This window comes from Paenibacillus medicaginis, from assembly GCF_042138635.1.
Taxonomy (GTDB): Bacteria; Bacillota; Bacilli; order Paenibacillales; family Paenibacillaceae; genus Paenibacillus; species Paenibacillus medicaginis.
In genome coordinates, this window is sequence record NZ_JBHIRY010000017.1 from 1 (window position 1) to 57,671 (window position 57,671).

47 protein-coding genes and 1 tRNA gene are annotated in these 57,671 nt (G+C 49.5%); 15 read left to right on the forward strand and 33 right to left on the reverse strand.

Going from position 1 to position 57,671, the window contains the following annotated elements:
- Nucleotides 1-326 precede the first annotated feature (326 nt).
- Nucleotides 327-1,466 (forward strand): IS4 family transposase, encoded by a 1,140-nt coding sequence (locus tag ACE5LO_RS16820; RefSeq protein WP_375521168.1) that lies wholly within the window; start codon nt 327-329, stop codon nt 1,464-1,466.
- Between the two features lie 137 nt (nt 1,467-1,603).
- Here ACE5LO_RS16820 and ACE5LO_RS16825 read toward each other — a convergent pair whose 3' ends face one another.
- The gene (locus tag ACE5LO_RS16825) at nt 1,604-2,173 is read right to left on the reverse strand and encodes a TetR/AcrR family transcriptional regulator (protein ID WP_375521169.1); all 570 of its coding nucleotides are present in this window, start codon (nt 2,171-2,173) and stop codon (nt 1,604-1,606) included.
- Nucleotides 2,174-2,342: 169 nt separating this feature from the next.
- On the opposite strand from ACE5LO_RS16825, the gene ACE5LO_RS16830 reads away from it, so the two are divergent.
- Nucleotides 2,343-3,323: an NADP-dependent oxidoreductase gene (locus tag ACE5LO_RS16830; protein WP_375521170.1), complete on the forward strand. Its 981-nt coding sequence runs from the start codon at nt 2,343-2,345 to the stop codon at nt 3,321-3,323.
- Between the two features lie 114 nt (nt 3,324-3,437).
- Here ACE5LO_RS16830 and ACE5LO_RS16835 read toward each other — a convergent pair whose 3' ends face one another.
- The 5 genes from ACE5LO_RS16835 to ACE5LO_RS16855 form a co-directional block, all read right to left on the reverse strand.
- Nucleotides 3,438-3,731, reverse strand: coding sequence for a DUF6509 family protein (locus ACE5LO_RS16835; protein WP_375521171.1), 294 nt, complete (start codon nt 3,729-3,731; stop codon nt 3,438-3,440).
- Nucleotides 3,732-3,753: 22 nt separating this feature from the next.
- Nucleotides 3,754-5,664: an ATP-dependent DNA helicase gene (locus ACE5LO_RS16840; RefSeq protein ID WP_375521172.1), complete on the reverse strand. Its 1,911-nt coding sequence runs from the start codon at nt 5,662-5,664 to the stop codon at nt 3,754-3,756.
- 261 nt (nt 5,665-5,925) lie between these two features.
- Nucleotides 5,926-5,998: transfer RNA gene (locus ACE5LO_RS16845), tRNA-Lys, on the reverse strand.
- 161 nt (nt 5,999-6,159) lie between these two features.
- Complete coding sequence (locus ACE5LO_RS16850; RefSeq protein WP_375521173.1) at nt 6,160-6,315, reverse strand: hypothetical protein; 156 nt, start codon at nt 6,313-6,315, stop codon at nt 6,160-6,162.
- A gap of 20 nt (nt 6,316-6,335) precedes the next feature.
- The gene (locus ACE5LO_RS16855; protein ID WP_375521174.1) at nt 6,336-6,767 is read right to left on the reverse strand and encodes an NUDIX hydrolase; all 432 of its coding nucleotides are present in this window, start codon (nt 6,765-6,767) and stop codon (nt 6,336-6,338) included.
- A 218-nt stretch (nt 6,768-6,985) separates the two neighbouring features.
- On the opposite strand from ACE5LO_RS16855, the gene ACE5LO_RS16860 reads away from it, so the two are divergent.
- Nucleotides 6,986-7,828 (forward strand): alpha/beta hydrolase family protein, encoded by an 843-nt coding sequence (locus tag ACE5LO_RS16860; RefSeq protein WP_375521175.1) that lies wholly within the window; start codon nt 6,986-6,988, stop codon nt 7,826-7,828.
- Nucleotides 7,829-7,836: 8 nt separating this feature from the next.
- On the opposite strand, the gene ACE5LO_RS16865 is transcribed toward ACE5LO_RS16860, so the two are convergent.
- From ACE5LO_RS16865 to ACE5LO_RS16895, 7 genes are all read right to left on the reverse strand, one after another.
- A complete protein-coding gene (locus ACE5LO_RS16865; RefSeq protein WP_375521176.1) occupies nt 7,837-8,706 on the reverse strand; it encodes an ABC transporter permease subunit in 870 nt (289 codons plus the stop codon).
- Nucleotides 8,703-9,683 (reverse strand): ABC transporter ATP-binding protein, encoded by a 981-nt coding sequence (locus ACE5LO_RS16870; RefSeq protein ID WP_375521177.1) that lies wholly within the window; start codon nt 9,681-9,683, stop codon nt 8,703-8,705. Before ACE5LO_RS16870 ends, ACE5LO_RS16865 begins: the two co-directional genes overlap by 4 nt.
- Entirely contained in the window at nt 9,680-10,720 is a 1,041-nt protein-coding gene (locus ACE5LO_RS16875) for a hypothetical protein (RefSeq protein ID WP_375521178.1), read from the reverse strand. The genes ACE5LO_RS16870 and ACE5LO_RS16875 overlap by 4 nt, the downstream gene beginning before the upstream one ends.
- Before the next feature lie 89 nt (nt 10,721-10,809).
- Complete coding sequence (locus tag ACE5LO_RS16880; RefSeq protein WP_375521179.1) at nt 10,810-11,328, reverse strand: sigma-70 family RNA polymerase sigma factor; 519 nt, start codon at nt 11,326-11,328, stop codon at nt 10,810-10,812.
- 243 nt (nt 11,329-11,571) lie between these two features.
- Nucleotides 11,572-11,787, reverse strand: a complete 216-nt coding sequence (locus tag ACE5LO_RS16885) for a hypothetical protein (RefSeq protein ID WP_375521180.1) — start codon at nt 11,785-11,787, stop codon at nt 11,572-11,574.
- 106 nt (nt 11,788-11,893) lie between these two features.
- Nucleotides 11,894-12,400, reverse strand: a complete 507-nt coding sequence (locus ACE5LO_RS16890; RefSeq protein ID WP_375521181.1) for a DUF5412 family protein — start codon at nt 12,398-12,400, stop codon at nt 11,894-11,896.
- A 224-nt stretch (nt 12,401-12,624) separates the two neighbouring features.
- Nucleotides 12,625-12,945, reverse strand: coding sequence for a hypothetical protein (locus ACE5LO_RS16895; protein ID WP_375521182.1), 321 nt, complete (start codon nt 12,943-12,945; stop codon nt 12,625-12,627).
- Nucleotides 12,946-13,119: 174 nt separating this feature from the next.
- On the opposite strand from ACE5LO_RS16895, the gene ACE5LO_RS16900 reads away from it, so the two are divergent.
- Nucleotides 13,120-14,895, forward strand: coding sequence for an ABC transporter substrate-binding protein (locus ACE5LO_RS16900; RefSeq protein WP_375521183.1), 1,776 nt, complete (start codon nt 13,120-13,122; stop codon nt 14,893-14,895).
- An 86-nt stretch (nt 14,896-14,981) separates the two neighbouring features.
- On the opposite strand, the gene ACE5LO_RS16905 is transcribed toward ACE5LO_RS16900, so the two are convergent.
- On the reverse strand, nt 14,982-15,959 hold the full coding sequence (locus ACE5LO_RS16905) for an aldo/keto reductase (RefSeq protein ID WP_375521184.1): 978 nt from the start codon (nt 15,957-15,959) through the stop codon (nt 14,982-14,984).
- Between the two features lie 220 nt (nt 15,960-16,179).
- Between ACE5LO_RS16905 and ACE5LO_RS16910 the strand changes: the two genes are divergently transcribed.
- From ACE5LO_RS16910 to ACE5LO_RS16920, 3 genes are read left to right on the forward strand one after another with little or no spacing between them, the layout of a single operon-like run.
- Nucleotides 16,180-16,434, forward strand: a complete 255-nt coding sequence (locus tag ACE5LO_RS16910) for a hypothetical protein (protein ID WP_375521185.1) — start codon at nt 16,180-16,182, stop codon at nt 16,432-16,434.
- Entirely contained in the window at nt 16,343-17,098 is a 756-nt protein-coding gene (locus ACE5LO_RS16915) for an NAD(P)-dependent oxidoreductase (RefSeq protein ID WP_375521186.1), read from the forward strand. The genes ACE5LO_RS16910 and ACE5LO_RS16915 overlap by 92 nt, the downstream gene beginning before the upstream one ends.
- Nucleotides 17,099-17,155: 57 nt before the next feature.
- Nucleotides 17,156-18,085 carry an NAD(P)-dependent oxidoreductase gene (locus tag ACE5LO_RS16920; protein WP_375521187.1) on the forward strand — a complete coding sequence of 310 codons (930 nt, stop codon included), beginning with the start codon at nt 17,156-17,158 and terminating at the stop codon, nt 18,083-18,085.
- 116 nt (nt 18,086-18,201) lie between these two features.
- Here ACE5LO_RS16920 and ACE5LO_RS16925 read toward each other — a convergent pair whose 3' ends face one another.
- From ACE5LO_RS16925 to ACE5LO_RS16935, 3 genes are all read right to left on the reverse strand, one after another.
- Nucleotides 18,202-18,597, reverse strand: a complete 396-nt coding sequence (locus ACE5LO_RS16925; protein ID WP_375521188.1) for a MerR family transcriptional regulator — start codon at nt 18,595-18,597, stop codon at nt 18,202-18,204.
- A gap of 121 nt (nt 18,598-18,718) precedes the next feature.
- The gene (locus tag ACE5LO_RS16930; protein WP_375521189.1) at nt 18,719-21,394 is read right to left on the reverse strand and encodes a YhgE/Pip family protein; all 2,676 of its coding nucleotides are present in this window, start codon (nt 21,392-21,394) and stop codon (nt 18,719-18,721) included.
- Between the two features lie 166 nt (nt 21,395-21,560).
- Nucleotides 21,561-23,099: an FAD-dependent oxidoreductase gene (locus ACE5LO_RS16935; protein ID WP_375521190.1), complete on the reverse strand. Its 1,539-nt coding sequence runs from the start codon at nt 23,097-23,099 to the stop codon at nt 21,561-21,563.
- A 308-nt stretch (nt 23,100-23,407) separates the two neighbouring features.
- Between ACE5LO_RS16935 and ACE5LO_RS16940 the strand changes: the two genes are divergently transcribed.
- Nucleotides 23,408-24,274: a hypothetical protein gene (locus tag ACE5LO_RS16940; RefSeq protein ID WP_375521191.1), complete on the forward strand. Its 867-nt coding sequence runs from the start codon at nt 23,408-23,410 to the stop codon at nt 24,272-24,274.
- 373 nt (nt 24,275-24,647) lie between these two features.
- The gene (locus tag ACE5LO_RS16945; protein WP_375521192.1) at nt 24,648-25,007 is read left to right on the forward strand and encodes a hypothetical protein; all 360 of its coding nucleotides are present in this window, start codon (nt 24,648-24,650) and stop codon (nt 25,005-25,007) included.
- A gap of 142 nt (nt 25,008-25,149) precedes the next feature.
- On the opposite strand, the gene ACE5LO_RS16950 is transcribed toward ACE5LO_RS16945, so the two are convergent.
- The 9 genes from ACE5LO_RS16950 to ACE5LO_RS16990 all read right to left on the reverse strand — a co-directional run bounded on the left by ACE5LO_RS16950 (nt 25,150) and on the right by ACE5LO_RS16990 (nt 42,715).
- A complete protein-coding gene (locus ACE5LO_RS16950; protein WP_375521193.1) occupies nt 25,150-27,936 on the reverse strand; it encodes an alpha-mannosidase in 2,787 nt (928 codons plus the stop codon).
- A gap of 4 nt (nt 27,937-27,940) precedes the next feature.
- Nucleotides 27,941-31,126 (reverse strand): beta-galactosidase, encoded by a 3,186-nt coding sequence (locus ACE5LO_RS16955; RefSeq protein ID WP_375521194.1) that lies wholly within the window; start codon nt 31,124-31,126, stop codon nt 27,941-27,943.
- Entirely contained in the window at nt 31,123-32,442 is a 1,320-nt protein-coding gene (locus tag ACE5LO_RS16960) for a glycoside hydrolase family 125 protein (protein ID WP_375521195.1), read from the reverse strand. Before ACE5LO_RS16960 ends, ACE5LO_RS16955 begins: the two co-directional genes overlap by 4 nt.
- 63 nt (nt 32,443-32,505) lie before the next feature.
- On the reverse strand, nt 32,506-35,748 hold the full coding sequence (locus tag ACE5LO_RS16965; protein ID WP_375521196.1) for an alpha-mannosidase: 3,243 nt from the start codon (nt 35,746-35,748) through the stop codon (nt 32,506-32,508).
- Nucleotides 35,749-35,843: 95 nt separating this feature from the next.
- On the reverse strand, nt 35,844-36,761 hold the full coding sequence (locus ACE5LO_RS16970) for a carbohydrate ABC transporter permease (RefSeq protein WP_375521197.1): 918 nt from the start codon (nt 36,759-36,761) through the stop codon (nt 35,844-35,846).
- 25 nt (nt 36,762-36,786) lie between these two features.
- A complete protein-coding gene (locus ACE5LO_RS16975; RefSeq protein WP_375521198.1) occupies nt 36,787-37,716 on the reverse strand; it encodes an ABC transporter permease in 930 nt (309 codons plus the stop codon).
- 83 nt (nt 37,717-37,799) lie between these two features.
- Complete coding sequence (locus ACE5LO_RS16980; RefSeq protein WP_375521199.1) at nt 37,800-39,281, reverse strand: ABC transporter substrate-binding protein; 1,482 nt, start codon at nt 39,279-39,281, stop codon at nt 37,800-37,802.
- 146 nt (nt 39,282-39,427) lie between these two features.
- Entirely contained in the window at nt 39,428-40,933 is a 1,506-nt protein-coding gene (locus ACE5LO_RS16985) for a response regulator (protein ID WP_375521200.1), read from the reverse strand.
- Nucleotides 40,934-42,715, reverse strand: a complete 1,782-nt coding sequence (locus ACE5LO_RS16990) for a sensor histidine kinase (protein ID WP_375521201.1) — start codon at nt 42,713-42,715, stop codon at nt 40,934-40,936.
- A gap of 342 nt (nt 42,716-43,057) precedes the next feature.
- Between ACE5LO_RS16990 and ACE5LO_RS16995 the strand changes: the two genes are divergently transcribed.
- The gene (locus tag ACE5LO_RS16995; protein WP_375521202.1) at nt 43,058-45,808 is read left to right on the forward strand and encodes an endo-beta-N-acetylglucosaminidase; all 2,751 of its coding nucleotides are present in this window, start codon (nt 43,058-43,060) and stop codon (nt 45,806-45,808) included.
- 483 nt (nt 45,809-46,291) lie between these two features.
- On the opposite strand, the gene ACE5LO_RS17000 is transcribed toward ACE5LO_RS16995, so the two are convergent.
- From ACE5LO_RS17000 to ACE5LO_RS17010, 3 genes are all read right to left on the reverse strand, one after another.
- The gene (locus ACE5LO_RS17000; protein ID WP_375521203.1) at nt 46,292-47,398 is read right to left on the reverse strand and encodes a nuclear transport factor 2 family protein; all 1,107 of its coding nucleotides are present in this window, start codon (nt 47,396-47,398) and stop codon (nt 46,292-46,294) included.
- A 118-nt stretch (nt 47,399-47,516) separates the two neighbouring features.
- Nucleotides 47,517-48,551, reverse strand: a complete 1,035-nt coding sequence (locus ACE5LO_RS17005; RefSeq protein ID WP_375521204.1) for a HAMP domain-containing sensor histidine kinase — start codon at nt 48,549-48,551, stop codon at nt 47,517-47,519.
- A complete protein-coding gene (locus tag ACE5LO_RS17010) occupies nt 48,548-49,234 on the reverse strand; it encodes a response regulator transcription factor (protein WP_375521205.1) in 687 nt (228 codons plus the stop codon). The genes ACE5LO_RS17005 and ACE5LO_RS17010 overlap by 4 nt, the downstream gene beginning before the upstream one ends.
- A gap of 356 nt (nt 49,235-49,590) precedes the next feature.
- On the opposite strand from ACE5LO_RS17010, the gene ACE5LO_RS17015 reads away from it, so the two are divergent.
- The 4 genes from ACE5LO_RS17015 to ACE5LO_RS17030 are packed head-to-tail and all read left to right on the forward strand — an operon-like array spanning nt 49,591 to nt 52,328.
- Complete coding sequence (locus ACE5LO_RS17015; protein ID WP_375521206.1) at nt 49,591-49,737, forward strand: SDR family oxidoreductase; 147 nt, start codon at nt 49,591-49,593, stop codon at nt 49,735-49,737.
- A gap of 41 nt (nt 49,738-49,778) precedes the next feature.
- A complete protein-coding gene (locus ACE5LO_RS17020) occupies nt 49,779-51,041 on the forward strand; it encodes a Tm-1-like ATP-binding domain-containing protein (protein ID WP_375521207.1) in 1,263 nt (420 codons plus the stop codon).
- Nucleotides 51,042-51,082: 41 nt separating this feature from the next.
- Entirely contained in the window at nt 51,083-51,913 is an 831-nt protein-coding gene (locus ACE5LO_RS17025) for a phosphoenolpyruvate hydrolase family protein (RefSeq protein ID WP_375521208.1), read from the forward strand.
- Between the two features lies 1 nt (nt 51,914).
- Nucleotides 51,915-52,328: a cupin domain-containing protein gene (locus ACE5LO_RS17030; protein ID WP_375521209.1), complete on the forward strand. Its 414-nt coding sequence runs from the start codon at nt 51,915-51,917 to the stop codon at nt 52,326-52,328.
- Nucleotides 52,329-52,582: 254 nt separating this feature from the next.
- Here the strand turns inward: ACE5LO_RS17030 and ACE5LO_RS17035 are convergent, their stop codons facing one another.
- From ACE5LO_RS17035 to ACE5LO_RS17050, 4 genes are all read right to left on the reverse strand, one after another.
- Complete coding sequence (locus ACE5LO_RS17035; protein WP_375521210.1) at nt 52,583-53,245, reverse strand: TetR/AcrR family transcriptional regulator; 663 nt, start codon at nt 53,243-53,245, stop codon at nt 52,583-52,585.
- A gap of 236 nt (nt 53,246-53,481) precedes the next feature.
- Nucleotides 53,482-53,922: a nuclear transport factor 2 family protein gene (locus tag ACE5LO_RS17040; protein WP_375521211.1), complete on the reverse strand. Its 441-nt coding sequence runs from the start codon at nt 53,920-53,922 to the stop codon at nt 53,482-53,484.
- 404 nt (nt 53,923-54,326) lie between these two features.
- Complete coding sequence (locus ACE5LO_RS17045) at nt 54,327-54,983, reverse strand: hypothetical protein (protein WP_375521212.1); 657 nt, start codon at nt 54,981-54,983, stop codon at nt 54,327-54,329.
- Between the two features lie 412 nt (nt 54,984-55,395).
- Complete coding sequence (locus ACE5LO_RS17050) at nt 55,396-56,796, reverse strand: helix-turn-helix domain-containing protein (RefSeq protein WP_375521213.1); 1,401 nt, start codon at nt 56,794-56,796, stop codon at nt 55,396-55,398.
- A 349-nt stretch (nt 56,797-57,145) separates the two neighbouring features.
- Between ACE5LO_RS17050 and ACE5LO_RS17055 the strand changes: the two genes are divergently transcribed.
- Nucleotides 57,146-57,604: an EVE domain-containing protein gene (locus tag ACE5LO_RS17055; RefSeq protein ID WP_375521214.1), complete on the forward strand. Its 459-nt coding sequence runs from the start codon at nt 57,146-57,148 to the stop codon at nt 57,602-57,604.
- Nucleotides 57,605-57,671: the final 67 nt, after the last annotated feature.

A 57,671-nucleotide genomic window follows, 5' to 3' on the forward strand; every position in this document is an offset into this window, starting at 1 on the left:
ACCCCGCTTTCGTTGGATTGCCTTCATTTTCGCATGGTTTCCGTTTGTATTGAAGGTGGGCTAGATTTGACGCTTACCTTTAATCTCCTCCAGATGCTAAACAGAAAATCCTTTCTTTTTCCAGTCGAATAATCGTGCGCTGCTGCATAGTTATTTGGATCAATCTCCATCAGAGTAAAGCAATGTAGGAGAAAGCGTCAGCATCTTTTTATATATTTTAACACGCCTATTGATTAACCAAAATAAGGTATCTAAAAATTGAAAAAAGGCCGATCTTTCGGTAAAATCGATTCCACCACAGAATTCGATTCGAAAGAGGCGACCTCATGAAAAAGTCTACCACGTTTACAAACCTAGTTCAAATGCTTTTGAAAGAAGAAGATGTCATTCAGCTATTGAAAGAGTTGAACTACGAAGATACAGCGCGCAAATTTACAGCGCATCAGTTATTGTTATTTTTTATGCACGCCGCTTTGGGACAATGGACGGGTTATCGTTCTGGCGTCGGTCAAGCTGAAATCTGCGGGCTTCAGCCCGTTTGTTATTCTACGTTTTCAACCAAAGCCAGCGAAGTGCCGTATGAACTGTTCAAGGGTCTGTTTCATTTGCTGGTTTCAAGATGCAATCGTGCAACCAAGCGCCGGTTGAACATTCCCATAGAGCTTCTATTGGTAGACTCGACGACCATCACGGTAGGAAAAAACCGCTTGCCTTGGGCGCTGTTTCATGGAGAACGTGCAGGCATCAAGCTGCATGTTGCCTTCGCGGCAGCCACGGAGCAACCGGTTCAGGTCATCGAAACCATCGGTACGGCGCATGATGGCCCTGTCGGAGAGAAGCTTGCCGACAAGGATTACATCCTGGTGAACGACCGCGCTTATGGCAAGATCCAGCGATTTGATTTGTACGTGACGGAAAAACAGTATTTTGTAACTCGTATCAAAGAGAACGTAACGCTTGTCAAACCGCGTTCCTTAAAAAACGAAAACGTGGAAGCTTCCAACGTCATGCGAGACATCACTTGCTATCTCGGGACCCCTCAGTGCCAGTCGGAGCTTCGACATCGCGTTGTGATTTTTCAAGATAACCACGGCCATGAAATCCGGGTCGTGACCAACCTGATGCATCTGTCAGGCGAGCAGGTGGCGGAGATCTACAAGGCACGCTGGGGAATAGAAGTTTTCTTCCGATGGATCAAGCAAAACCTCAATGTGCCTGTTTTGTTTGGTACCACGCAGAATGCCGTGTTCAACCAGCTTTTTGCTGCCTTGATGACGTACGTGATCCTAAAATGGCTGTATGACCATTCAAAATCGCTTGTTGTCCCTTACAAAATCCTGCCGTTCATCCGTTTCACGGAACAAATGCGACACAATCATCTACATGCTGAATGGATCATCGCCATGACCAAAGTGCTGGAAAAGCACGTTTATTTGTCGAGCCTTCTTAACCCAATATCTGGTTAATCAACAGGCGTGATATTTTAACAAAAAATATAATTAGCATAACGAACTCGATAGAGGAAATCGATATACTCTGAAGAAATGTCGTTCTTTAGTGTCATGGCGTCATTAGCAGTGCTAGTGCTAATGGTTCCCATTCTTTATTCGTCCTCATCAGACTGCGCGGACTGCAGTTGAAGACGTTCCAGCAACCTCCAAAATTGTTCAACCATGACTGCTGCCGGATAAGGTATCGAGCGGGTAATCCACCATTCCAAAAGCCCCGCCCCCGCTGAGATTAAAAATTGCACCGTAATCTCCCTATTCAACTCCGGATCAAAACCGATCGAATCCAGATGCTCGTTCAAGCTTTGCTGCAGCATCGTCTCCATTCGGTGGCGGAAAACCACACTTCCCTTGCTCGTAAGCATCACATTATAGAAAGAAGCATGCTGCTCCAAATGCTCAAAAGTACGCAGCAACGCGGTTTTGGAAGTAAACACCCTGTCCTCTTCAGGCATACAACTGCGCAGCAGCTGATTCAAATGAGCTTCCATACATTGATCGCGCAGATCGTATTTGTCCGTGAAATGCAAATACACCGTCCCCCGATTTACATTCGCTTCCTCCGCAATTTGATTGATAGTTATACTTTCAAAATCCTTTTCCGACATCAGCTTCATAAAAGCGTCCATAATCGCTTGCCTCGATTTTTGAATACGCCTGTCCATACCGTTCTCCCCTTTTATCCAAAAAATGAACATTTCAAAGCCCACTGTTGAAAAATCAACATCCGCGCCTGTTTTAACCATTGAACACCATCAATTTCCCTGATACATTCACTATATAAAACATATGTTGAAAAAACAACATATGATCAACTTAATGGGAGGCATTATCATGAAAGCTATAGCTTTGACAAGCTTTGGAATCCCCGGAACACTGGAGGAACTGGAAGTGCCGGTTCCCGCTCTCACCGACACACAGGTGCTCGTCGAAATGCAGGCCTCTTCCATCAACCCTGCAGATATTCAATTGCGCAGCGGCGCAATTCTCCAGAGTCCGATGGCTGATAAATTTCCGGTACAATTGCCGCTCATTCTCGGTATTGATGTGGCCGGTGTCGTAAAAGAAGTTGGTGCTAAGGTGAGTTATTTCAAGCCGGGGGATCGCGTTATGGGTATGGTTCCGATGGGGTCCTACATGGATTATGTTGCGGTGGAGGAAGATCATCTGGCCGTTATCCCGGAGAGTCTTTCCTTCGAAGAGGCTGGCGCTGCGCCTACGGTCGCCCTGACAGCTTGGCAATCACTATTTGAACATGGGCGGCTGCAGCCGGGGCAACGCATCCTTATTCAGGCCGGTGCCGGAGGTGTGGGACATGCCGCAGTTCAGTTGGCCAAGCAGCATGGGGCTTATGTTATTGCAACCGCGAGGGAACATAATCACGATTTCGTCAAACAACTCGGAGCAGACGAGGTTCTTGACTACACGAAAGTTGACTTTGCCACCCAAATAACCGAGCCAGTCGATCTCGTGCTGGATTCCGCCAAGGACACAGCCACTTTCGGTACCGGGCTGCCGGGAGAAATCGGAGAGAAGAACTACTCGGTGATCAAGGATGGCGGCACTTATGTTTCCGTGGTGGCATTCGCGATTGATCAACATCCGACAGTACGCGGCATTAACACACGTTTCTTCCAGGCCATACCCAACCGGAGCGATTTTGAAGCCATTGTACACCACATGCAAGAAGGCAAGCTGAATATCCACATTGAGGAGACCTATCCCTTTACCGCAGAAGGTCTGATTCAGGCGTACCGCAAAAGCGAAGCACAGCAAAAACGGGGAAAAGTCATAATATCGAAAAACATGCGGTAAGCATTGTCTGTGAATGCAAAAATTAAAAACCGGACCGGCAGGGGGTTCATCCCTATCCGGACCGGTTCTTCTTCGTACAAGGAGCTTGGCGTATGTTTAACATTGAACACAATTTTACTCCTCGGCTTCCGCCAAATGCTCACGGCAGAATGCGTCCACTTCGGCCAGCTCATCCTCTTCAAGATCAAATTCCAGATAACGTTCTGTGGATCGCTCGTACAGCTCATACTTCACAATGCGGGTTTTCTCCTCTTCCACACTGTAAATCACCCGTAAATACACGCCTTGTTCGCTGTAAAGTTCGTCGTCCTCGTCAATCTCAAGATCCAGGATATATTCGTACCGTGTACCGGCAATGATGCCAAACGGGTCTTTCACTTTTTGCACCGAAAATGATGTAATCTCCACTTTTCTCTTCCTCTCCGTGGTTTTAGGGCAAAATTTTACTGACCTGCTCCTTAATCCGCTCCTGCTTTAGTTCAGCCCCCATAATCGACACGCTCCCCTTGTCTTCACGGGAGCGGATCAAGCGGCCGATTCCCTGGCGCAGCCGCAGCAGCATATACGGCATATCCACTTCCGCCAAAGCGTCCTGCGCATCCGCCCTGCGTGACTCGAATAACGGGTCATTGGGCGGAAACGGCAGCGACCAGATGATGACATGTGACAGGGAGGGACCCGGAATATCCAGTCCTTCCCACAGCGTCACAGCGCAGAGTACACTGTCTTCATCATTCTGAAACAAGGAGATCAGATGGCTGATTTCAGCCTCTCCCTCGTACAGAAAACGGAACTGCTCAAAGCTCGCTGCCTGCGCGGCGTCCATTTTGAACCGTTCCAGTTCCTCCTGAGACGGGAAGAGAATTAATGCCTTCCCGCCGCTTGCCTGGAGAAATCCCATCACATGCTTCATTTTATCGTCCGGTTCTTCTACAAGATACAGAGCGCTCTTCATCTGCTCGGCATAATCATAAGGTGATGCAACGGAGAAGGACAGGTAGTCGTCGATCCCCAATATTTCGGCCATGTAATCGAATGAGCCCTGCACCGACAACGTCGCCGAGGAGAACACAACTGGCATTTGCTTGGCAAATACGCGCTCCCTCATAATTTCCTTAACACCCTTCGGCATGATCACCAGCGTCAATTCGTCCCCGTCTTCCCTGACCCAAGAAATAAGCTTATCCGGTTGGCGGAATAATGCCAAAGCCCTCTGCATCATATCAAGATGCTCTTCCACGATCTTGAGCTGGTAGTCATCAATGGTAAACAAACCGCCCTCAAAAACCAGCTCTTCCTCAATCGTTGCAAGCAGATCGCCAAAACGGCCGATTTCACGCAACAGCCGGTCGTTCACATCGAACTTTCTCCGCTTTGAGCCCGGGACAGGCTGGCTCATTTGTTCGAGCAGCAGGAATACCTTATCGCTCTGCATGATAGATTCCTCAATCGTCACCGCCAGGGATTCGCGGATCTCCCCCTCTAGCAAGCGGACGATAATGCTTTCATACAAAGAGTGCTTCAACTGATAAGTCAGCGCATTCTGCGCGGCTGTCTCCAGCAGATGCCCTTCGTCAAATACGACGGAGCTGTGCTCCGGCAGCAGCGGCAGTTGTCCTTCCCGCTTTCTGGATTCGAACGTCCAGATATGTTCCATATAAAAGTCGTGCGAGCAGATGATCAAGTCCGTGGCCCGGCGGTAGTAATCCCGGGAAATCGTCTGCCCGCAGCGATGGCGCTGACTGCATACGAGACAGTCCTGAAACACGTCCCAGCCCATCTTATCCCACTGTCTGTCGGACAGCTGAGGATAATCCTTGCGGTTGCCATACGGCAGGAACGATTGCATGGTATCCGGAAAATGAACAAACTCCGGCAGCCCTTCGTAGATTTCGCGGTACAATTCCCCCTCTTCCAAGCCTGTCCTCGCATCATCCAGTTTATTCAAGCAGATATACTGGTCCTGGGATTTGCCCATACGCGCATCGATGGTCAGCTCCAGATGGCGGGCCAGCTTGGCGATATCGCCTTCTGGCTTGACCAGCTGTTCGATCAGCGATTCGTCGGCACAGGCAATGATGGCCGGCTTGCGTGTGTAACGGGCGTAGGCGATGGCATAAAGCAGGTAGACGAGTGTCTTGCCTGTTCCCACCCCGGCTTCGGCAAAAATCGTCTTCTTCTCGGTATACGCCCGCTCCAGTTGGAAGGCCATATAAATTTGCTCATCCCGAACCTCAAATCCGGCCTCGGGCAGTATTTCATAGAACACGTCAGCGATCCAGTCCGCAGCCTGCTGCATAAACGGCCGGGAAGGATCAAAGGTAAATGGATAAGTTGTCAATTACGGCTGTGCCTCCACATCTTTCTAAAAGTCCATCCTTTGATTATACCTTAGATATGCGGTTAAAATCACGTTTTATTTGCAAAGCTTCGTTAGCGCAAAAAGAACCCCCTGCCTAAAAGGCTGGAGGGGAAATTGGCGACAATTCACTTAAGAAACAGATGACCGCTCTCCGGTAAAACCGGAGAGCGGTCACAGCTTGAATCTGATGAAGTCCGTTAGGACAATGTATCAGTTCTTGAACTTACTAGTAACTAATGATGGATTGTCAGGGACTCGAACCCTGGACCGCCTGATTAAGAGTCAGATGCTCTACCAACTGAGCTAACAATCCATGATCTCTTTGACTCTTAGTACTTTACACCTTTTACCTACAAAAATCAAGACAAAATTTAATTTAACGATAATTTTCCATTTGATGACAATTAAAACAGCAAAGAGATTAGAAGTCAGCCCTGCTGTTTTTTGATTCTGTTCACTCTTGCATTGAGTTTATCACATCCGGTTACTTTTTTCCTCTATGTAGAGATCCAGCGCTTTGATCCCCCTTCTTGCCAGCTTGATAAACAGCACCAACACATAAATGCCTACGCCAAAAAGGATCAAATACAGCAAAATAGGAATGATCGTTAAAAAAGTAATGTAATCCATAATCACGCCTCCTTCAAGATTCAATTCCATCCGTACGACGAAAACCAGGTTCTCTTCCCGTATTGATCCCAAGCCATTCGTACATAAGGTATCAGATTGTCCGGGAAATGATCCGTTCGGAACCATCTCATATCATCACATTTATGTGGTTCAGCATTCGTAATTTCTCCAGACCACCGATTTGTAACGAAGAAAAAATCTATTCGCTCGTCCTCCGATTTGATATGCATAACACCGACCATGCTCAGATCCTCTTCCTGAATGTCCACCCCGCATTCTTCTTTAACTTCCCGGACGGCCGCCGATCTGATTTCCTCACCGCCCTCAAGCCGACCAGAAGGAACGCCGTATTTTCCGTCTTCATGCCCCGTATTCCATCTTCTCATGAGCAGCAGCTCACCATTCTTGATCATAAAAACATGAACCACACTGACAAATCGAAAATCCTCCACTCCCACCAACCCTCCAGCTTCATTTCCTGATTTAATTATAAACATTTTTCCATTCGCGTAGGAAAGAAAGTATAATTTCTGCCGTATGGCAAGTTAAACAGGGTCGCATCTGCACAAAAGCGGCTTTTCGCTGTCTAACCATTTTTTGAGGGAGTTGTCCTTCATGGTAAAATAACATTATGTACACAACCGACATCACAAAGGAATGAAGCCTTTACATGTATCATCTCACTTATTTGTCAGACGGACTGCGCGTCAAAGGATATCTGTGCCTGCCTTACGGCTGGAGATTGCCCATATCGGCAGTGCAGGAATGGCTGCAGGCCCATTACCGGATAAAAGATCTTGAAGTAACAGAGCTTGCTTGCCCGATTCATGTAACATGCACGGATGTGCCGGAAGGAAAATGGCCGGTATTGATTTATTGCCGCGGCGGCATCGGACGGGTGGGTCAGGTTAAAACAACCTGGCTGGAGGACTTCTCTGTCCATGGCCATATTATTTTTGCCCCTTCCTATCGCGGTACTGAAGGCGGTGAAGGAAGGGACCAATTCGGAGGAAGCGATATCGAGGACGTGTGCAGTGCCTATCAATTTCTGGCCAGACTGCCCTTTGTTGACGAACGGCGTATCTCGGTCATGGGTTTTTCCAGAGGCTCGATCAATGCAACTGCTGCTGCCGTACGGATGAAGCAAATGTACAAGCTGGTATTATGGGGCGGCGTATCGGATCTTACCCAAACCTATGAGGAACGGATCGATCTGCGCCGTATGCTGAAGCGGGTGATCGGCGGCTCCACTGGCAAAGTCCCGGAAGCGTATGACATGAGATCACCAGTAACCTATGTACACGACATCCACTGCCCTGTGCTGATCATGCACGGTACAGAGGATATGCAGGTAGATTACAGTCATGGTGCAGGAATGTTCAGACGGCTGCAGGAAGCAGAAAAAGACGTCACCTTTCACACGTTTCAAGGATACGGTCACCATCTTCCTCCCGCCGTACATGCTTTGGCGATCCAAAATATGTTTGCATGGCTGCAGAAGCCTGTTCCATAGGGCAGCGCTTATAAATCTTTGCGGATAAAACGGCGCAATCCCAGGCAAAAAAGGACGACTGTGTAAAATAACGTGTAAACCAAAAAAGCTGGCGAGGGAATGTCGCCGAGGCCAAGCGGTCCGCTCATGCTCACTGGTATAAGTCCGCTGATATCCTCGAAGCTGAACAGCACTGCCTGCATTTTCCGCTGCAGCGCGTCGGCCGGCATGATCAGCTGCAAAATTCCCGCTACATTGTTCAACGTTTGCAATGGCTCAGGCTTCAGGCCGATTGCGCCGGCGATTTTGCCGATCATGCCGCCAAGCCAGCCTGCCCCATAGAGCATCGTCATAACAACACCGTTCGCAACGGAGGACAGATAGCCTGAGCCGAACATGGACACGGTAACGAGCAAAGGAACAACGGAGGCAAAGAGCAGGAAAGACTGTACCAGCACGGCCGGGTCACGTGGAATTGCGGCATGGATATCGGTGATCCACAGGATCAGGCTGAATAATATCAAAGCATAAATAATGCCGAGCGAAACATAACCGAGCCAGCGGCCAATATACCATTTCCACCTCGGGAGCGGCCGCGGCAGCATCGCCTGCATTACCCCTTGCTCGGCCTCGCCGGCAATCGCAGAAAATGAACTGAAAATAGCCAAAAAGGCGAGCACAAAGCTGGCGAAGAAAAAACCGAGCATCAAAATGAACATGCCAACCGTAAATTCCTGGATCAATCCTTCGTTATTATTTGCATCTATGCTTACCTCGCCCCCGATAGCCCCAGCAATAAACCAGAAGCCGATCAGAAATACGACGGTCATTAAAAATGTCAGCAGCAGCACCCGTTTGCGCAGCAGCTCCTTCCAGGTCATGGACCATATAATACTCATTCCTGTTCCCCCCTATGATTGAGCCCGGCGACAGCTTCCATGAACCACTCCTCCAACCGTTCACGGACCTTGGTGACTTCATACAGCGTCATCCCCTGCCCGATCAGCAGCGCATTAATCCAGCCTGCCTGCTCCTCGCTCTCCAGCTCTGCTTCAAGCCAAACGGTATCATCCGCACTTCCTCCGCCAATCATGCCGCCCTCTCCTTCATCGGCAGATACCCGAAAGCTGAAGCCTGTCGTTTCCTGAAGCCAGGATAGCAAAAAAGGCGAAAATCCGCCGACTTTAAAACGCCAGCAGACTCGCTTCTGAAGCACCTCGGCAACCCGTCCATGACGGAGCACCTGTCCGTTATTCAAGAGCGCCATGCGGTCGCATAGCACTTCCACATCCTCCAGCAGATGGGAGTTCAAGAAAATTGTTTTTCCCTGCTGCTTCAGCTCTTCAAGGATCGCCCGCACATGCATGCGGCCGACGGGATCCATGGCAGACGACGGCTCGTCCAGGAAAACGACAGCCGGATCGTTCACAAGAGCGCAAGCCAGTCCAAGCCGCTGCTGCATGCCTTTGGAATAATGCTTAACCCGATCCTTTCCTCGTTTACCCACACCCACTCTGTGCAATAACTCAGGGATTCTTCGCTCCGTCTCCTGCTTGTCCAAGCCGCATAAGCGCGCATGCAGCCGAACGACTTCTTCGCCGGTCAGCCACTCCTGATACCGGTACAGCTCGGGCAAATATCCGATTTGCCGCTTGGCCTCAAGCGTGCCAATGGGTGCGCCCATCACACTTGCCTCGCCAGCGGTCGGATGGATCAGTCCGACCAGCATTTTCACGAACGTGCTTTTGCCGGCACCGTTAGGTCCGAGGAAGCCAAAGGCTTCCCCTTTTCCTACCGTGATGGTGACGTTGCGGCAGCCGCGCCCGTTGCTGTATTCCTTGGTCAATCCGTTAGCGTCGATGGCCGCCTCGCTCATGCCTCCACCAGCTCCTTCAACTTGTTCACGAAGTCAGCTTCCTTTTCGTAGGCAGACCCTCCATCAAAGTAGAACATCTGTCCGTCTTTAATCCAGATTGCCGAGCGGTCTGTCATGCTGTCGAACTTACGCTCTTCAATAAGCACCTTCGTGCCTCCAATCGTGATATCATCGCTTTTGGCGCTTTTATCAACGACATACGGCATCGGAATCGACCCTGAAAGGATGCTGCTTCGTTGCAGCTGTTTTTTCAGATCGTTGGGCAAAATCGGAAGCTGTAGAACAGCCTCAAGTGCTTCTTCCACATCAACAGACGGATCCACCGTAATTTCCGGCGCCTTCATCTGTGTAAGGGATGCCCATTGGTCCTGATCTGTTTTCAACTCGTACATTACACTTTCATGAAGGGCTAAAGTGATCGGTTTCCCATTAAGCGATTCCGGCAGCAGCTTCGTTGCGCCCACACGCTGCATAGCCTGATTCACTTCATCAATATTCATCTTCATTGTAATTTCGTTTGATGGGGAAATGTAGACAGTATCCTGGTTGCCTGTCAGATCAGTAGGCAGGAGCTGATACCCCAGCCGGGAAGCCGCCTGTTCACGGGTAAATTCACCCTGCACGGTTCCGCCCTTGGTTGTAAACTCTCCGAATGAGTTGTCCTTGCTAGACGACTCGCCCGGAGCCAGCTGATAAAACATGTTTTCAAGTGTATCGCCGTCAACGGTCGCGATCTCCTGTACACGGAACTGATTTAAAATCGCCGCCAGCGCGTTATTTCCCAAAGGGGTGGCAAGAACCGCGCCGAAGATTACGGCTGCCGCTGCGGCCGCTGTCCACTTGCGGGCACTGCTTGCCCGGCGGCGGAAGGCTTTTGCCGGAGCAGGAGCTTCATTACGCAGCTCGGATGGCTCGTTGGAAGCTACGTCTGAAACCGCTGGCGCCGTAAGAGCATCGGCAAGCTTCAGACCGTGCTGCTTACTCTCCGTGCCCCATGTCTCCCATCTTGCGTTTACTGGCTCCGATGCCAGTCTCATTTGCAGCTTTTCCCAAGCATCGTGTGTTCTTTTATCCTCTTGAGAATTTTGTGGATTGGTCGTCATCTATTTTCAATCCTTTCCGATTGTTAATCCTGCCGGGCCATAGCCTTGGTGGCTGTGGCCTGCAGCTTGCGTGTCGCTCTTTGCAGCAGACTGCCGATCAGCGGTTGCCTGACATTGAGTTCCTGTGCGATCTCCGCGTAGCTGTAGCCCGAATAGCGGAGAAGCAGCGCCTGGCGGTCCCGCTCGGGAAGTCTGTCCAGCCAGGCCCGGACTTCTTCCTGATCCATTTGGCGTATTAGTGCCTCTTCTCCGGATTCAGGAGCGGCTTCCCCCTCGTACATCATCTCCTGCTTATTTTGCAGCTTTCTCTCTCTGGCTTTTTTCTCCAGGTAATCGTATCCGATTCTAGTCAGTACACGATGCAGCCATGCCCCCATAGCCTCCGGGTTGTCCGGCGGGTTCCTATACAGCCTCAGGAATACCTCCTGTGCCAAATCATCGGCCGCGGCTTCATCCCGCACCAAGGCGGTCAGTTTTCTGTGTACGGTTGGATAATGCTCATAAAATATGTTACGGAATGCTGAGGATTCCGGAATACTCATTTTGTTTTGCCTCCTTTCAGCTGCAGCTATTAGAAAGACGAACCCTTTTTTTGTTTTGTAGCAGGATCAGGAGAATTTTTGGATAAATCATTTTTAGATTATACAGCAGAGCCTTGCTCCCCTTGTACCGGTAAAACTTGAGCCTGGCGAAATGCAAATAAGGAGAGCCCCCTTATAAAGGGCTTATTCACAGCAAAAGGGCAGTCCCTCAGCCATTTTTCATGACTTAAGGGATTGCCCTCGCTATCCATAAGGTTTTCGATTGTTCTCTCGCTGACCTCTCTTTGCTTCGTTTTTCTTCTCTATATATTCCCAAGTATAGTATGAAGCCCAAAATAAGAGAGGAGCAACAAAAACAAACATTCTATATTCATAGGGTAAATAAATTCCCAAAAGTAGTATAGCTGCCAAAAAAGGAGGAAGAAGAATCCAATATTTTTTATTGTACTTTTTGAGCATATTTCACCCTCCCACCATTTATCATTTTCACTATTTTACCACACTATTATGTAGACAGTCTCCTTGTCGTAGCTCACAGGCTCTATTGTAAAATCAATGACTCTCCTTACTTTAAATCCAATTTATGATTATTAATCAAAATTATGTGATTATTTTCCCATTCAACATCAACTTGATCTACTCTCTTTTCAGCATAAATCATTTTCTTAGACCAGAGCGGTCCCCTTAGCTCACCTAAAACACCAAATGTCCCCATGGCCCCCGCGTTAGTACGATAGAAATGGATTGTATACCTTTCATCTGGAGAATGGACCGTTGACAGCAGCTCTTTTGATCCCGAGAACATCGTTGTGAATGATACAGCAATGAGCAGAGTGAACATAAGTATTGAGGAGAGAATTATTGAGATCCAACTCCGCAGCTTCGCAAACCAGCTTGATTTATCAAAAATGCCTAATATACCCAGAATCATGGCCAGAAAGGAAAAAATAAGAATTATATAATTGGGCGGGGAAATCATCCATTCATTATAAATAAAAGAATATAATGAGCACAAAGTTAAAATAAACAAAATCATTGCTAGAGAAAAAGCACTCCAATTATATGTTTTCATAAAGAAGCCCACCTTTCGGCGATCTTTTCTTCTTGTGGTCGTATACGATCATTTTAGCTGAACGCCACGTAAATGTACCCCGAAATTAACTCTTTTGAGAGTCATGCAATCCTTGCCTATGTATATAATGGTTCATTATATCGGGTCGTCGTTTCCGCTGTAAAGTTCAGTAGAACAACCGGCAGACAGTGCGCGCTCGCGGAACTTGTCTGCCGATCAGCCTGCTAAATAAAAAGAAAAGGCAACAGGAATAATAAGGAAATTGCTGCGAAAGGCGCAAAATTGCGAAATGGCCTAAAGCCACCATAAGGATATCCGCCAAAAGCCTGGGTCTTCACGGCGCCCGCCTTTTTGCGTCGCTGCTTTGCCTTGGAAATGCTGGACGATCTAACAGATGCAACGGGTGCTTCGCCAAATACAAGTCCCTGATCTGTCACTTCACTCAGCGTACCGGTCATATAGGAGCCGTCATGGAAGACTACACATACGTTTTTGCCAATATGCTGTTTGCATACGTCTTGTTCCAGCGGGTAAATCATCTGCATGATATTCCCCCCTCTCTCATTCTTCTCTTCACAATGTATTCCTCCCCATTTTTTGTGGTTCCGGGCGGGCGCGGAGATGCCTCTTTATCAGGTACCTCAAATGTCCACCCAAAAAACAGGAAAATGAGTGTATGATGTATTATAGACTTGTCGTTAACAACCGGAGGAAGCCTCATGAACTTGATGGAACAGCATTATACGAGAATTCTGAAAATGTGCGGAAACATAAGCGGCGAGGAGCAGGAGCATCCTGTAACCGTGCAGCAGTTGGCGGACGAGCTGTGCTGTACGCCCAGGAACGTTAAATTTATTTTACGCAAACTGGAGGAAACGGGTTATATCCGCTGGCAGGCGGGAAAAGGCAGAGGCTGCACCTCCCGCATCACTCTGCTGCGCGGGCTGGATGAAATGGTAGAACAGCACTTCAGGGCTTATCTCAAAGACGGCAAGGTCAGGGAAGCGGTGGAACTGATGGTGAACCCCGCCCTCTCTCCTTTTTTGCAGGATAAACTGCGAAATATGCTCGACCGGGAGTTTGGCCTGCAGTCACTGGAGCAGGATGCCGCCGGTCCTGAAGTTTTGCGCATCACCTATAACCGGCACCTGCACGTAATGGACCCCGCCATGGTATTTACAGCGATCGAAAGCAGCCTTCTTGGCCAGCTGTGCAATACGTTGATCGTGTATGATCCGGTCTCCCGCAGCTTTCTTTCGTCCTTGTCACACACCTGGGAGTACCGTGAAGAGGAGCGCTGCTGGGTATTCTATCTGCGCAAGGATGTCCGCTTTCATCATGGCCGCACACTTGCTGCCGAGGACGTTGTATTCACCTTTAACCGGCTGCAGGGGCAGCGTTCTCCGGCTTTGTGGCAGTTTGCCGATGTAAAGCGGGTAGAAGCCTGCGGAAGATGGACCGTTGTTTTTTATATGCGGAAGCCGAATACCTTTTTGCTGCATTCCATTGCCTCCATTCATATGTCCATTCTTCCCGTGGGGACCAACCTGAACGAGCATCCGGTTATCGGTACAGGTCCATTCCGTGTAGCTGAACAAACCGAGCATCTGATTGTGCTGGAAGCGTTTAGCGATCATTTCAGGGAACGGCCACTGCTTGACCGTGTTGAGTTGCTGTTCGTGCCCAACGAGCGGTCCAATGTCCGTAATTACTCGCTTCCGCAGACGAATACGCCGAAAGTGGATGAACAGCAGGCGACATCAGAGCTGGATTATGCCGTTACCGGTTGTCGCTACCTGCTGTTTAATATGACAAGGGAGGGGAGCCACAGGCAGTATCTGTTTCGTGAGGCAATGCGTATTCTGTACAATCCGCATGCTCTGCTCCGTGAATTGAAGGGCAACCGTCTTCTGGCAGCAAACAGCCTTCTGCCGGAAAAGAGCCGCAACTCGCCCCTCCCGGACAGACCGCTCGAAGAAGCCGGGCATCTGTTGACCAAGGCCGGGTATCATGGGGAAGCATTGAAGCTGTACTTCCTTCCGAAGAAGGACGAGACCGAGGAAGCGCATTGGCTACAACGGCGCTGTGCCTCTGTCGGTTTGATGCTAACCCTTCATCCTATGCACCGGATCGACCCGCAAATGCTCCAGGAAGAAGCGGATATAATTCTGGCTGAAGAAGTGCTGGAAAGCGATGTGGAGTGGGGGTTGATTAATTTCTACCTTAATCCGGAAAATTACCTTAATCTGCTGCTGCAGGACGAGCAAAAAAAGGCGATAAATGCCCTGCTTGGCGACTTCAGCCAAGTGCAAATGGAAGAGCGGGAGCAGCGTCTTGACCAGTTGGAACAAACAATTCGGGATGAAAAATGGCTGCTGCACGGCTGCCATGTGAACAAAAAAAGCCGGCTCCACCCATCGCTGCGTGGCTTGCAGGTGGAAGCCTACGGTTTTGTCGATATTTCAAAAATATGGATCAAGCCCTCTTCCTTGTAAGCCTTTCATGAAAAAAGGAGTACCTGCTGCGGATTCACACTCAAACCGCTCGGGTACTCCTTTTTCCATATGTTCACTATGTTAAATTACCAGGCATAGGCTTCCGGCGCCGGTTTGCCGGGGCCAGGGAAAATCTCGTCAAGCTGCTTGAGCATGACCTCCTCCAGCTTCACTTCCGGAACACGAAGAGAGTCCTCAAGCTGCTGCAGGGTCCGCGGTCCGATAATCGGCGCCGTTACGGCTGAATGGGACAGCACCCATGCCAGTGCAACGACATCCTCCTTCTCCCCGAGCTCCCGGCATAAAGCGGAAAACTGCTCCAGCTTGCTGCGGTTCTGCTCAATCCGCTCCTGCGAGCGCGCGCTGCGTGCGCCTGCTCCGGAAAGGGCATTACGCCCGAGCAGCCCGCCTGCCAGCGGACTCCAAGGGATAACTCCCAATCCCAGCGCTTCCGCGGCCGGCAGCACTTCCAGCTCGGCCGTTCGCTGCATCAGATTGTATAAATGCTGTTCAGATACCAGCCCGAGAAAATGGCGCGCCTTGGCTTCTGCCTGAGCTACGGCAATATGCCAGCCGGCAAAGTTGCTGGAGCCGATATAACCTACCTGTCCACGCTGCACAGCGTTTTCGAACATGCCCCACAGCTCATCCCACGATACATTGCGCTCCACATGATGCATCTGGTAAAGCTCGATATGATCGGTCTGCAGCCGCTGCAGCGAGCCTTCCAGATGGCGGCGGATCTTGTAAGCCGATAACCCACGTCCTGCATTAGGGCCGTCTGTTGCATCGTTCATGTCTCCGTACACCTTGGTCGCAAGCACGACCTTCTCGCGACGTCCGCCACCCTGCTTGAACCAGCGGCCGATAATTTCCTCCGTCCAGCCCCTGCGGGCTTCTCCGCCGTAGACGTTTGCCGTATCAAAGAAGTTGATGCCCGCGTCCAGTGCAGCGTCCATAATTTTGAACGCTTCTTTCTCCTCCGTCTCCGGTCCGAAGTTCATTGTCCCCAGACACAGCTGACTGACCTTCAATCCCGACTTGCCCAAGTAAGAATACTGCATGTCCAGCCTCCCGCCCTTTCATGTGAAATAGGATTTGGCAATAATGCGTAAACTTCCGCGTTCCCGTCTGAGATCCGTATTTTCCCATGGGGTGAGAACGCTGCCAACCACTATTTTACATGTTTCTTTCTGTGTTTAAAACCATTGCCTTCATTCGATCTTTTAAAATACATATTGACTTTGACACTGTGTCAACCTTTTAAAATCAAGCAGAAAGGAGATGAAGATTCAAATGGAAGAAATCAAGCAAAGCGAGAACCCGATAAATCGTGAGGTGAACACTGCCAGCATCAATCACCCGTCAGTTACGGTGATTGGCTTAGGCATTATTAAAGGAAGGTTATCGGACGACGGTCTGGAATCGGACGGCCGACAAGGCGGATATGCTCGCGGCACAAGGAGCAGAGGTGGCGGGTACGGTGAGCGAAGCAATTTCGGCGAGTCCGCTGGTGATCATCTGCGTGCTGGATTATAGAGCTGTGAACGAGATTCTCGAACAAGCGAGCGATACACTGAACGGAAGGGCGATCGTAAACCTGACTAACGGAACGCCTGCACAGGCACGCCAAACGGCAGACTGGGCAGCCGAACGGGGCGCTGAATATTTGGACGGCGGAATCATGGGCATTCCGCAAATGATCGGCACCCCAGGAGCGTTTCTACTGTACAGCGGTTCGCAAAAGATTTTCGATACCTATGGACCAGTACTGGAAAGCTTCGGGGCTGCAAGATATCTTGGCCAGGATCCCGGCTTGGCTCCACTGCATGACCTGGCGTTATTGAGCGCTATGTACGGGATGTTCGGCGGCTTCTTCCATGCCGTGGCCATGGTTCGCTCGGAACAGATCCAAGCGGAGGCGTTCACCACGCTTGTTGTTCCCTGGCTTCAGGCCATGTCAGCCTCCCTGCCTCATCTGGCACAGGCGGTGGATACGGGCGATCATCGAACAGAGGTGTCCAGCCTTCATATTAATCAGACAGGATTTATCCATTTCATTGACGCCTGCCGGGAGCTCGGAATAAGCGCCGAACTCATGACGCCGATTCAGGAGCTGATCAACCGCGGCGTTGCAGAAGGCTACGGCGCCGACGGCCTGTCCCGATTGGTCGAGCTGCTACGAAAACCGGAATTGGCTTAAGCGGTATGCACATTTGAAACTAACGTATGAACTCGATTCGATTGGAGGTTATTTCTAATGACAATAAACGAGCCATTTCACCAAACAGGCCTTATCGAAGCAACACAAACCCTGAATCGTACACCGGTAACGATGCTCGGCCTGGGGCCGATGGGGCAAGCTCTGGCCGGGGCCTTCCTGGAAGCCGGTCATCCGACAACCGTCTGGAATCGGTCGACCGGTAAAGCCGCTGCCCTAACCGCGCAGGGAGCGATCCTTGCGGAGAGCGCCGCCGATGCTGTTGCCGCAAGTCCATTGACGATTATTTGTGTCCTCGATTACGGCGCCGTACAGGCGATCGTCGGTGGACTTGGCGAAGCTCTGCGGGGAAGGACCTTGGTAAATCTGACAAGTAACCCGCCGGAGCGCGCGCGCCAAATGGCACAATGGGCTGCAGAACACGGAATCGCCTACCTGGACGGAGCGATTATGACGCCAACAACGACGATCGGCCACAGCTCGGCCGTTGTCCTTTACAGCGGACCAGCGGCCGTCTATGAAGCTTATCACGAAACCCTGGCAAGCATTGGTGGTACTTCCGTGCATCTCGGCGAAGACCCCGGACGTGCTGCGGCATATGATATATCACTTCTGGATATTTTCTGGACGTCCATGAGCGGTTACATGCATGCCCTCGCTTTGGCGCGGGCGGAGAACATAAGCGCGAAAGAATTGCTTCCCTTCGCTCAAAACATCAGCGGCATTCTGCCGGAAATTATGACTATAATGGCCGAGCAAGCTGATAGCAGACAATATCCGGGAGAGGGCTCCAACCTTCGATCGGCAGCCGCGGGCATTGAGCATATTGTTCATGCCGCACAAGCCCATGGCATTGATTCCAGCGTTCTGCTCGCAGCACATGTTATTGCCAAGCGAGCCGTCGACGCCGGACACGGCATGGACAGCTTTGCCCGTTTGACCGATCTGCTCCGCGAGAAACGGAGTTAGCCTAAATTCAAAATAAAGGTAATTTATCCTCCTGCCGAATTGAGAACAGAAAACCCGATCCATCTTCAGGTGGACCGGGCTTTCCTCTACCTTTTGCTGCTGATTAAGAAATGATTTTATTCGGGAGCTCCGCTAGTCGTGGTCATCAGGGATTGCCGGACTTTCATTTGCTCAATGCGTTGATCCAACCGCTGCTGGACGGCAGTCAGTGATTGAATTTGCTGGGCGATTTCTCCGCGTTTTTCTTCGTAGGCCTCGAGCATTTCGTCGCAGACCCCGTCGTCGGAATATGCGTCAAACGTATCATGGCATTTCAAAATTTCAAGAATTTCCTTTGTCGACATCCCAAGCTCCAAATAAATCTGAATCGTCTTGATCCGCTTGACGTCGGCCTCGTCGAATTCCCGATAATCGTTGTCAAGCCGTTTCGCACTAAGCAGTTTTTTCTGTTCATAATACCGGATCGACCGTGCGCTTACACCCGTCGCTCTGGAAAGCTGGCTTATTTTCAAGGGGGAGGCCTCCTTCCCATCGTTTCTCTATTCCATTTTGATGAAACCATCATATCACATGCTTCCACCTCAGCTTCAAGCCGCCTTATCTTGTTCACAAAAATAATCTCATCACAGAGAATTAGGGAATAAGCCCTGTCTCTCTCGCCTTCTCGGCCATTCGTTTCGTGTATTTGCCAAGCGGCTTTTTCAGGGTCAGCGCAACAACAAAACAAATGGCGAGGAATAGAATCAGCATCAGCACATCCTTGATGGCTGTCTGCAGCAGAATCCCCCCGACCGTTTCACGCAGCAGGCTCACAGCGTACGTAAAAGGCACGACCGGATTCAGCATTTGGAAAAAGGCGGTGCTCGTGCTGACCGGAAACGTTCCGCCCGAGCTTGAGAACTGCAGCACCAGGAAAATGACCGCCAGTCCTTTGCCAATATTACCGAAAACCGACACCAAGGTATAGGTAATGGCAACAAAAACGAGACTGATCAGCACCGATGAGAGCACAAACAGCAATTTGGCTTTTACGTAGGTTCCCAGTAAAAACAAATCCCCCAGCGACACGCTTAATGACTGGAAAATACCGATGGTCGCAAAGGTCAAGTAACGCCCGAAGTATACCTGATAGCTTTTGTATATTCCTTGAGCATCTTCAACGTCAACCTTGAAAAGAGAAACGAGCAGCATGGCGCCAACCCAGATGGACAAAGTGGTATAAAACGGTGACATTGCCGACCCGTAGTTCGGTACCGGATACAGACGCTGCTCCTTCAGCTCTACCGGACTTCCGAGGAAATCGCTCTCCTTCTGCACGTCTCCTTTCAGCACGGAGATGAGTTGGCCGAGATCGTTCTGTGCCCTGTACTGCCGGATGGCGGCCGCCGCGCGGCTGATGGAGCTCTCGGCGCCGGGAAGGTCCTCACGGACAAAGCCAGCCACCTGATGGATGGCATTCTCCACCGCGGGGAATTTATTTTCCACCAGATCCGCAAGCCGTTCGAACTGCGCTTCCGCCTTGGGTAGATCGTTGCGGACGAAATCTGCGGCTTGATGGATTTTTTGCTTTACGCCCGGTAAATCCTTATTCACAAAGTCGGCAGCCTGATTCACTGCCGAAGTAAATTTGTCCATGTTCCCCTGGAGGGTGGTGACCGCTTCATGAAGCCTGTTCCGGATGGCAGGCAGATCGTTCTGCAGACGGGTCAGCTCCTCCTGTCCGAATTCGGCTGCCTTCTGCGCATCAGTGAGAATGGTGCCGATTTTCGGTAATTGCTCCTGCGCTGTCTTCAGCACATCTGCGGCATTCAAAGCGCTGGTCCGCAACTGTTGTAATGCATTCTGGACAGCCGGAACGATTTCCGTATCATAGCGGGATAAAATATCTCCGGTCACATCACTGATCTCTCCGGCCAGCTTGTCGGCATTATTCAGCAGATCGGCCGCCGGTTTTTTCCCCTGCTGCAAGGCTTGGCCTATGCTCGTCATGACAGTGGACAGACGCTCGAAACGATCCTGTACCCCACCAATACGGGAAATGGCTGAATTCAGCGGTTGACCCGGCAGATAGGTGTTCAGCTCTGTCAGCAGTCCGGATATTCGTCCCAGCACTGCGGTTGCCGTATGAATACGTCCACTCACCCTGTTCAGCAGGGCCGAGGCTTCATCCGGATCAAAATCCGTGCCTCTGATCATGTCCGTAAGCTGAGTCACTTCGCCGGCAATTTGCTGTACAAGGATCAGGTCCTCTTTGATGATCGGCGTGAGCGAGTCAAACGCCCCCTGGTTATCTGTCAGAAAGCTGGACAAGCTGTCGGAAAAATTGCCACCGCTTGCCGCAACCTGCTCCAGCTTCGGCAGCGCTTCCTGTGCTGCCCCGATGACTTCAAGCGCGCTTTGCAGATCCTTCAGCGCTGTTTCCAGCGTATTTTCCACCTGGCCAAAGTTGCGGTCAAGCTCCTCGATTCGGTCCGCAGCGTTTTGGATCTCAGGTAGCCGTTGCTGGACCAGCAGCACGACCTTCGCTGCTTCGTCGAGCAGCGGCAGATTTTCCTCAATTTTCAAAACAAGCTGTCCCGCTTCGTTAATTTCGGGAAAGCGGTCCCGCAGGGCCAATATTTTCTGTCCCTGCTGTTTGATCGCAGGCAGCTTTGCCTCCAGCTCCAGCGCCTGATTGCCGAGCTTCTCGATATCCGGCAGCCTGTCGTTCAGCTCCAGCACCTGGTTTTCGATGTTTCTAATGGTGGGTAGTTCCTCTTCAAGCTTGATGCCGGCTTCCTTAAGCTTGCTCAGTACAGCCTCGCTTGCTGATTCAATAAAGTTGCTGCTGATTTGATTGGTCAGCGAGGTTGCGCCTGAGGATGTAATTTTCGTTGCCACCGCATTCAGCTTTTCGTTGACCGTATACACGATCTGCGGTTTCTGCGGATTCGCGGTCAATATGCTGGCAATCTTGCTGGAAAAATCCTGCGGGATCAGGAGACTGGCATAATAATCCCCCTCCTCTATCCCTCTGCTGGCTTCCTCGCGGTCCACGAATGTCCACCCAAGTTTGGTGTTGCTTTTCAAGCTGTTAATCACTTCATCCCCGATATTGATCTTCGTGCCGTTCATCTCCGCGCCCTGGTCCTCGCTTGTAACAGCCACCTTGATCCCGGAAGTATTGGCATACGGGTCCCACATCGCCTTTAAATTCACCCAGGCATACACCGAAGGCAGAAAAATAATAGCAATAACCAGCAGCACGCCTGTGGACACCTTGAATACATTTTTCCAGTCATTTATGTAAATCTGCCAAATGTTCCTCATGCAAAGCCCCTTCTTTGGATGTATTTGTCCCTGACCATATCGGAAGTTTACCATAAATGCACAAATATACGTAAAGCCCGTTAAATCCTTGATTTTCTCAAGGGATCTAACGGGCTTTTTCTGTTTCATTGATTGTTTTACAGAACCCCGGGTTGCCGATACCGCATCAATGGTTCAACACAATATCGTAATCTTTCTGCAGGTAAGCGTGAATTCGTTGAAAATCATCCGGGGTCAATTCCTTCAAACGCTTATCATGCTCCCGGCCGAGTATAATTCCTATCGTCTGCGCGGCAAGTGCCGTATTTGGCATGATTCTGGCGCTGCCGTAAGCTTTGATGGAGGCGCCGACGTTTTTACCTACAACGAGCACGTTGTCATAACCCTTAAGCTCGAAGGAACGAAGCGGCATGCCATACCGGTCGGTCTTCCCGAAGCCAATCCCTTTAGGTATCTTTTTGGTTCCCTGCAGATCAATCGAATAACCGCCGATACTTACGTTATCCCAGAACATGTGGCCATTTTTAACGTCATCGTACTGCAGAACATACTCCGTCTCATATCGGTTATAATCACGGATGTACAAATACTCCGGAAAACCGTTAAGCTCCGCCTTCGCAAAACCCGGGATGTTCTCGCGGAGGAACTCCAGTATGAACGGGGCCTCCTTCTCTCCCTTGCGAATAGCCTCCTGAACCGACTCCGGGTCGGCAGGGTCTACTCCGTAGATCAACAGCGCATTCATAATAGCCTCCCCGTGCTTCTGATCCACGGTATTCATTCCCCTTAGCACCAGCTGCGAATCCTGCGGCTTGTAATTACTCATAATATTGCTGAAGCCTGTTGCAATATTCCAGTCTACATATGTATTAGGACCGTATTTCTCCACCACATTCGTCAGCGGATAGTCTTCAAGTACAGCCTGATGCAGTCTGCCCCAGTTGACCTTCTTGAATTTGAGCATGAGTGTCGCTGCCATATAATCAGGCTCATGATCAGCAACGTTGTACAGGCTCTCCATTCCGGGGATACGCTTTACTCCCAGCTTGTTGGTCAGTGCCGCAAAATCGGTATTCTCCACCCAGTAATTGGCCTGAACCTTATGTATCCCGGCGTCCGGCGTTTGATAGGTCAGCGTGGTTAAAGTCTTTCCCTGCTGCAAGGCATCCGTCTCCACGGATTGAATCTTAATCCCGCTTTCCATCGGAATTCCCTCGACCATTTTGTTGTAATACCGATCGAATTCAGCTGCTGTGCGAATCTTCCCCCGCTTGTAACCATCAAATAAAGGCTTGATATCCCCTTGTACCAGGCTCTGCTTGTTCTTGTCATTGGGCTCGTCCAGAAACTGCATCTGCGCCAGCGTAAGCTCACCGCCCGGCTTGCTGCGGGGGTCAAGAATCAGCACACGCAATCCGTGGTTACGCGCTTCTCCGGCGAGTAGCACCCCCTGGATCTCGCTGCCGATGACTACAACATCATACTTCTCGCATCCCTCATCACATGGTTCAAGAGGACTTGCGCCATTTTCACTTTTTATCGCTGCAGGAGGGCTTGCATTACTTCCACTTGCCAGCGGTTCAGGAGGACTTACGCTGACTTCATTCCCCATCTTCTCTGTCGGGGATGGGACCATCCATAATATGAGCAGTATGGCAGCAATGACTGCACAAATACCACCCACGGTATATTTCCATCTTTTCATGGTTCTTTCCGACTTCCCTTCAAATGCAGTTCGAGCAATCGATCATGCCGCTGCCTTTTTTAAATTAAATCTAGCATATTTTTTTGCAACCTCCCAACTTCCGCATGGTAGCACAGACCTATATGTTTTTCAACAGTACTGACTTCACGCTAAACCGGTCAAACTATTCTTGATGATGTATAACAAGTGATGGTGTGCAGCCGGGTACACTGGATCGTTGTTCTTCTTTCCATTTTGGATGAAGCCGGCAGCCATCTATGCTACACTAGGGAAACGAGACAAGATGTGAAAGGACGGAACCCAAAACCATGACCTATGCTTTCAGGATTGAACCTGCGTATTACATAAACTTCGAGAATGAAGACGAACTGCTGGACAAATGCAAAGCGTGGGGCCTGCTTTCGGACAAAGCCACCAAGCTCAAAATCTTTTATTATAAAGGCAACGGCCTGAACATTGCTTGTGAACTGCTTGGATATGTCGATGATCTGACGGCGGTCATCCAACTGGACAACGGACAGAAACATTGCATCCACCCCTCATATCTGAAAGAAATGCAGGCCTCCGCCTATAACGTCAAAACCACGAGAAGTGAGCAGACTGGAGACGACGAATCATCCGCTGCCGGGAAATTCAATGCTGACAAGTCCGACGCCGTTGAAGCCCAGGAGCAGGAAAGCCTGTCGGCAGATACTTCCGATTCTGGCATCACTATCACTGATGCAGGCGTCCCTGTGGAGACGCTCGACGGAGAACCAGGCAGCAGCCAGCTGAAGCACGATCCGGAGGGGCCGATCGATGAAGATGCCGCACCTGAAGGCAAAGCCAGCCGCAACGGTTCGGCGAAGTCCAAAAGTGCCAAGGATAAGACACTGAAGCTTGATTTGCCCGAGGACAAGGTCCTCATGACGGCTGTTGTCAAGGAGTTCACCACCATTCCCAATCATTTCTCGGATAATGATGATGAGGTCATCATTTATGAGCATGTGAGGATCCTTGAGCCGGAGATGATGGAGATCGGTGCAGCCTGGTCAAGCCACAGCGCCACGATGAAGAAGCAGGAGCTGGCTGAAGGAGACGTGCTCACCTTTGATGCCAAAATCATCAAAAAGAAGCTTGTCAAACACCCGGTTCCATATAAGCTTAATAATCCTTCCAGGATTAAGAAAGAATAGCCTGCTCCCGAAGGTTGTATACCAGAAGACGCTTTCAAATCTTTTAACATCGAAAGTGTCTTTTTGTATTGCGGTCGTAAAGGTTGTATGTTGCTCCTTGAAGCTCGAGAAAAGCGAGGAATGAATTTCGGCAGGTGCGGCCTAAAATTTTCAGATTGTAGCTTATTTGCGTGTTATGGTATAATCAGCTCATACAAACGAAAGGCCGCTATACGCTTGAAATAACATAATTAACACCCGCCGATCCTCTCGTTGTATTCACATCTTACGCTCTACAAAGAATCGTAAAAAAGTGATTTAAACGAGCATTCTTCTACAACAAGATTAACATTCCAATCATTAATGACAAAATTCAAAAAAAGGTGATGGAATTATGAGCGAACAAATTTTAAACCAAATTTTGGACGAGCTTAAATCAATGAACTCCCGGGTAGGTAGTATTGAATCTCGCTTAGACAACATGGACTCTAGATTCAATGGTATTGACTCTCGTTTGGACAGTTTGGAGACAGATGTTAAGGACATCAAAGAGCATACGAAGGATATACCAGCCATCAAGCAGGCCGTATTGGAGAATTTAACCCTGACCAAGCAGATCGATATCGCTCAAGCCAGTTTTGAACGTAAAGTATCCTCCGAATTGACAACACATGGACACAGCATAGATATTCTAAATCGCCGCCAGTTAAAATTCGAAGCTGAACTGGAAAGTTTAAAAAAATCGCTCAGTTGACTAATACGCTTCAAACAACCGACCGCATGATCTAATCCCAATAACACAATCGTCCTCAAAACAAAGACGCTTCCCAAACCACTTTCTCAATGTAATGGGAAGCGTCTATTTTGTTGAATCTGACATAGCAGAAACAAGTTGTCTATCTTCTGGTCACACCTACCGTCACGATTTCGCAAGGGCCAACCTGAACAGACCATTCTTGAGCAGACGATGCATCATCTGCACGGTGCAGCATCATACGGTTTTCGTCGTCGATCCGCTCCTCCAGAATATTGCTCCAGTAAGCCTCCCCGGAGAACAGTGCCCCGGCCGCAGAAGAAGCAGCACCACAGCTCAGTTCAGTCTGATGACCGCTCATATTGTACCAGCGCAACATAAAGTCACCTGAATCCGGGTTCACCTTGAGCGAAGAGAACGCCAGTCCTGCTCCGTTCCATGCCAAACCTGCCGTGTCCGGTGTCAAAGCGCCGGCATGAACCCCGGTCTGCTCCGCCGTCCATGGAATCTGGAATTGATAGGCTTCCGCGTAGGCTCCGTTGGTTATCCCATCCCCGTTATGCGGGATAATCTCCAGGTGAACCGTGTGTTCACCAAGACATTGGGCCTCAGGCGTCGGGAACAACCCCCAATCGCCAAGCTCTCCCACCGCACGAAGCAGGGTTACCGCAACGGTATTCCGTCCATCCTGCAATACCTCGTATTCATTCAACCCCAGATTTGCCACCGTCAAACCGGCGTCGGTGTCGCTTACATCCACAAAGGCCTGCTGATGCTGCGTATTGCTCGGATTTTCCCACTCAGGTGCCGGTTTATTATCACGGACCACGACCTCGAACATCGAATCTACCCTGTGTGTCGTTGACAAAATATCTGTCGGAAACAAAACCCGCAGACGGTGATCCTTGGCTTCATTATTATAGGAAGCTTCCACAACCACTCCCTTACCGCTGCGGCTTAAAGAGATCACGGTGCGAATGATCAGCGGAACGGTGTGCTTGGAACGCTGTGCAGTCCGCTGTGGATAATAGATCAGCTCTCTCTGCTCCCGATCTAATACCTCGTCAGCGGATGCAGGGATTTCCCAGTGATGAATAATTTCATAGGCTGCTCTGTACGGTGTGTCTTCCAGCACCCGAATCTCTGCCTGCAGCTCATGCGTGGTCAGGGGTTCTGTTCCATCCGGCTGCTTGAACATGTACTCATTGCCGATATCGCCCACATTTTCATAAATCCCAAGCTCCTTGTAGCTTCGTCCGCTCTGCTTGTCGGTCACCGTGAACGAACCGTTATCCGCGATGTCCACCTTCAGCCATTCGTTCTCCATCCCACGCTTGCCTGCAAGCAGCGAAGACGAAGCAGTTGAGGACATTGCCACACTTCCACTCTTGCGCACCCATGCATACGTTCGCAGACCCAGCGCCGGCACACATTCCGCTTCAAAAGAAATCCGTACACGGCGGCAACTATAAGGCTGACGGAAACGGTCGTCCGGCAGATCATAGCCGAATTGCAGGCCCAGATCCTCTACCGTACAGGCCACCTCCTTGCCTTCGTTATCCACCAATATACGTCCCGACAGGTCTAATTCCTTCATGCGCCGGGTTGTCTCCGCAAGCGGCAGCCCTTCACGGAAATAAAGACGGGCCGCATCCAGCTCCACACTGACCACTCCGCTGCGTACCCACCCGGAGGTGTTAAATACCACAAACGGACAGACGTCCTTTCCCCACTGCTCAAATGCTGTGGTGTCTACCTCGTCAGCAATGCGGCGCACGCTGTCTGTTATAATCGTTTCCGCAACATGGCGGCTCTTCTCGAATCTGGTGACCATCTCCCGGTGCACTTCATCGACACTGCAGCCGCAAATACTGTCATGCGGATGATTTTGCATCAGCGTCTTCCAGGCATAGGTGAAGTGATCATGCGGGTACTCCTGTCCGAGCAGGTGAGCCAGGGACGCCAGCGGTTCGGCCACTTTTTCCAGCAAAGCCTGACCTGCCTGGTTCATCTGTTTCAGATAGACGCGGGCCGAGGCGGTATTCACCAGCGTTCCCCAGCCGTCCGTGCGCTGACTGCGCAGCTCGCCGTTTACCTTGGACAATTCACGATCCAGGGACTGTTCCACAGCGGCGAGATAATCCGCAAAGTTGGAATGAACAAACTCGACATCCGGGAACAACTGCTGCGCCGTGCGAATCGCTTCCGGCAAATCCAGCTGTACCGGCTGATGATCACAGCCGTTCATATACAGCAGCTCGTGGGTCGAAGCGTATTTCTCGGCATCCGCCAGCTTGCGCTCCCAATACTTGCGGGCCTCCTCCGCATCCGCCGGGATCTCATTGCCGTTGGAATACCAGTTGGCAAACAGAATCCCCAGCACCCGTGAGCCGTCAGGTCCTTCCCATAACAGCTCTGAAAAACTGGACTCATAACTTCCGTCCGATACGGTATTATTGAAGCCCGTCGGTTTCACCCCGCGCCCAAAAAACACATTATCGATGCCCGCTTGCCGCATCAGCTGTGGTGTCTGCCCCACCAAACCGAAGGTGTCAGGATAATAACCAATCTTGGAAGGTATCCCGTAACGCTGCGCATCTCTGTGCCCTACCTGCATATTCCGCACATTCGCCTCACCGCTCGTAAGAAAAGCATCCTGCAAAATGTACCAAGGGCCGATGACAATCCGGCCATCCCGAATGTGCTTCAGCAGACGATCCTTTTGATCCGGCCGCACCTGCAGATAATCCTCGATGATAATGGTCTGGCCGTCGAGATAAAAGCTTTTGAAATCCGGCCCCTGATCCAAACGATCCAGCAGCGAGTCCATCAGGCTGACCAGACGCATATGGTGCTCCTCATAAGGAAGATACCATTCCCGATCCCAATGCGTGTGTGAGATAATGTGCGCTCTTTTTGAATGGCTCATGAGCCTATTCCACCTCTCCCCCATGTAGTGTAATCTCGACTTCTTCAGGACGATATACCGCCAAGAGCTGGCCATCCGCATCGGTAGCAAACAGAACAGACCGATTCTTCTCCAGCAGAAATTCATAGGAGATGCCTGTAACCGTATCTCTGGCATGTACTTGAACAGGCATAGCGTATTCGGACACAAAAATAAACAGTGTACCACTTGCAAAAGCAAGCTTCCGGCCATACACGCCTGCACAATCGCCTCCTGCAAGCCACTCCAGCTCACTTGTTACCCCTGCGAGTTCGGCAACATAACGATACAGGGCAGCCAGCGGTTCCTCCCGTCCGTTCAACTCGACAGGCAGCGGGCTCCAGAGAATGCTTCCCTTACCGAACGGCACATGCGTCACCCCTGCAGGCTGGCCGTCATTCTGCTCCTGTATCCGTTCTTCCTTTGCTACCTCGGCAATCCGGCGCCGGCCATAGGTCAAACGATGAAGCGTGCCTTGAATGTCTAATACTTCTTCACGCTGTACATTGCCCAGGCTGCGTTCTCCAACTATTCCATCTGCCCGGTCCGTCATGCGCCAGTAAGCGTCCAGACCAAGCGGGCCTGTCACCAGCAAATGGCAGCCTGCGTGCTGCACCAGTTGAAGCAGCTGCTTCAGTGCACCACTATCCAGATTATGCGGACTGGGCACCATAATTAGCTTCGGGGGCCGGGACTGCAAAGAGGCCAGATGGTATTCGGATGCCGCACGAAACGGAAGCTTGAGCTCATAGGCCATAACCCGGGTCAATTTTGTCGTCGCCTCATAAGCCAATGCACGGTTCGAGAAGTCGTTGGAATACGGGAACACCACAGCGATATCCTCCAAACTGCGGTCTGTGAACAAATGGGCGATCTGCTGCATAAAACGTCCAAAATCATAAGATACCGCCGCTTCGGGCTTCTCCGTGCCGTCTGCACGCAAAGCACCAATATGCGATTCATTGGCATTATCCATATAGAAATTCGTGTTCCATATCCACTGTACCGCCCCTGCACCTCCGGTAGCGAAAGCATAGGCATACTTGCGCTCCAGCAGGTTATGCAGCTCTTCTTCCGTGCGCTTGGCCCGTCCATCCGGCGTCTCCACATACATGATGCCAGTCTCCTGCACGAGACAAGGCTTATCCGGCGTTTTGGCAAAAATTCCATCCCACACCAGATCATCATTCAGCCACCAGGAATGCACTGTCGTATAATCCACTTCCTGCTGATAAAAGAACGGCGAAGGCCGCTGCGCTCCGAGCGCTTCGTCCTGTCCCACCGTAACGAGCTGCTGCGGACACAAATCCTTGATCACGTCTACCAGTTGCTTCGCCCAAACATTATGCATATCCATGGAAAACAGGCAGTAATCCAGCCATCTGGTGCCTTTTTTAGCCTGATGCATATCCTGCACATCAAAGTTGATCTCCTCCGCCTCCGGAATGACCGCAGCCGCAAAATCCGGGAGCTGCTGCGGCGACATATTCCATGCCTCCTGCAGCGCTTCAATCGTACAGTGCCGCTGTTCCAGCCAGGCCACAAAAGCCTCCTGCTCATAAATATCCCGTGCCGAGCGCGGTCCATTGGAGAAAATGCGGGCAGGATCAAACATAGACGGCTCATTGATCAGATCCCAATCAACATTTGTCGTATGCCGATGGCGGCTCACGATGCTGCGAATGAACCGCTTTTGCGCCTCTACGCTCTGCGGGTCCAGATAAGGATTGACCCCTTCCCACGTCTCCGGCGTAAACGAGAAAAAGGTGAACGTAACCTGCAGCCCGTGACGTTTGGCCGTCAGTAAGAAAGCGTCGATCGCACGTTGAACCTCCTCGGAGACGTGCCCGTCAACCTGCATGATATTGCGGTAGGCTGTCCATACCCCTGTCCGAATCCAGTTAATGCCTGCGCGGGCCATCTGTGCCATATCGCGGTCCCACACATCCGGGTTTGGCAAAAACAAAAACTTGCGCGCCACATCCGACGCCATATAGGTCATACCCACAACAGGCATGGCATGATCACCTTTCATAAAATAATCCCGGCCATGTGTCAGGAGCTCTCCTGCAGCCAGCAGCGCAGCATCCTGCCCCCAGAAGCCCTGGCGGAGCAGGCGCGTCTCACCGCCCAGCCCTTGTGCACGGCAGGTGACACGATACAGGCCGCTTTGTACATCAAAAGGCAATGGAAAACGCTCAAAGTGCTGCTCTCCGGTCACATCAGCACGAAGCGTATGCTCCCATACCAGCTCAGCTGGACCCTGCTGCCCCTGAGTTTCACGCTCGATCCGCATTTCAAATGTCCAGGATTCTGGCTGTATGCGGCGCTCCTTGCCCTGCTGCAAAATCTGCGTTTGCAGCGTCAATACAGGCCGCTCCCCAAGCTCGTAGGAAGCATAGTTCGACTTGAGCGATATTTCCGTAACACCGTTCGCACAGAACTCCGCCCACTTCAACAGCTCCGCCACGCCGCCCTTCTCCCAGAAAGAAGCCGTCAGCGGCTGATTTACGAACATCCAGCGCGAACCCGTAAAGGTTGCGCGTGAATTTTCCCACAGCACGACCGGGGCCGCGATATGCCTGCCATCCTTACTCACGCCGGTAAGCAGCGGATAAATCTGGGTGCTCATAGGTCCGGCAGAGCCCATCTGATGCGGAAGATCGCTGCTTTTCGTCGTATGAGGCACCAAATTCCAGGTGTCCGCCGGTTCCAGCAGTTGTTCCTGTCCAGCGAGCAAAGGAATGGTATCGGAGGCATGCAGCGCCGTTACCTTAGCAGCCGCTGTTACCTTTAATGCTTCATGAATATATAACTCCTGATGATAAGCGCTCTGCTCCGCCTCGGCTACCCATTGCTGCTCCTCACGGCGCACCGGACGTTTGAAAGGAGCTCCGCCCACACTCAGCAGGCTTCCTCCCCTTTTCAAATAAGCTAAAATGGCCATCCACGACGATTTGGGAAAATAAGGCGCATGCAGATTGACAAAGCAGTCTCCTGCCGCCATGCCTTCCAGCGCCTCATTCAGCTCCGCCGCCCGTGCCACCCGAATCTGCCCATGCCCATCTCCGTGATCCCCCCATATGCCTGCATCAGGCAGCACGGACATGACCGGAAATTCTGTATCACAGAAAATAAGAATGCGCCTGCTCACAGCACTTGTCCGGCTCATAACAGACCTTCCTTCAGCGCCTTATACACGAGCTGCGAGAACAGACTGTTGGACCAGGCGAACCATTTGCGGGTGAAGATGGACGGATCGTCAGCGTGAAAGCCTTCATGCATGTAACCTGTGCCGCCGTCCGTCGCCTCCAGCAGACGAATCATCTCCAGCTTCTCCTCAGCGGACTGGGCTGTCAGGCCCTGCATGGACAAAGCCATATGCCAAATATAATCCGGCGGTGTATGCGGGCTGCCGATCCCTTTTGCCACTTTTCCTTCATAATAAAAGGGATTCTCTTGGCTGAGCGCAAAACGTCTGGTGTTCTGATAAACCGGATCATCCGCTGTCGTATAACCCAGATAAGGAATCGATATTAGTCCAGGGGTACCCGCATCATCCATCAGGCAGTAGTTGCCGAAGCCATCCGTCTCATAAGCATAAATCGGGCCAAATTCCGGATGACGGTAGATGCCGTAAAGCTGAATTCCGTGAACGACCTCTTCCTCCAGAGCTTTAAGCTCCTGCAGCAATGCCATATCCCGGAACACCCACTCCGCAAACTCCTGCATCTGCCGCAGCGCTACCACCGCGAACATATTACCCGTAATATTGTAGTGAAAATCACAGGCATCATCGCTGGAACGGAAGCCGGACCAGATCATACCCGTATAATTCACCGGCATGCCTAACCCCTTGTTGCGCAGGGAATCCGTCGGAATGCCGTTATTACGTATGAACCGATAAGGGGATAACTGCGCATGATGCTGTTCGGTTTTGAACAGGTCCACGATTTTACGCAGAGCGCCTTTAAAGCTGACATCAAAAATGTCCGTTAATCCGGTTTCCTTCCAATATAGATAGGCCAGACGAATGACAAAACATGGCGAGTCAATTTCGAATTTGCGCTCCCATACCCATGGTGACATGTCCGTCTCATCCGTTGTATTCCAATGCCAGTCGTTTGCCGACTCGTTAAAGGCATTGGCATAAGGATCAATATGAAGATATTGAATATGCCGTTTGATCAGACCGCCGATAATGCGCTGCAGATCCTTGTCTTCCTTGGCCAATGGGATATAATGAATCACCTGCTCTACAGAGTCTCTTAACCAGGAAGCCGGGATATCTCCCGTGATGACAAAGGTTGTCCCGTCCTCCATCAGCTTGGTGGTCGTTTCCAGCGTATTCGGAAAACAATTCTTGAATAACTGCAGCAGCTTCGGTCTCTGCTGCAGTTGTTGTTCAGCTTCTTCCAGCACCTGCTGCACCGCGCGGGGCAGCTCAAGTGCTGGCATCGGAATCTGGGGTAGTCGGAACTGTTCCATATCTAAAAAATTTGCACTCCTTTTCATCCATCTGATTAGACGGAATTAGTTTATCGGATTAGTTCATTGGATAAGTACCGTTTTGATTTCGTATGGGGCAAAGCTTAGCTCCAACCGGCCGTCCTGCATGGAGATCGGCTCTCCCGGCTCTTCCAGCGCATTCGAGATATAAGCCTGCTCGTAGGGGTGAGGCCACTGCAGTGAGATGCGCTCACGCTTCCCCGAAGATTCGTAAAAACGCAGGATCGTGCCTATCCCTTCCTCGGCCGTCTTGACCGTATCAAGCACGACATGCTCACCGTCGAAGGTAAGCCATGAACCTGTAGCTGTACCTGTACCTGTACCTGTATTTGTGCCTTCCCCTACTCCTGCACCCAAGCGTCCGGATTTTGCAGTCCGGATATAAGCGTCTTCAGCATGGACGGTTGCCTGCCCATCTACGGCAAACACGGGAGCTTCATGGTTCAGCTCCGCAGCCTGGCGCAAGGTATGGGCATAACGCCAATCTCCCTCATGCGGATATAAGGAATAGGTGAAGTCATGCTCGCCCTGGTCTGCCGTCTTATCCGGCCATTTGGGCGCACGCAGCAGAGACAGACGAATTGTGCTTCCCTGCACATCGTAGCCGTACTTGCAATCATTCAGCAGACTGACTCCATAGCCATATTCGGATACATCCACAAAACGGTGCCCGCACACCTCAAACTGGGCCTGCTCCCAGCTCGTATTGCGGTGCGTCGGCCGCTCCAGCGTGCCAAAGGGAATCTCATAGGTGGCTTTCTCAGTCCTCACATCGATAGGAAAACCAACCTTCAACAGCTTATGATCCTCATGCCAGCTCACATGAGTCTTGAAATCAATGCGGCGCTGGTGATGAAAAAAAATAATGTCCTGTGTAATTTCAGACCGATGCAGCCGCCAGCGGAAGCGCAGCACATCCTTCGTCACACCAGAGAGCAGCAGCCGGGATTCCAGCAATTCAGCTTCGCCCGCAGCCTGCTCTTCGTACCGTGGGTCAATATCCCAAGCATCCCACAGTGTCGGACGATCATGGAAGAAATAAAAACGATTCGCCCGCTCATCCGGCTTCAACACCTCACGTTGAGCTGCTTTATCGTACAGACGAGTCATTTCTCCCTGTTCATTAAAGCTCACTTCGTACCATGGCGTCTCCCAGGTATGAATGAAGCTCCGTTCCGACAGCGGCAGGAGCACTTCCGCCTTACGCTCCGAAGCCGGAGCCGCAGACTCCATCTGCAGCCAGATCGTCTTATAACCAAACGCGGGAATGTCCGGCACGAGCACAGAAACGCCGCCTTCCTCCACATCCACCGCCAGGCACTGGCCTTGGTCATCTAACACGATCCACTGCTTTGTCTGCTGCGGCTGCGCATCCACAGCCTCCGTACCAGCCGTTACGTCAACCGGAATATGAATGACCGTGCTGCGGCTCCAGCCCAGACTGTTGAAGACCACATATGGCGCTGCATTCACCGGTCCCTCTTCTGCACGAATGGACAAGGCCAGCGCCTTCAACCCTTCCTGCAAAGCCTGCTGCCCCAGCTTGAACACCTGCTCATACTCTTTATCCGAGGTCACGTAAGATTCGGTTATGGCCGAGCCTGGAATAATATCGTGAAATTGATTGAGCAGGATCAGCTTCCAGCCTTCGTGCAGCATGGAATAGACCTCCCCCCGCTGCTCCTGAATCATGTCTGGCCAGGCGATCGTATTCCACAGCTCTGCTTCCCGGTACAGCACCTCTGCCTTGCGGTTGTTACGCTTGTTGCGGCCATGTGTCGTGTAGGTGCCCCGATGCAGCTCCAGATACAAATCGCCGTGCCATTCGGGAATACGCGGCTGCTCCAGTTCCATACCTGCAAAAAACTCCGTGGCCGTGCTGTACCTGCTGGCAGGCTGTCCGACCATGAGCTCGGAGCGTTCGATATATTCAAGCATCTCGCGTGTAACACCGCCGCCGCCGTCACCGTGCCCGTAGAGCAGCATTTGCTCGGGATGCACGGCTTTTTCACGATAGGATTGCCAGTGATCATGAATGTCCTTCGGAAGTGTATGCTCGTTCACGCCATGATTGAGGTATGACAGCATTGCCGTGCCGTCAATGCCCACCCAATGGAACAGATCATATGGAAACACATTCGTATCATTCCAGCCCAGCTTGGTGGTCATAAAATATTGCACCTTGCCATGCTTCAGAATCTGCGGCAGCGAAGCGCAATAACCGAACGTATCCGGCAACCACTCGATACGGGAGGTCATACCGAATTCCTCCTGATAAAAGCGCTGGCCGTACAGCATCTGGCGCATCAGGGATTCACCGCTCGGAATATTCAGATCAGGCTCCACCCACATGCCTCCGACCAGCTCCCATCGTCCCTCTGCAATCCTTTGTTTTACCCGTGAATACAGCTCGGGATCATGCTCTTTGAGAAACGCATACAGCAGCGGCTGGCTCTGCGCATATTTGTATTCGGGATACTCATTCATTAAAGCGTCCACGGTTGAGAACGTGCGGCTCGTCTTGCGCACCGTCTCCCGCACCGGCCACAGCCAGGCAATATCAATATGGGATTGGCCGACCATATGCTCCAGCCCTTCGGCATAGCCTCCGATGGAACGGACAGCCTGTATGAGCTTCTCTTCAATCAAACGGATGCTTTCGCCTGTGCGGACAGCCTCTTTGTCCAGATTAACGAACGCATCCATGGCGGTATACAGGGCTTCAAGCAAACGCACCCGCCGCAGGTCTGCCTCAGGCAGCAGCACAGCCGAATCCCTTATGACCGTCACGGTGTACATCAGGCTCTGCACCGCCGTATTCGGTCTGACCAAGAGGCTACGGATGGAAGTGATGGGCGGCTGTATGACCGCCTGCTGATTCAGAGGATCGACAGGCTCAGGCACCGGATCGAATAATTCAATTTCAAGCTCAGGCGACATTCCCACCCTGTCCAGATCAAGTCTCACATAAGTATGATTGCGGTCCAGTCCCTGGTAGGAGCGCCCGTTCACACGCAGGAGCCCTTCTCCTCCCGATTCAAAGACAAACCCGAATAGAGAGTCTTGCCATGCAGGAGGAACCTCCAGGCGCAATCTGAAGAAATAAGTCGTCCCTTGCTCGCTCGGATAACGGTCCAGGCTTTGCCCTTGTGGATAAGGCTCCATATCCCTGTAATCACCCGGCACGTTATAGTAAGTACGTGTAATGTCCCAGCCGCGCAGCTCTTGCTGCTCCAGCCATTGCCGTTCAGACAGCTCACGGATAAATCTTTTGATTCGTTCCATAAATCCAACCTCCCATACCCGCAAATCGACAGCTTGTGGTTCGTTCACATGTCTGCCTACGTTTTTCCTTGAAATCTTCCTGCTTTATGATCTCCCTACTCCTTGACAGCACCGACGGTAAGTCCCTGCACGAAATAACGCTGGAAGAACGGGTACGCAAAAATAATCGGCAGCGTAGCCAGCACAACCATCGCCATACGTGACGTATCCTGCGGAATGGATTGCAAGGCCTGCAAACTCATGGCACTGCCCGCTGAATTCTGCTGCAGGAACTGAATGCTGGACTCAATCCGCATCAGCATCGATTGCAGCGGCACCAGCTTCGGATTATCGATATACAAGAGCGCGTTAAACCAATCGTTCCAATAGCCCAGTGTGCTGAACAAACCAATGGTAGCGAGACCCGGCAGCGACAGTGGAACTACAATTTTCAGAAAAATATAAAATTCCCCGGCTCCGTCTATTTTCCCGGATTCAATAAGGGCATCCGGCACGCTTGTCGCGTAGAAGGTCCGCAGGATCATAATATAAAAAGCATTCATGGCCAGCGGAAGAATCAAGGCCCACAGCGTATCCTTCAGACCAAGCAGCTGCGACACGACCATATAAGTCGGAATCATGCCACCGTTGAACAACATCGTCAGAATAGCAAAAACGGAGAAAAATCGTCTGTAACGGAAGCTTTTGCGTGAAATTGCATAGGCATAAAGCGACATCAGCATCAGGCTGATGATCGTGCCCAATACGGTAACGAGGATGGTAACCCCGTAGGCACGAAGCAGCGCATCTCCACTCTGCCATACAAACTCATAAGCGGCGAAGCTCCATTCAGCCGGAATCAGCCGATAACCGTCCCGCGCCAATACCTTCTCGTCGGTCAAGGAAATAATGACCACGAATAAAAAAGGAAACACGCATATAAAAGCAAACAAACCTCCGATGATATTCAGGATGATATTCCATCCGCGGGATATGTTATGAAAATCCCTTTTTTTAGCAGCAGCCTGCACCATACCGCTCACTCCTCTCATCTTGTATTTAGAACAGACTGCTGTCTTTATCGATTCTGCGGACGACATAGTTGGAAATGAGAACAAGCACAAAGCCGACCACGGACTGATACAGCCCCGCAGCGGTGCTCATGCCGATCTCGCCCGTCGTTTTCAAACCGCGATATACATAGGTATCAATTACGTTGGTAGCCGCATACAGGGTGCCTGAATCACGCGGAACCTGATAAAACAAACCAAAATCGGCATAGAAAATCCGGCCCACAGCCAGCAGCGTCATAATGGTGATGATCGGTGAGAGCAAAGGAATCGTAATGTTGCGAATCTGCTGCCACTTGCTGGCACCGTCGATCATGGCCGCTTCATATAGCGACTTGTCGATGCCCAGAATAGAGGCCAGATAAACAATGCTGTTGTAGCCAATGGTCTTCCAGAGAGCTACGAATACGAGGATATACGGCCAATATTTCGCCTCCGAGTACCACTGGATCGGCTCGAAGCCGAACCAGCCAATAATCTGATTCAGCATGCCCCGGTCAAAGCTCAGAAAGCTGAATACGAAATAACCGACGATGACCCAGGACAGAAAATAAGGCAGGAACATGCCCGTCTGATAGATTTTGGCCAGCCGTTTGTTGATCAGCTCAGAGAGCAGAATAGCCAGGCCCACGGCAAATACGAGGCCCAGAAAAATAATCGCCAGATTGTACAGCAGTGTGTTACGTGTAATCAGCAGTGCGTCATTGTTGCTGAAAATAAATTTGAAGTTATCCCAGCCGACCCAATCACTCTTGGCCAGGCTTGCCCAGAAGCCCTCACGGCTGAACCGGTACTGCTTGAAGGCAGCAACGGTGCCTACAAGGGGCAGATATGAGAAAAAGAAGAACCAAACGGCTCCAGGCAGCACCATGAACAGCATGACTTTATTTTTGAGCAGGTTCTTGAAAAATGCAGCCATTTGTTATCCCTCCTGTAATGGAATTGATCAACTATACAAAAGGACCGGGCGCACTTGCGACCGCCCGATCCTTGAATATAACCTTACTTATTTTCCGCTCTCCAGGCATCAAGCTGGGTTTGGGCTTCGGCCATCACTTTCGGCAGACCTGCCTCGTTAAACTTCTCGATCACCTGATCCAGATTCTGCTCAGGATCCAGTGTGCCGGTCATCAGGGCAGCCCAGAATTGCTCCTTCACATTTTGCACGGCTGCGAGCTCTGTAGACACTTTGCTGGCATCGAAGTTGAAGCCCAGGATCGGGGAATTAACGCCTTCGGCATTGAATTTCTTGAATTCGTCCCATTTGTTGTCAGGGTCATTGGGATTCAGGTTCAGCAGCATATTGTTGCCGAGTGAATACGACGGCATGTCGTAGTTTTTGGACTCCGGCAGGTTCTCCATATACTTGTCATCAACCTTTTTGTAATGGACTCCTTCAATACCGGAATCCACCATATTGCGCAGCACAGGGTCGGTGTTCAGCAGATTCAGGAATTGCATCGCTTTCTCCGGATATTCTGAATTGGCCGAGATGGCCATGATGGAGCCCTGTACCGACATATTCGTGATAATTGCATCACTCGCCGGTGTAGTTACGACAGGATAGCCGTAGCTTGCAGACCACAGATTTTCCGCCAGGGGCTGTGTCTGTGCACGATCCAGGAACCAGTTGCCCGAGGTGGTCAGATCATTGGTCGATCCCGTCGTGGCTGCTTCTGGTGACACATAACCTGCTTTGTAATATTTGTGCATCGTCTTGAGCGCGGCTTTCATTTCGTCTGTTTCGAGAATGTTGACGATCTTGTAATCCTGGGTATCCAGCTTCACGGCCATCGGCAGATTCTGGATAATATAGTCATACGGCACATAAGGCACATACTGCTTATCCATCGCAAATGCTGTGATCGTAGGCTCCTTCTCCTTAATCGTCTTCAGCAACGGCTCCAGACTGTCCAGTGAGCGCACATTCGAGATATCCAGATTGTATTTGTCCAGCAGCGTTTTGTTGAAACGCCATACCTCCTGCTGCGGCAGCTCCTTGTTGGCAGGGATGCCGTAATTATGTCCGTCCACCTTGGAGCCGTTCAGGAAAGCCGGATCAACGACCTGTGTCAGCTCCTTGCCGTATTGTCCGAGCAGATCGTCCAGCTCCAGAAAAGCCCCCTTGCGGGCATTCTGTACATAATCAAAGCCGCCGGAAGAAGTAAAGAGAATATCCATCGGCTCACCAGAGGCCACATTGACCTGCATCTTTTGTGCATAATCGCCCCAATCCACCATTTTCATGGTGACGGTAGCATTGATTTTCTCCTGGGTGTATTTGCTGACTTCCTCCATAACCCTGTCCACGTCTTTTTGCGGAGTACCGATGGTGTACCAGATGAGCTCGACCGGTTTTTCACCAGTGGAGCCATCTGCGTCATTGCCATTGCTGCTTCCTCCACCGCCACAGGCACTCAGGACAAGCACGAGCGACATCAGTGACGCCAGAACGAAGGACAATCGTCTTTTTTTCTTATTCATCGAATTATGATCCTCCCTTTTGCAAAATGCCTTAGCTCTATCGTTTGCTCCTTTAACTGTAACGAATGAAAGCCGTTTCATAAAGAATACAAACTTAATAAATCCGGGTACAAATTAAAGGGAACACCCGGATTTCTGACACAGAGCTAACCCAGCGTTTTGAAGTCGGTAGGCGATATGCCCACATACTTGCGAAATTGCTTGTAAAAATAGCCTGTCTCCCAATACCCCACATTGCGGGCGATCTCATGAACCTTGAGGCTGGTATTCTTCAATTGCTCCTTGGCCCGCTCAATACGGTATTTGTTGATATACTCCGCGAAGGTCTCCCCTGTTTCCTTTTGAAACAATTGTCCCAGATATACCGGGTGCAGATGATACTGCGCGCCCAGCAGCTTGAGGGACAATTCATCCGCATAGTGAGCATGAATATAATTCAGCACTTGGCCGACCGTCGGATTTTTCATATCCTGCAGCAGGGACTGCACGGTCGCCGCGCCCACTTCCTGCACAGCGAGCACCAGCTCCTCCAATGTCGCACTGGACAATACACGCTGCAGCCCGGTCTGGAAGATGGACGATTCATCTGTATGCTTGATCTGCTCCAGCTCCATCTTGAAGCGGATGACCAGTTCCAGCGCAGCATGTTGAAGTCCGGCAGGGGTCATTCCATCACTGTGCTGCGCAAAATCCGTCCGAATCCGCTTGGCAAGCCCCTCCTGATTTCGGGCCATCATCAGCTTTGCATAATCGGTCCACGACACCGTAAAAGCAGCAGACGGATCGCGGCCAGCCCCAAGCTGTTCGTAGTCAATCATGTTCAGCTCAGGATAGACCATGACATACTCCATCGCTTTCTTCGCTTCACGGTAGCTTGCCGGTGCACCTTCCAGTCCTTGCGCAATGCCCCCGATGCCGATCAGCAGCGACGGATAGGCCTCTGCCAGCTCCGCCGCGAGCGATGCAAGCCAGTCTTTAAAGACATGAGTGCTCTCTTCCCGATCCGGCAAATTGGCGATCATCACGGTATCCCCATCCACATCGTGAAAAAGAACGGGATAGCCCGCCTCCCGCGCCTGCTGCTCCACCGCTGCGAATAAGGGCATTTGCTCCGCATCTGCACGTATGGAAGCTACCCCGATATAGGGTCCATCCAAAGTAATGCCCATGAACTCGGCGCGTTCCTCAAATTCTCTGCACGCAATCTGTCCGGTTAACAGCCGGTGCAGCGTATTATCCTTCAAAATCTGAATACCGTAGGTATCAGTGGGTCTCATCTTGTCCAGATTGGTCACGATATTACGCAGCGTGGCCTCCAGTTCTTCAATATTAATCGGCTTCAGCAAATAATTATCAATCCCCAACTGCAGCCCTTGCTTCAGATAATCAAAATCATTGTACCCGCTAAGAATAATGACCTTCAGCTCAGGCTGCCTTTGTCTCATCTCACGTATTAATTGCAGTCCGTCCAGCACCGGCATGGAAATGTCGGTAATCAGGATATCCGCAGGCTGGGACGACAGGCGCTCCAGCGCAAGCTGGCCATTGCCCGCGTGGCCCACAATTTCCAGCCCGAAGGCGGACCAATCCACGATATCGTACAGTCCTTCAATGATGAATGGCTCGTCATCTACCATGAATACTTTGTACATCTAAGCATCTGTCCTTTCTTCAACAGGATAGCGCACCTGAATCGTGGTTCCTTCATCTGGCTTGCTGTCGATGGTGATGCCGTAGTCCGGCCCATACAGGAACCGCAGCCGGCTGTGCACGCTGCGCAATCCGAACATGCGTCCCGATTCCTCCTGGCACGCCAGCTCCTGACGGATTTCATCCAGACGATCAGCCGTTATTCCTTTGCCATTATCGCGCACTTCAATCATCAGCACGCCATTCTCTTCCATTACCTCAATCTCCAGCTTATTGTCCGTGCGCTCGGTGCGAATGCCATGGATCACATAATTTTCGACAAGCGGCTGCAGCGACAGCTTGACAGCCGGGCAGGCATAAAACCTGGAATCCACCTTGATCTTATAAATAAAGATATCCTTATAGCGAATACGGAACAGCTCCAGATAGAGGCGGCAGGCCTCCAGCTCATCCTTCAAGGTATGGTTGCTTTTCTGCTGTACCTGGCTTTTGAATAAAACGGACAGACTGTAGATCATATCCCCGACGTCCCTCGCTCCCTGCGACACCGCCCTCATGCGGATGACCTCCAGCGTATTGTACAGAAAATGCGGATTAATCCGCGCCTGCAGTGCCACCAGCTCCGTCTCCTTCTGCCGGATCTCCGCCTTGTATACACGGTCTATATATTGATTCATTTCCACGAGCATGTCGTTGAAGCTGCTGGCAATCTGCCCCAGCTCGTCCTCACGTGTATCATGGATGCGGGCGGTAAGATCACCTTCCTTCACCTTATGCATGAACCGGATAATTCTGCGTGTCCGTTTGGCAAAATTCATAATGAAAAACGCCGGTACCAGGATGGCAAATAAAAGGCACAGGAGGCTGAACAGCACAATCGTATTACGGATGGCTGCGTAGGCCCCGGCAATATCGCTTTTCGGAACGGAACCAATCACAACATAACCCTCATCGGCAGAGATTAACTGATTGACATAGCGGTCCTGCACCTTGTTCATCACGCCTGCCCCCGTGCTGTCAAACAAGGCATTCTCCACATTCACATAAGGATAGCTGCGCCCATAATACTGTCCGCTGGAGTCGAAGAGCACCGTGCCTTGTGCGGATAACACAACGATATCTCCCTTGAGGCTGTTCTTGTAGTTCGCCAGCGCTTGGCCAATCGACTGCGAATCGAGGAATACCATGAACTGCCCGACATTTTTGAGCGTCTGCTTATTGTTGATCGGTACACGAATCGCATAAAGCGCAGGGTCCCATTCATCAATGGTTTTACGGACCCAGTAGTTTGGCGCGCTAATATTAGGTGTTTCCATCGCCATCACGTCAGGCACAAAAGAATGGGCAGTATTCTCATGCCGCTGCTTGAATTCCATATTCCGGCTGAAGTTCGACAAATATTGCTGCTCCGCACTGTACAGCAGCACATGGCGGATATTCGCATGTTCTTCCACCAGGTTCTGAAAATGTGTCTGTGTATCCGTGGAATAATCATCTCTGTTCGTGTAAAAGCCTTCTGTCAGATGCTGCACATAATCGGCATAGGTATGCTCCATGAAATAGGAGGTATTCGCCGACAACGCCTCATTCCGGTGCAGATCGCTCACCATATCCTGCACGGCCTCATACTGCTGGCGGATATAACCATCCACGCTTTCCATAGCAGCTTTCTGCACCTCAAGCTCCCGCCGGATCGTTGCATCCGCAATCGATCTAAAGACGATATAGGACAGCGTGATGATCGTAATAATAGAGATGAATGAAAAAATGAACAGCATTCTCATGAACATGTTATTTTTTATATAATCATTGAAAACGCTCACAATTTTAAAAATATGACTCTACCTCCCAGTCGCCCGAACTCCTCGCAAGTCTTCTTGAAGAAATGCCTAAGCTCACGTTGCTGCTTGCTCCAAAGGCTGCGTCGATGCTTCATTCCACTTACCCAAAAGTATAGCATCCTGCCGCTCACATGAACCTCTCACTTCCATATTTTCTTTAGTTTGCACCTGAAATCTTTAATTTGACCCTATTTGAAATGACTTTCTTCCAGTATGTTATCCATAAGCTTTCGTGCAATTGAAAGCGAATACATAAATACCATTCCATTATGAAGGAGGAACTGCATGACACGCAAAAAGTTAACCCACAAGCGTATGCCCAAGGTGACTGCGCTCGCACTGTCGGCCGCGCTGCTGAGCCAGCTCTCTTCCGCACCGGTTCTCGCCGGAGATACGCTGCCCTATGAGGGCATCAGCGCCAAGGGAGAGAATCAGCCCTATCAGCATGGTTATACCAGTGCCCAGATCATGGATTGGACCCCGGAAAGCGACATCTACGGTGAATTGCTGCGGGCACGTGTGCCGCTGCAGCCGCGTAATGCCCCATTCGCCCCTACCCAGGCCTCCCCTGAGCTGAGCCCGGACACACAGATGTTCACCATGAGCGGGGATTATGGCAACGCATTTTTCGACAGTACGCCATACACCAATAAATTCGGCCAGTATCTGTACAATTATTGGCAATACACCGACTATTACGGCTACTGGCACGGGATGGCATCCGCAGGCGTGCCCGAAGAGCTGTATGATGCGAAAAAGGATTGGACCGAGCGTTACTTCGAGTTTGGCATCCTGAACATTCCCAATCCTGCCTACACGAACGCCGCTCATAAAAACGGCGTGCTCTCCATCGCCAACATCTTTTTCTCGGACAATGACCGCGGGCCGCAGACCTACAAGCAAATGCTCGTACAGGATAAGAACGGAGAGTTCCCTGTAGCCAAAAAGCTGCTGGAAATGGCCGAGTATTACGGCTATGATGGATATTTTTTTAATCAGGAAGAGGTCGCCAAAGGCGTAGCTCCTGCGGATATTCCCGCCTACAAAAAATTTATGAAATACCTGAGGGATCAGGGAATGTATGTACAATGGTATGATTCTACGGTAGATGGAACCGGAAAGATTGCGTATCAGAATGAGTTTAACTCCGCTAACAGTCCATTTGTGAAGGATGCCCAGTTAGGTCAGGTGACGGATTCGATTTTCCTGAACTACTGGTGGAACAATAATATGCTGGCCAAATCCCGCTCCCATGCCGAAAGCCTGGGACTGGATCCGCTGGAGACTGTCTTCGCCGGTGTGGAGGGCGGGAACGACAGCTTCGGACGCTGGAAGCAGAAATACGACCTGCGCTGGAACCTGGATGAGAACGGCCAGCCGATGAACAGCATCGCTACGCTGGGCGCAGACTTCACCCATAACGGGCTGGATGAAGATATGGGCAATTCGAGCGCCAATAACCGCGCAGACAGCGAATACCAGTGGATGACCTTCGTTCGTGACCGGGCATGGTGGTCAGGACCGAATCAGGACCCAACGGAGGCACGCCGCAATGCAAATGCCAACCTGTCCGATGTATACGCATCTGGCGCGAATTGGGACGGCATCGCCGCCTACATCGCCGAACGCTCTGTCATTCGGGGCGGCAATTTCTTCACCAGCTTTAACACCGGGCATGGCCTGGACTATGTGAAGAACGGTGTTGTGTCCAGTCATCAGGAATGGTCCAATATCAACATTCAGGACATTCCGGTGACCTGGCAATGGTGGCTCGACACCACAGGGGAATCGCTTGATGTAGACTTCGACTATGGTCCGAAATACGAGAAAGGCCCGCGTTACGATTACAAGTCCATCGGTGCTTATAACGGTGGCAGCTCCCTTGTAGTGAACGGAAAGCTGGATGCCGAGAACTTCCTGCGCCTGTTCAAGACGGATTTAATGGTCAATGAGCGCTCCAAGGCCACTCTGACTTACAATAAACCTGTAACTGCGGACTCTTCTTCCCTGAGCCTGGGACTGATCTTTGCGGATGCGCCGGGAAAAGTCGTCAAAGTGGAGGTGCCGGATTCCGGTCAGCAGACAGACGGCTGGAAGACCGTCTCACTGGACCTCAGTCCTTATGCAGGCAAAAACATCGCCGCGCTTGGTCTGTCCTTTGATAATAACGACAGCACTATCAATGCATATCAGATGAATATCGGCGAGTTGCGTATCACGGACGGCTCTGCAGCTACACCAGAAGCTCCGGCCAACTTCCGGATCGTCAAAGCCCTGACAAACACCGACGAAATGGTGGTTGCTTGGGATATCGAGAATTATGACAAAGTGAAGCAATACAATCTGTATGAAAACGGCGCTTACGTCGGCGGAATTTATGATTCCACGTACTACATCAAATCCCTGAAGCATCAGCGCGGGGAACTGAGCATCACGGCTGTAGGAGCAGACGGCACGGAAAGCGAGCCTGCCACCCTGCCTTACGATCTGACGGCTGGGGTACGGGACGTGGAGGTCACATTTGATGCTTACGGAGATGCGTCCGTCACCTGGAAAAATCCGAACGGAGCCGCCGGACCCGTCGAACTGACACTGGAGACCGAATATACAAACGAGCCGTTCACCACCAGCGTTCAAGCAGACGCCGATGAACAACAGGCCGTAATCACCGGCCTGCCGAAGAACGGGCAGCATTACGTCCTGAATCTCTCCAACGACGGCCAGCCTCCAGTCACCGTCACGGGACAATTGGCAGACCTGGAGATCACTCCTTATGCCAAGGAGCTGGTCACCGTAACAGGCAAAACCTATACGCTGGCTCTGCCTGCCCTGACTGACTGGCATCGTCTCTACGTATATGAAAATGATGTACCGCGGGAATTCGGAGTTACCTATACCAGCAAGAAGTTTCCGTACATTGTTCGGGGCAGAACAAAGCTCAGTGAGTTAACCTTCACACCTGTGTCCACGACCAGCTCCCTCAAGCTTGTCGTTGAAGACTATGCCGGGAACCGGGCGACTACGATTCTGAGATAGCATGTTTCTGTAAATGAACCGCTCCCGTCAAGAAAAACATTAGAATTAAACGGCCTCAGTCCGGAATTCACCTGGACTGAGGCTGTTTAATTAAATCAGAGTCTTGCATGCTCCGTCGATGTGGTGCTATCGAAAATTGGAAGAGACATTGCCCAATTGTTCAATATCGAATATGAACAGCTTGAAAACTCTCATTCTAACCGTTTTCGATTTTCTTGAACGCACCAGACATTATTACAAGCTTCCAACCAAATAGCTATCCAGGTACAATATGCAATCCTGCAAAATGCCGGACATACGCTCGCTGAAGATAATCCGCATGAACTGGCTTCGATTTTGAAAGGATTTTTTAAAACATGGCATCAACAACCAATGAAGCAGGAAATACAAAAAAGTGTGGGAAGTATCCGTTGTCGGACACTTCCCGTGGTTACTATGTTTTCTGCTTGCCGTGCTTGTCGCCGTTGTCATAAATTCACGGGCTTATTTCGTCCAGCACTCAATCACTTTCACGCTGTCGCCGTCCTTCGCGAAGTGCAGGAACTGCATCACGTCACCGGCAGTCTTTTCGCCGGTCTTCGTGTCCTGATTGGTGATTCTGTAATGAATGGCCGCCCAATCTCCGCTGATTAGCATATTATCAAAGCGAATACGCTTTACATCGGTGGATTCAGCAGTGTTCTTTACGGAAGCCTTGTATTCCGCGAGGGTCATGGTTTCATCATTCGTATGGTACTTCAGGTTGCTGTCATAATAGGCATCTGCCCCTACCGTCCAAGCATCAAAGCCCTGATTCCAGTTTTCAAAATCGTTCAATATGGCATTTTGAATCTTCTTGGCCATATCGTTTTCGATCGGCGTGGGATTGGTAACAGGATACTTGGCTTCAAGATCCGTTGTATCGGGGATCGTCGCATTGACGATGGCATCCAATGCAGCCTGCTGTGCCGCTTTCGCATCGTCGGTCTGGAAGCTCGTCAAACCGGCAAAATCTGCGCCCTTTGTTCCTGCCCAGCCTTCCACAACCCGAGTGCCCAGCTTATCTCCATAGTCCTTGAAGTTCACAAACTCCATCACGCTTCCGTCCGAAGTTTTTTTGCTCTGTCTGTTGGTCGTTGAAATGTCGTATCGAATCGCAGCCCAGTCACCGGAGATGATCATATTATTGAAGTTGCCCATCTGAATATCGCTGGACTGCAGCGTCGCATTCATGGAATCCTGATATTCCTTCAAGGTGAGCTTCACACCGTGTACGTTATAAAGGGAATCCTCAGTATACAGAATATCGCCCCAGGTTTCCCATGCATCGTAGCCTCTGTTCCAGTTTTCAAACCCGTTCAGCAGCCTATTCTGAATGTTCTTCCCCATTTCCGTGTCGATGGGGGTGGGATTGATGATTGGGAAAATAGCCGCAAGTTCTTCCGTGTTATCGTAGGAATCAGAAATACTGACTACCGGTTCAACCGAGCTGGGATTTGCTGCATCTTCAGCAAGGCCTGAATCCGCATTGGCTCCACACCCCGCAGCAATCACCCCGATGGCCAAGGCTGTCATGCTCGCCATTAACATCTTTTTCATATTCTTTTTCATGTTCTCGATCTCCTTCTGTGTTATCGTTGTTAGGATTACTGTGTTGTGAGCATATCTTAATGGGCGAAGGTTGAGCGAAAGTAAAAAGAAGTCATAAATAAATATTGTATTTCATTCCTTAGACAGGTAGTGTGATAATAAAAGTGCTACCCTCTTGAGGTTTACTTTCCACGCAAACTTCACCACCACACAGGGAAATGATGCGGGAAACAATGGAAAGGCCAATGCCGTTGCCCCGCACAGCGGAGGTCGTATCGTGCTGATAATATTTCTCAAAGATATGTGCGGCCGTTTCTTCGTCCATGCCCACACCGTTGTCGAAAAATTTAAGCGTAAGCTGATCTGAGGTACATTTGGCGAAAATTTTGATTTCCCCGTGTTCAGGGGTAAATTTGATGGCATTGCTAAGCAGATTGATCCATACCTGTTCCATCAGTTCCGCATTGCCCACATAAGATATATCCTCTACATCCAGTTCCAGCTCAATCTGCTTCTGTTCGATTTTCGGAAGCAGCAGGATTGCACACCGTTTTATTTGCTCGGATAAATCGTATACTTCCTTTTCGGTGATGATTTCGCAGGCTTCGACCTTGGTAAGCAGAAGCGTGTTCTGCGACAGTGTAGACAAACGAAGGGATTCATCGGCAATGACTCGAAGATACTGAATCCGTTCCGGGCTCTCAATGCCATCTCCTGTGTCAATTAGGTATTGGGCAAATCCGGAGATTGAAACAATCGGCGTGTTGAATTCATGGGAAAACTCGTTGACAAAGTTTTGCATCTCTGCCTTTGTGTTTTTCAGTTCTGCCGTCATACGATTAAATCCATCATAAATGGGTGCATATTCTTCCGCCTTTCTGCTGTCCAACCGCACCTCCAGATTGCCGTCAGACACTTCTTTTATTCCAATCAACAGATCACCCATTTTCCGGCGGACGGATCGTAGCGTAAAAAAAGTTCCCAAACCGACAGCAATAATCATAAGCGGGATGATAGCCAGCATGGAAATAGCGTTATCCCGGGTCATGCCCAGCCAGTATGTAGCGATAAGCCCATAGGCCATCACTGCACCGACAACTACGATTGCGTCTGCAATGAAAACCCACCGGAATTGAACCAGCTTAAAAGTTGCGTTTTGTTTATATCGTTTCATAGCCGCCCCCCCATCTTATGGATGACCGCTTTGTATCCAAGTCCCCGAATGGATATCAACTCGAATTCTTTGCACATCGAAAACTTGTTGCGCAGACGGCTGATGTAGGTTTTGATGGTATCGTACTCTGTCTCGGAATCGTAACCCCAAATCTCGTCCATCAACTGCTGCTTGGTGAATACGACATTGGGATAGGAGAGAAACTTGTACAGCAGGTCAAATTCCTTGTTTGTCAGCGCAATTGTTTCTTCGTTATATTGAGCGGAAAAGGTGTTCTGCTCCATGGAGAAGTCGCCGATCACAATACGCTTTTCGTTGGCAATCTGTGCTCGCCGCAGCAGTGCCTCAATACGCCAAATAAGCTCCTCATAGTCGATGGGCTTTGTCATGTAATCATCCACGCCCGAGGCAAATCCATCCTTTTTGTGGGAAAAGGTGTTCATGGCCGTCAGCATGATGACAGGTATCATATCGTCGACATCCCGCAGGGTGCGCACCAGTTCATAACCGTTCATGTTCGGCATTTGAATATCCACCACGAGCAGATCAATATGTTCGCGATCGAGAACTTCCAACGCTTCTTGGCCATCAGCAGCTTCTTTGATTTTATATAGTGGGCTGAGTTTCGCTTTCGTCAAAAAACGCACCATAGGATCATCTTCAACGATAAGAATTGTAATCATACATTGCCTCCTGAAAGTTTTGTGAGCGTTACTTCCTGAATTGACTTCGTACAAAACTCGCTTTGAAAGCATAGACTCAGAGTTAATATAAAGTATATCTGCGAAAGGTTGAACAAAAGTAAATGCTTGGGGTATATTTGTCCGCATTATTACCACGTTTTGCACTACCTAAACTGATAAGTCCCTCGTATAACGTTGCGACTATAAAGTTTAATGCGGGAATGGAGGGAATTAATATAAAATCAAAACAGACAAAAAATCGGAAGCAGGTCTCCTCTCGATTTTTTGTCTGTTGATTTATGTAGACTATAGGAGCTATTAAGCCCATATACATAGATCAATTTATTTGAAACCTGTTGGGTCTGTTATTTTCTTTCACGTGTCTTAAGCGTCTGCAGACCCCCGCAGATATTGCCGCTTCTGTTTGCTTTCTTGCATCCCAAGGAGCAAGAAACATAACAGGGACACATCTGACGATCGATGGCGGAGAAACAGCCGGCTAACCAATGTAATCGCATACATTTTAAAGTTGGAGGGATCGTCTATGGGAACTAAGAGTACACTGGCTAAACCTGTAGTGGTTCTGCTTGGCACTTTGGATACAAAAGGGGTGGAATATGGTTATGTCAGGGATCGTTTGCAAGAACAAGGGGTCGATACGATCCTGATTGATGCTGGAGTTATAGGAGAACCGCAAATTACTCCGGATATTACCCGGGAGGAGGTGGCTCAAGCCGCAGGTGCGGACGTTAAAATATTGGCCGCATCCGGTGATCGGGGGAATGCAGTCATAACGATGGCTTGCGGGGCAAGCCTGATTACTAAGCGATTATACGAGAAAGGACAGCTTGACGGAATTTTGGGGCTAGGGGGGTCCGGCGGTTCAGCGCTGGTGACCCAAGCAATGCGCGATCTGCCTATAGGCATACCCAAGCTTATGCTCTCCACAATGGCTTCAGGGGATACGCGTCCTTATGTTGGAGCAGTGGACATAACGATGATGCATTCAGTTGTGGATATTGCCGGAATCAACCAGTTATCGGCGCCTATTTTGGCGAATGCGGCAAATGCAGTAGCCGGAATGGTGAAATCTCCGGTTCCGCAATCGACAAGCAAAAAGAAGCTTATCGGGGCTACGATGTTCGGTGTGACGACACCCGCAGTGAACGTGGCTCGCGAGCGACTTGAAGAGCTTGGCTACGAGGTTATCGTGTTCCATGCAACCGGTACGGGCGGCCAGTCGATGGAGTCTTTAATCAGAGATGGGTTTATAACGGCATCACTCGATATTACGACAACTGAGTTAGCTGATGAACTTGTAGGAGGGGTACTTTCAGCAGGTCCCCACCGTCTCGAAGCGGCAGGTAATTTGGGAATTCCGCAGGTCGTTTCTCTAGGGGCTATTGATATGGTCAACTTTGGGCCGGTGGACTCGGTCCCGCCGCAATTCAAAGATAGGCTTCTGTATAAACATAATGCAACGATCACCTTGATGCGGACAACAGCGGAGGAATGCGCCGAGTTAGGCCGTACGATTGCAAGGAAGCTTAATGCTGCGAAGGGACCGGTAAGCCTTTTTATCCCGCTCAAGGGAGTCTCCATGATGGCGACAGAAGGCCAATTGTTCCATGACGGAAAGGCGGACCAGGCACTTATAAGCGCGCTTCGGGAACATGTTGATACCAATGTTGTGGAAATTAGAGAAATCGAGACGGATATCAACGACCCGCTTTTTGCCCGGACAATGGCGGAACGTTTACATGAGCTTTATCAGGATTGGTTCGAAGCAAATCGACAAGCCAAGTGAGCCATCATGGACATGAAGGCTAGATCAAGGAGGAGAGATCCATGATTTCCAGAAAAGAAGCCCTTTCCAGACTACACAGTGAAATCACAGCAGGCCGCCCCATTATCGGTGCCGGCGCAGGCACAGGGTTATCGGCGAAATGTGCGGAGGAAGGAGGTACGGATCTTATTATTATATATAATTCCGGCCGTTACAGGATGGCTGGCCGCGGTTCGCTTGCAGGACTGTTGCCGTATGGCGACGCCAACGCAATCGTTGTTGATATGGCTAGTGAAGTGCTTCCTATTGTCAGAAATAAACCAGTTCTGGCAGGTGTGTGTGGTACGGATCCGTTTCGCGTGATGCCTGTGTTCTTGAAGCAGCTCAAAGAGATGGGCTTTACAGGGGTGCAAAACTTTCCAACTGTTGGCCTCATCGATGGGATTTTCCGAGCAAATTTGGAGGATACAGGTATGGGCTATGATTTGGAGGTCGAAATGATCCGGCAAGCTCATGAACTTGACCTGCTGACGGCCCCTTATGTATTTGACGAAGAACAGGCATGTAAAATGGCCGCAGCGGGTGCGGATATCCTGGTTTCGCATGTTGGCCTGACCGCTTCCGGAACGATCGGAGCGAAGACGTCACTTACACTTGACGAAGCGATAAATCGTGTACAGGCGATGCACGATAAAGCTAAAGCCATCAACCCTGACCTCATTGTACTTTGTCACGGCGGTCCCATAGCAGCGCCTGAAGATGCAGCCTACGTACTCGAAAAAACGAAGGGCGTCGACGGCTTCTTCGGAGCTTCCAGCATGGAACGCTTGCCGACGGAAGTTGCAATGACCGCTAACATGCGTAAATTCAAATCTATTAACGGAGGTCAATAACATGAAGGTGAATCCACAAAACTTACCGACGGAAACGTTTGAATGGGGAGCTATCAAATGGTTTGTCAGTCCTGAACATACTGCAAAACCAAATGTTACCTTTGGAGAAGTAATTCTTCTCCCCGGCAAGGGACACGATCGCCATAACCATCCAGACTCGGAGGAGATTCTTTATGTCCTTTCTGGCGAGGGTAAGCAAATGGTCAACGATGAAGAAGCTTTCACCGTGTGTGCTGGCGATACCATCTATATACCTGCCGGGGTTTTTCATTCAACATATAATACAGGCTGGGAACCGCTGAGACTGCTGGCTTTTTATAATCCGGGAGGAGCTGAGGCGCTGTTAAGAGAGCTTCCAGATTTCCGAAAGCTGGAGAAAAATGAAATCTTAGAGCTTGTCCGGAAAATGAAATAAGGCTTCGTTATAAATGGAAGGCTCCTGGTTTCAATAAATCGGGAGCCAGGATTTTCTTTTCACGGGAAAGGAGTTGTGTATTTTGGAAGAACAACTGCTTTGATCGCATCCAAAACAGGGGATTTCTGGATCTTAGGCGTGCCTGAATGATCCGTTTACTCCCTTCACCACCTAATTGGTCTATTATTTTTTTTGAGCGTGCCTAATGCTTTAACGAATTTTTCTGTACCAACTAATGGAAAAGAAAATATTCATTAAATATCTTTGATCTCAATGGAATGTTCTAAGCAATACATTAATTGATATAAGGAAGCAAGATAGGTTTTTTTGAAGTCTGGAGGAGTATAGATGGACCCCGATAGTTTAATGGCTTCTATTTGCAAATCACTTAATTTGCTCATTGGATACAATCCACAAGCCAGTGTGAATGCAGCATACATAAAGTTCGTAATACTCTCCATATCTGCTCTTGGGAAAAGTTTACTTACTAGGTCGATGATTGTAGAGTTTATCGCTATCGACTCTTTTTCAAATTCAGCAAGTGCTTCTACAGAAACATTTTTTTCAATGGTTGTGTAAAGAATGGCATGCAGCTCGATTAGCCGTTCGTGCTCCAATAATGTCGTAGTCCAAACTTCTCCAATATCATAAATAGAATACAGCTTGTTAATATGAAAAGATTTGCTTAGCGTGGATATCCAAGATTTAAGGTCCTGATTCAAGATCAAAAGAAGAATTTCCTCTTTCGTATTAAAGTACTTATAAATATTGGGTCTTGTGAATTTAGTATATTCTGAGATCTTAGTGAAATTTAATCCTTCATAGCCTTCTGCGTCATAGATCAAAGATGCTGCTTTAACGATTTCTTGAATTCGATCTTGAATCTGATCTTCAGATCTTGCACGTTGGAACTTCATGTTTCAAACTCCTCAATCCGAGATTTTATTCCTTGGTATCATTCCCCCAATTATAACCGATCAACAATGTATTATCGAGTAATCCCTCGCCTAACTAAGTAAAATAATTGGAAAATACGTCCGCAAGAAATGAGAAGTGACTGTCTTTACAGTCATATTACTGTCGTTAGTTACATGGAAAAAAGAACGGAATCGTTATATAACGATTCCGTCCATCTTGGCGTTTTGATATTTCATTAACCTTGCAATGGTCTTGCGTCGAAAATAATAAAGTTTGCAGTACGTTCCTTTATTAGCCAAGTTCCATTTTGACATACATATACATCATCATATCTAACACTGTAGTCAGTAATAACTTCTGTGCCATCTTCATCTCTCACCATTTTAATCTGGGAGAATACAACACCTGTTGCAGTAGCTCCATCCACTTTCACAACGTGTTGTCCATTCATAGAAAAGTAACGTTTTACTTCTGAAGCATGGCTTTTGAAATCTTCACCCAATTGTTTGGTTCCTATAACCTCGGAAAGTAAACTTTCACCCACGTAAACCGTATATCGGCCATCAGACGTAAATAAAAGCATTTGCTCATCAATTTTTTTCTCATCTGTCAAATTTGCATATGCATCAACCAATTCCCTTAACTCTATTTTTGCTTGTACAATTTCTAGTGACATGAAGTTGTCCTCCTTTGATTTTTAAATTACTTCACGTAACTAATATTATAATTTAAATTACATATTGTCAAATAAATCTACTTCATCAGTGGAGTGTCTTGTTTTAGTTTTTCCAATTCATGCCCCCATATCCGTTAAAAGAATAATCATAATGCGATGATCCCTTACCTGCTCCAAAGATTGCTATTGTTTTCATACGTTTCTCTCCTTGGATTATGTACTCCTCATAGCTGGAATGAATATGAATAAAAACAAACAAAAATCGGAAGTAGGTTCCCCTCTTCCGATTTTTTGCCTTTGAATTATTTAGATCTTTTATGACCTACAGTAGCTTTCAAGAGATCGGTAAACCGATCCCGTTCTTTGTAGCCCGTAATTAGTTCAGGCTAGTACATCCACTTTGGTCACCCTTCAACAAAGGTCTTGTTTTTCGGTATCTTCAACAGCCTAACACTTTCAACAATATTGTTATCAATGATTATAGTGGCCGACTTTGTCAGGCTCTCTAGTAAGTACAAATATCCAACCTCAAACTCGCCTTTTTGTAAGTAGTAATTAGACAATTCATTCAGCAAACGTGTATAGCGCTGGGCTTTTAATCTCTTATCATATACTCTTGTTCCCTCCATCTGATCACCCAGAGGCTTGATTTCTGAATCAAAGCGCAGAAGGATACCATCAATATTTACATTAAAACTGTTGGCGGCCTCGACAATATTTAGTAATGATAATAGAAGATCTTCCTTATTCGTTTCAATATATTCTACATACTTGTGAAGTACACTGAAATCTCCCGAAAATAATTTCGTTACTTCAGCTTGCAGCAGTTCTTCCGCTGCATCAAAAAGTATAGGACAGTACACCAGATTATCCAACAGCCAACTGATTGCCTGTTGAATACAATCCAGCTTGTTCAATTCGGCACATCTGAATATAAACGGCCTGAGTCGTCTCCAATTGGGCTGGGTCGTAGCCATATTATCTTCTATGTATTGATCGTAGAAATGTCCTTCCGGGAGACCCATCAGCCCGGTGATGCGGTCTAGCTGATTCACCGACATGGTCCTTCTCCCTGTGATGATCGAGCTGAGACTTCCCACATTGAGCCCTGTCTAGCGTCCCAAATCACTAAGCGTCAGCTTTTCGCGTCCCATAAGCTTTTCGACTTCTGAGCGTATCGTGGTTGTCCTATCCAAATGAACCACTCCTTCATAAGTGACATTCTGCCTAAACTATTGATGTCAGCAAATGATCAGGCACCCTTTCATAAACAAACTCTATAATTTTATTCCATTAAAAATAGTATGCTACTTAACGTATATATTTAGGAGGTGTAAATTTCACCATTAAAAAGGCCAGCTATAGTAACTGGCCTTTCTGATGTACTTATGTAGACTTATCTACACACCACCGTGGTGTCCAAATGGTTGGAAAACCGACATCGTACCTTGTACCTTGTACACAAGTATAAGGCTAGTGACTAGTAGAAACATAGCGATTTTTTTGTTCATTTTGGTACACCCCTTTAAAAAGAATTTGGTATGCTGCTTGCGTTCCGGAAGATGCATACTCTCTAAAGCTTTCAAACTGACCCACACATTTAACAATAATGACCTCATTTTTAATAATGAGTGACTTTGCCAAACAATCCAATAAATACTTAAACCCAACCTCATGTTCGCTTTTTCGTAAGTAATAATCTGATAATTCATTCAGTAAACGTGAGTAGCATTCTGCTATGAATCTCTTATCGTATGTTCCTGTTTCCTTTATCTGTTCTTCAAAAGACTTGATATCCTCTTCAAAGCGTCGAAATATATTATCAATATTCACATTAAAACGATTGGCTAATTCAACAATATTTAATAATGACAAAAGAATTTCATCCTTATTTGTTTCAATATATTCTACATAATCATTAAGTACGCTCAAGTCACCGGAAAACAATTTAGTTACATAAGTATTGGCTTTTGCCCATCCTTGGAATAATCCCTTCCAGTACTCGGCCACTTCATCATTCTCCCTAATCCAACCCGAGTCAGTGTAAGTCAAAATGAATTGAAGAGCCTGCTCGTAATCTCCCCGTTCATGACATACGTCACCACGAAGCAAATCACTATAAGCAACATACACAAACAACGGCCTGCTCAGTTTGGAATACACGTCTTCCCCACTGCGTTTCTGCCGACGCTCTGCAAAGTAATGCCTTCTTGCCCTTACCCCCATCATTTCAGCAAACTTGTCCACCTTGTCCCATTTACGCAAGGAACGGTAGACATTCGCCAAATCCTTAAGCGCATCCAGCTGCAGAACCTCGTCCAATCGTTCTACGTACGGCTCGAATTGGGCTGCTACCTCCAGGTTTTGCGCCTGATCATCGCCTAATCTGATCGTAAACAAACGATACTGGCAGAGAGCGAGACGCTCGGAATGCTGTGAATGCTCCGTTACGGCCACACCTTCATATAAAATGGCGGCCGCCTCCTTTTTTCCTTCCTGTAGCAGTTCCTCCGCCCCATCAAACAGCACAGGGCAATATACAATGTTGTCCAGCAGCCAACTTGTGACCTGTTGAATGCAATCCAGCTTGTCCAATTCGGCACATCTGAAAATAAAAGGTCTGAGCCGCCTCCAATTCGGCTGAGTCACGGCCATATTATCTTGTATGTATTGATTGTAAAAATGGCCTTCCGGGAGTTCCATCAGTTCGGTGATCCGGTCAAGCTGGTTCACCGCCATCGTCCTCCCACCCGTGATGATCGAGCTAAGACTTCCCACATTGATTCCGGTCTTGCGCCCCAAATCACTGAGCGTCAGCTCTTTACGTTCCATAAACTTTTCGACTTCTGAGCGTATCGTGGTTGTCTTGTCCAATTTAACCACCCCTCAATAGATTGACATTCTTCACATTAACTCTAAGTCAATCAAATAATCCAGGAACCCTGTTGTAAACAAAGCTAGAATTTTATTCCTATCTGCATCAGTATACTACTTTCTGGTTCGCATGTATATATTTTTCTAGCGTTTTTCAGATGAAAATTTGTCTAAAATATCGCAATTAAGTCATAATCTTTTTAAGAGGATAAGCTGATCCGAATGATTCGGAAATTACGAGACCATTACGGAATATTGGACATCATATGATGAAACACTACTGACATAATGCTGTCAGTAGTGTTTTGATATAGTTGGAATAGATCAAACGAAAGGAGGGGATACGAAGATGACTGGTACCACACCTGAATTCGTGATCAACGAGAGCAATCGTTTTTGGATCGGGGTCGTCTCTGCATCCCACACTAGCCATGCGGTTGAAGAAGGGATCGCACAGACTTGCGGCGGAAAAGCCGGACCACTCGGAAGAATGCAATCAGGGGATTGGCTGATCTACTACTCCCCACGAACAGATAAGAAGAGTGGAGAAGTCGTGCAAGCATTCACGGCTATCGGCCGGGTCGCTGACGATATCGTCTATCCATTTAAAGTAAACGATGATTTTATTCCACATCGTCGGAATATGCGGTATCTGACTTGCCGGTCCGTAAAAATCGCCGATCTGTTAGACCAGCTGACGTTCACCAAAGGGAGACGCAACTGGGGATACTCATTTCGCTTCGGGCAATTTGAAATCAATCGTGAAGATTTTATGACCATAGCGAATGAGATGCTGAAGGTTAGCTAAGATTGGACATTTCGTCCATCCAAAAAACTGCATTCCCAAGCCTCTGGGGATGCAGTTTTTTTCAGCC

Coding starts and splice junctions, on each gene's coding strand:
- ACE5LO_RS16820 (WP_375521168.1), top strand. CDS start 327: ATGAAAAAGTCTACCACGTTTACAAACCTAGTTCAAATGCTTTTGAAA.
- ACE5LO_RS16825 (WP_375521169.1), bottom strand. CDS start 2,173: ATGGACAGGCGTATTCAAAAATCGAGGCAAGCGATTATGGACGCTTTT.
- ACE5LO_RS16830 (WP_375521170.1), top strand. CDS start 2,343: ATGAAAGCTATAGCTTTGACAAGCTTTGGAATCCCCGGAACACTGGAG.
- ACE5LO_RS16850 (WP_375521173.1), bottom strand. CDS start 6,315: ATGGATTACATTACTTTTTTAACGATCATTCCTATTTTGCTGTATTTG.
- ACE5LO_RS16860 (WP_375521175.1), top strand. CDS start 6,986: ATGTATCATCTCACTTATTTGTCAGACGGACTGCGCGTCAAAGGATAT.
- ACE5LO_RS16865 (WP_375521176.1), bottom strand. CDS start 8,706: ATGAGTATTATATGGTCCATGACCTGGAAGGAGCTGCTGCGCAAACGG.
- ACE5LO_RS16870 (WP_375521177.1), bottom strand. CDS start 9,683: ATGAGCGAGGCGGCCATCGACGCTAACGGATTGACCAAGGAATACAGC.
- ACE5LO_RS16875 (WP_375521178.1), bottom strand. CDS start 10,720: ATGAGACTGGCATCGGAGCCAGTAAACGCAAGATGGGAGACATGGGGC.
- ACE5LO_RS16880 (WP_375521179.1), bottom strand. CDS start 11,328: ATGAGTATTCCGGAATCCTCAGCATTCCGTAACATATTTTATGAGCAT.
- ACE5LO_RS16885 (WP_375521180.1), bottom strand. CDS start 11,787: ATGCTCAAAAAGTACAATAAAAAATATTGGATTCTTCTTCCTCCTTTT.
- ACE5LO_RS16890 (WP_375521181.1), bottom strand. CDS start 12,400: ATGAAAACATATAATTGGAGTGCTTTTTCTCTAGCAATGATTTTGTTT.
- ACE5LO_RS16895 (WP_375521182.1), bottom strand. CDS start 12,945: ATGCAGATGATTTACCCGCTGGAACAAGACGTATGCAAACAGCATATT.
- ACE5LO_RS16900 (WP_375521183.1), top strand. CDS start 13,120: ATGAACTTGATGGAACAGCATTATACGAGAATTCTGAAAATGTGCGGA.
- ACE5LO_RS16905 (WP_375521184.1), bottom strand. CDS start 15,959: ATGCAGTATTCTTACTTGGGCAAGTCGGGATTGAAGGTCAGTCAGCTG.
- ACE5LO_RS16910 (WP_375521185.1), top strand. CDS start 16,180: ATGAAGATTCAAATGGAAGAAATCAAGCAAAGCGAGAACCCGATAAAT.
- ACE5LO_RS16915 (WP_375521186.1), top strand. CDS start 16,343: ATGCTCGCGGCACAAGGAGCAGAGGTGGCGGGTACGGTGAGCGAAGCA.
- ACE5LO_RS16920 (WP_375521187.1), top strand. CDS start 17,156: ATGACAATAAACGAGCCATTTCACCAAACAGGCCTTATCGAAGCAACA.
- ACE5LO_RS16930 (WP_375521189.1), bottom strand. CDS start 21,394: ATGAGGAACATTTGGCAGATTTACATAAATGACTGGAAAAATGTATTC.
- ACE5LO_RS16935 (WP_375521190.1), bottom strand. CDS start 23,099: ATGAAAAGATGGAAATATACCGTGGGTGGTATTTGTGCAGTCATTGCT.
- ACE5LO_RS16940 (WP_375521191.1), top strand. CDS start 23,408: ATGACCTATGCTTTCAGGATTGAACCTGCGTATTACATAAACTTCGAG.
- ACE5LO_RS16945 (WP_375521192.1), top strand. CDS start 24,648: ATGAGCGAACAAATTTTAAACCAAATTTTGGACGAGCTTAAATCAATG.
- ACE5LO_RS16950 (WP_375521193.1), bottom strand. CDS start 27,936: ATGAGCCATTCAAAAAGAGCGCACATTATCTCACACACGCATTGGGAT.
- ACE5LO_RS16955 (WP_375521194.1), bottom strand. CDS start 31,126: ATGAGCCGGACAAGTGCTGTGAGCAGGCGCATTCTTATTTTCTGTGAT.
- ACE5LO_RS16960 (WP_375521195.1), bottom strand. CDS start 32,442: ATGGAACAGTTCCGACTACCCCAGATTCCGATGCCAGCACTTGAGCTG.
- ACE5LO_RS16965 (WP_375521196.1), bottom strand. CDS start 35,748: ATGGAACGAATCAAAAGATTTATCCGTGAGCTGTCTGAACGGCAATGG.
- ACE5LO_RS16970 (WP_375521197.1), bottom strand. CDS start 36,761: ATGGTGCAGGCTGCTGCTAAAAAAAGGGATTTTCATAACATATCCCGC.
- ACE5LO_RS16975 (WP_375521198.1), bottom strand. CDS start 37,716: ATGGCTGCATTTTTCAAGAACCTGCTCAAAAATAAAGTCATGCTGTTC.
- ACE5LO_RS16980 (WP_375521199.1), bottom strand. CDS start 39,281: ATGAATAAGAAAAAAAGACGATTGTCCTTCGTTCTGGCGTCACTGATG.
- ACE5LO_RS16985 (WP_375521200.1), bottom strand. CDS start 40,933: ATGTACAAAGTATTCATGGTAGATGACGAGCCATTCATCATTGAAGGA.
- ACE5LO_RS16990 (WP_375521201.1), bottom strand. CDS start 42,715: ATGAGAATGCTGTTCATTTTTTCATTCATCTCTATTATTACGATCATC.
- ACE5LO_RS16995 (WP_375521202.1), top strand. CDS start 43,058: ATGACACGCAAAAAGTTAACCCACAAGCGTATGCCCAAGGTGACTGCG.
- ACE5LO_RS17000 (WP_375521203.1), bottom strand. CDS start 47,398: ATGAAAAAGAATATGAAAAAGATGTTAATGGCGAGCATGACAGCCTTG.
- ACE5LO_RS17005 (WP_375521204.1), bottom strand. CDS start 48,551: ATGAAACGATATAAACAAAACGCAACTTTTAAGCTGGTTCAATTCCGG.
- ACE5LO_RS17010 (WP_375521205.1), bottom strand. CDS start 49,234: ATGATTACAATTCTTATCGTTGAAGATGATCCTATGGTGCGTTTTTTG.
- ACE5LO_RS17020 (WP_375521207.1), top strand. CDS start 49,779: ATGGGAACTAAGAGTACACTGGCTAAACCTGTAGTGGTTCTGCTTGGC.
- ACE5LO_RS17025 (WP_375521208.1), top strand. CDS start 51,083: ATGATTTCCAGAAAAGAAGCCCTTTCCAGACTACACAGTGAAATCACA.
- ACE5LO_RS17030 (WP_375521209.1), top strand. CDS start 51,915: ATGAAGGTGAATCCACAAAACTTACCGACGGAAACGTTTGAATGGGGA.
- ACE5LO_RS17035 (WP_375521210.1), bottom strand. CDS start 53,245: ATGAAGTTCCAACGTGCAAGATCTGAAGATCAGATTCAAGATCGAATT.
- ACE5LO_RS17040 (WP_375521211.1), bottom strand. CDS start 53,922: ATGTCACTAGAAATTGTACAAGCAAAAATAGAGTTAAGGGAATTGGTT.
- ACE5LO_RS17045 (WP_375521212.1), bottom strand. CDS start 54,983: ATGTCGGTGAATCAGCTAGACCGCATCACCGGGCTGATGGGTCTCCCG.
- ACE5LO_RS17055 (WP_375521214.1), top strand. CDS start 57,146: ATGACTGGTACCACACCTGAATTCGTGATCAACGAGAGCAATCGTTTT.